This window comes from Microbacterium sp. ZKA21, assembly GCF_050434165.1.
Taxonomy (GTDB): domain Bacteria; phylum Actinomycetota; class Actinomycetes; order Actinomycetales; family Microbacteriaceae; genus Microbacterium.
In genome coordinates this window covers 230,231-286,840 of record NZ_JBNPVV010000004.1, presented here as the reverse complement: position 1 = coordinate 286,840, position 56,610 = coordinate 230,231, and the positions used below count along the sequence as shown (strand labels likewise).

The following is a 56,610-nucleotide window of genomic DNA, read 5'->3' as shown; positions in this document are numbered from 1 at the left end:
ACTTGTTCCGAAGCTCCCTCACGATCTCTCCGACGCGTTGAGATGCGTGTGATCGAGGTGCCTCCATTCCTCAAGCATCCAAGGCCCCAACAAATCGATCAGCGTCTTGCATGCCAGGGCTTTTATCCCCTGCTCTATGTGCCCCGGGAGCGGGTGACCCCCGTGAGATGTCGAGGTCGTGCGGCATTCGTCGAGCCCGGCGACTCTCGACGCGCGAATCGGCGACCGATCTCGGCATCCGGGCGGCACCACCCCAGCGTCATCATCGCCAAAGGATCCGCCGACCCGTTGTGCGAGGCATCCAACGTCGACCGCCCGCCCGCTACTAGGGTGGAATCCGTGACGGACACGCCTGACCTCTCCACGACCGCCGGCAAAATCGCCGACCTCCGCGCTCGATACACCGAAGCCGTTGTCGACGCCGAGACCAAGGCGAAGGAGAAGCAGCACGCCAAGGGCAAGATGACCGCCCGCGAGCGCATCGAGCTCCTCGTCGATCCTGGGAGCTTCGTCGAGTTCGACGAGTACGTCCGCCACCGCAGCACGGCCTTCGGCATGGACCGCAACCGCCCTTACGGAGATTCCGTCGTCACCGGCATCGGCACCATCCACGGCCGCACGGTCGCGGTGTACTCGCAGGACTTCACCACGTTCGGCGGCTCGCTCGGGGAGGTCTCCGGCGACAAGATCATCAAGATCATGGACTTCGCCCTCACCGGCGGCATGCCCATCATCGGCATCCTCGATTCCGGCGGAGCGCGCATCCAGGAGGGCGTGCTGGCGCTGAGCAAGTACGGCGAGATCTTCAAGATGAACACACGGTCATCGGGCGTCATCCCGCAGATCTCGATCATCATGGGTCCGGCCGCCGGCGGCGCCGTCTACGGCCCCGCTCTGACCGACTTCGTCATCATGGTCGACAAGACCAGCCAGATGTTCGTCACCGGCCCGGACGTCATCAAGACGGTCACCGGCGAGGACGTCGGCATGGAAGAGCTCGGCGGCGCCCTCACCCACAACACCCGCTCGGGTGTCGCGCACTACCTCGCCGAAGACGAGGACGACGCGATCGACTACGCGCGCACACTGCTCAGCTTCCTCCCGGACAACAACATGGCCGAGATCCCCGGCTACGAGAGCGAATTCGAGTGGGAGACCACGGATGCAGATCGCAGCCTGAACACGATCATCCCCGATTCCCCGAACCAGCCGTACGACATCCACACCGTGATCGGTCACATCGTGGATGCCGGAGACTTCATCGAAGTCCAGCCGCTGTTCGCCCCGAACATCGTCATCGGCTTCGGCCGCGTCGAGGGGCGCTCGGTCGGCATCATCGCCAACCAGCCCTCGCAGATGGCCGGAACGCTCAACATCGAAGCCGGCGAGAAGGCCAGCCGCTTCGTCCGCTTCTGCGACGCGTTCTCGATCCCCATCGTCACGCTCGTCGACGTGCCCGGCTACCTCCCCGGCACGGACCAGGAATGGACCGGTGTGATCCGCCGCGGCGCGAAGCTCATCTACGCCTACGCCGAGGCCACCGTTCCGCTGGTGACCGTCATTCTGCGCAAGGCCTACGGCGGCGCCTACATCGTGATGGGATCCAAGCAGCTCGGCGCCGACGTCAACCTCGCCTGGCCCACCGCCGAGATCGCGGTCATGGGAGGCCAGGGCGCCGTCAACATCCTGTACCGCGGTGAGATCAAGAAGGCCGAGGAGGACGGGGAGGACGTCGCCGCCGTCCGCACCCGCCTCGCGAACGAGTACACGTACAGCGTGACCAGCCCGTTCCTCGCCGCGGAGCGCGGCGAGATCGACGGCATCATCGAGCCCGCGAACACCCGCGTGTCCATCGCGAAGTCGCTGCGGGCCCTGCGCGGCAAGCGCGCCGAGCTGCCGCCGAAGAAGCACGGGAACATCCCGCTGTGAGCGAGAGCGACCGGACCAGGGCGATCGACATCGTCCGCGGTCATCCGACCGAAGAGGAACTCGCGGCGCTCATCGCCGTCATCAGCGACTCGTACGTGCGCGAGGCGGCAGACGCTGTGGCCGAGGAGCCGCGCGTGTCAGCGTGGCAGCGCACGCAGCGCCCGATGCGCACGCCGTTGCGCCGCGACATCCCATGGGGACGATTCGCGGGCTGAGCGTCGCCCGCAGAAGCGCAACTCGGCGTTGCGGCGCCTCGACGGCGTTCGGCTCGGTCGGCTCCGCCGTTCTCGCTCAACGAGCCGGGTCGACTCCTCGCTCAACGAGCGGGGTGGGGGCTCTGAACGAGCGGCTCCGCCGACCGCGATCGACGAGCGGCGTCGCCACGAGCGTGGAGCTCGCTCAGCGGAGGAGGCTCGGCGCGCGGAACCGCAGCGTCACCAGCTGGAACGCGCGCAGTTCCAACTCGACGGACGCCGAATCGCACTCGCGGACAGCGACGGGTGCCACCTCGCGCTCCAGCAGATCCGTCTCGACGACCGCATCGAAGCGGAACGCCGTCGAGAGGGTCGCCGCGGCGCGCCCGCCGTGCGCCTCGTAGAGCCGCACGACGACGTCACCGCTGCGATCCTCGGCGAGTTTGACCGCCTCCACCACGACGGCGTCCGACGACACCTGCAGCAGCGGTTCGACCGGGCCCGCGCCGGCCAGCCGACGCACCGGCAGGTTCAGCCGGTACCCCTCGCGCACGGCATCCGCGATCCCGGAATCCGGACGGATGCTGACACGGAACGTGTGCTCGCCCTGATCCGCCTCCGGATCGGGGAACAACGGCGCGCGCAGCAGCGACAGCCCCACCGACGTCGCGCTGCCGCCGCCCTGGCGCGGAACGCGGGTGATGTCGTGACCATACGTCGCGTCGTTCGCGATCGCGACGCCGAAACCGGCCTCGCCCACGTGCACCCAGCGGTGCGCGACGGTCTCGAACCGCGCCGCATCCCACGATGTGTTCGCATGCGTCGGACGATGCACGTGGCCGAACTGGATCTCGCTCGTCGCGCGCTCCGCATGCACGTCCAGGGGGAACGAGAGCTTGAGCAGCTTCTGCCGCTCGTGCCAGTCCACGACCGTCTCGATGTCGAGCGTGCGCGCCCCAGCGGCGAGCGCGAGGGTCTGCGTGATCCGCGATGCCCCCCATCCGCGGACCACGCAGACGATTGCGGCAGTGGGATGCGGAACGACATCGATCGAAACCAGGTCGGTCACGTCGGCCCCGTGACGGCGATAGTGCTCATCGATGTCCCACGCATCCCACTGCGTCGGCGTGTCGCGATGCACACGGAGGAGGTTGCCCCGCTCCCCCGGTGCGATCGCTTCACGTCCGGTCGCGCGCACGACGAGTGACGTCAACAGACCCGACTCGTCGATGAGCACCCGGAGGTGCTCGTTGGACAGCTCGACTCCGCCCGTCGTGCGCTCGACCGATGCGGGTGCCGATTCACCCTCACGTGCGGCAGCGACCCCCGACGCCGCCGCTCCCTCCCTCTGATAGGGCCCCGCGTTCGCGACAAGCGCGGTCGTCCCCTCGCCGACGACAGCCCCCAGTGCCTGCGCGATGATGCGCTCCGTCGAGGCGAGCACCTCGGCGTAGCGACGTTCTGCCTCCCGGTGCACCCAGCCGATGGAGCTCCCGGGAAGGATGTCATGGAACTGCTGAAGCAGCACGGTCTCCCACGCCGCATCCAGTTCGTCGTACGGATACTCGACGCCCTGCAGCGAAGCAGCCGTGGCCCAGAGCTCTGCCTCGCGCAGCGCATGCTCGCTGCGCCGGTTGCCCCGCTTGGTCCGGGCCTGGGACGTGTACGTGCCGCGATGGAACTCGAGGTACATCTCCCCCGTCCAGACCGGCGGGTTCTCGTACTCGGCCTCCGCCGCTTCGAAGAAGCGCGCCGGACTCGACAACGTGACCGTCGGGGATCCCTCCAGCGAGCGCAATCGCGCAGCGGCCGCCAGCATCTCCCGATTCGGGCCGCCTCCGCCGTCGCCGTACCCGAACGGCACGAGCGAGGTGTTGGCCCCGCTCTTGTCCGCGAACTGTCGCTCGGCGCGCGCGAGCTCCGAGCCGGAGAGCACGGCGCTGTACGTGTCGACGGGTGGGAAGTGCGTGAAGATGCGCGAGCCGTCCAGACCCTCCCACCAGAAGGTGTGATGCGGCATCCGGTTCGTCTCGTTCCAGGACAGCTTCTGCGTCAGCATCCAACGGGATCCTGCAGCCCTGGCGATCTGCGGCAGCGCCGCCGAATAGCCGAACGAGTCCGGCAGCCACACGTCCTGCGGCTCGACGCCGAACTCCTCGAGGAAGAACCGCTTGCCGCGCACGAACTGCCGCGCCAGCGCCTCCCCTCCAGGAAGATTCGTATCCGACTCGACCCACATCCCGCCGGCCGGCACGAAGCGCCCCTGCGCGATCGCCGCCCGCATCCGCTCGTACAGCTCGGGCTGGAACTGCTTCATCCAGGCGTACTGCTGGGCCGATGAGGCAGCGAAGACGAACTCGTCGTCGTCCTCCTGCAGGGCGAGCACATTCGAGAACGTGCGCGCCACCTTCCGCTGCGTCTCCCGCACCGGCCACAGCCACGCCGAGTCGATGTGCGCGTGCCCGACGGCATGCACCCGATGCGCGGACGCGGACGCCGGCAGCCGCAGCGCCTCGGCCAGCACAGCACGACCATCGGATGCCGTGCCTGGTACGTCATCCGGGTCGACGGCGTCGACCATCCGCTCCAGCGCACGCAGGATGCCGGCGCGGCGCGGCGATTCCGGCAGCTGTTCGCCGAGGGACAGCAGCACCTCAGCATCCTGAACCAGTTCCCACACCGTCTCGTCGAGCAGCCCGACGTCGGCCTGGCGCATCACGTAGTGCGGCGTCCCTCCTGCGGTGTCCCACTCGCCGAGCGGCGTCGGTTGGAAGTGCGCGAAGCCGCCGCCCACATCCGGATTCGCCGCCGCCTCGATGAACAGCTCGATCGGCTGACCGGGAGCCGCCTCGATGGGTACGTGGGCATTGCGCGGCTCGATCGCCTTGATGATCGATCCGTCAGGACGGTACGCAGTGCCCTCGGCTTGGAAGCCCGGCTGCGCGGCGCTGAACCCGAGGTCCACCACGAGCTCGGCGCGTTCACCCGGCGACGTCGGCGGAACGGTTCCCGTCACGCGCAACCACATGGTCCCCCACGGTCGCCCCCACGGCGTCCCCACCTGGAACGGACGGAACGGCTGCACGACCGCCTCGGCGAACGGCACCGGCTCTCCCGGGACATTCCAGCTCTCGAGCGTCATCGGCACGTACCGGCGGTAGCGCGCCGGGCGCAGTCGCTCAGCCAGGAAGCGGCGGATGCGCGCTTCGATCAGAGCGGAGTTCTCATGCATGGAAAGACGTGCTCCGGTGGAGAGCGGACCAGGGGATGCCAAATATTAAATCGACTGGAATAACCACTGTCAAGGGCTCCGCGCACATCGGATCAGGACGATCCGCCCTCCAGCAGCAGCGAGGACGCCCGCGGCGAGAGCACGTCGGCGAGGATCACGCAGCCCGCTCCGACCGCCCCCACGTCGGCGCCGACGACCGATCCGGCGACCGGAAGCCCTCGTACAGCGCGGGTCGCGCTCTGCCGGTCCAGCAACGCGGGAAGCTCCCGCAGGTACACCTCTGACAACCGACCCCAGAACGGGCCGCCCAGGACCACTCGATCGACGTCGAGCATGTTCGTCAGCGTCGAGATCAGCACGGACAGATGCTCGGCCGCTCTCTCGAGCACTGACAGCGCCGCGGCCTCTCCCTGCCGCGCCCTCGCGCACAGCTGCGACAGCCGTTCGTCGACCGACTCGGCGTCGCTGCCGACACGGTCGTCGACGAGGACGCCGGCACGCTCAGCCTGCTCGACGATCGCCTGCGGCGTGCACACGACCTCGACGCAGCCGCGCCTTCCGCATCCGCAGACCGGCCCCTCCGGGTCCACGACCACGTGGCCGACCTCGCCCACATTGCGCGATCGCCCGCGGATGACGTCGCCGTCCAGCACGAGAGCCGTTCCGATGCCCGTACCCAGATAGACGAAGAGCAGCGACACGTCGGGCGGGTCGTCACCGGTCCAGATCTCCGCGAAGGCCGCGGCCGTGGTGTCCTTCTCCAGAGCCACCGGCAGTCCGACCGCATCGGCCAGAGCCGCGCGCAACGGCACCCGATGCCATTGATGCAGCTTCGGCGGATCGATGACCGTACCGCGCTCGGCGTCCAGCGGCCCTGGTGCGGCCACGCCGACACCCGCGATCGACGCGCGTTCGACGCCCGATCTCGTGATGAGCTCCTCGATCGATGCGGCCATCGAGCCGATCACCTGCATCGGATCGTTCGCGGGCGTCCTGTGCGTGCTTCGAGCGATCACGGTCCCGCTGAGATCGAGCAGAACCACCGTGGTCATCGCGGGATCCAGGTGCACGCCGACCGACAGTCGACTGCGCGGGACGAGCCGGAGCGTGGTCCGCGGTTTACCAGGACCGTTGATCGTGCGCCCTGCCTCTTCGATGAGCCCGTCGTCCAACAGTCGGCGCGTGATGTTCGTGACGGTCTGCGCCGACAGCCCTGTGGCATCGACGAGCTCGATGCGGCTGAGCCCGTCGCCCGAGCGACGGATCGCCTCGAGGATCACGGACTGATTGAAATCGCCCATCCTCGGCAGGTTCGTTCCTCGCCGCAGCACGCTCATCGCTCCATCATCACGTATCCGTCATCGAATCAGGGGGGACGCCGCAGGAAATCTTGTCCCCCAAATGGCCTACAGACAGATCAGGATCGAGGCGTCAGACTATTACCGACGCTATGCGTTCGGTTGGTCTCTCTGCCCCAGGGTAGGCAGACGCGGACCGGCCAACAGCGGACAGTTTTCGGGTAACTGTGCCGCACCTGGCGAGGGGCGGGCGATTCCGCCGCCCCTCGCCCTTCTCTCACTCGCGAGCGGATGCCGCGGCGCGAGGGATCTCGTGCCACAGCAGCACGGAGTCCTCATCGGCGGTGTTCCCTCCCGCGGCGCGCCCGACGACCGTCACGGCGACGTTCGGATCGTGCGCGGCTCGAATGATCACTCGCCCCTCGTCGACTCCGGTGAGCACACCGGCGAGCTCGTCGCGGATCTCGCCGCGGCGCTTCTCGTCGACGCCGTCGAGACCGCCCTCGTCGAAGACAGTGACGGCGACCCCCCGGCGCCGAGCCGCTTCGATGGCCGTGCGCACCGCTTCGTTGAGCAGGCTCGCGCCGCGGAGCTCATCGCGCAGCCGCCCCTCGGCCAGACGTGCGTCGAGACGTTCCGCATCGGTCAGGATGCCGTGCGCGGCCACGGTGCGCGAGAGCACGGGGCCCGCGACGGCCAGCGCGTACTGAGTCCGCAACCGGCGTTCCCGCTGGCGCACCTGCTGCGTCGCGTGCCACGCCGACACGGCCCGCTGGATGCCTGCGAGGCGTTCGGTGTCGGCTATCGCGCGGTCCCAGAAGAGCACGAGCATCTGCGCGACCACGACCCACATCGTCGAACCCACCAGCCCCAGTTCGAGCGCCACGAACACGCCGAGGAACGAGGATGCCGCGAGCGCGAGCTCGCCGAGGACGACCCAGCCGATCACGAAACGGCGCCGCACGATGCAGACGACCGCCAGCAGACCCAGTGCACCGATGTACCACGTCGCGAACGGCGCCGTCCGATCATGCGGCTCCAGGGCGAAGCTGACCATTCCGGGAATCGCGAAGCCGGCGATCATCGCGAGGATCCCGGCCCACAACGGCATCGTGACCCGATGTGCGGCGTCGACGAGCACCGCGACGATCACGATCGCCAGGTAGGCGGCGATCGAGAGCAGCATGAGCGCGGGATGCGCCGGCGTCTCGATCCACCACAGGGCCCTGGCCGCGAAGTAGAGCGCGAAGCCGAGCGCGAGAAGGGTGGCGACGGTGCGGACGGTTCGTCTCATTCCCGCTCCCACGTGAGCTCGACCACCGTGCCGGACGCATCGGATTCGATATGCGCGGAGCCGGCGACCGCCGCCATCCGCGCCATGATCGATGCGCGGATGCCGAGTCGGTCCTCGTCGACGGCATCCAGATCGAACCCGGGGCCGCTGTCGCTCACGGTCACGGTGATCCCCTCGTCGCCATGGGCGAGCGCGACGATGTGCAGGCCGCGTGCCCTGGCATGCGTGACCGAGTTCCCGATAGCCTGGCGCGCGGCGAGCACCAGAGCTCTGGCGGCGCGCCCGGGAATCAGGCCGACACCGCCGCGCTCCTCCACGACGGCATCTGCGCCCGCCTCGGACAGGGCACGACGCAGCTCCGCGACGATCTGCACCGAACCGACAGGCTCGTCGCTGCCCTCCTCCAGAACGGCCGCCTCGGTGTTCGCCAGCCGGGTGAGCGCCTCGCGGGCCATACCGACCGCGAGATCCCTGGCACGAGGGCTCTCGGCGCGTTCCGCCGCGATGAGCGCGGCGAGCACGCTGTCGTGCATCAACGCGGCCACCGCGACCCGTTCCTCCTCGGCTGCGGCAGCAGCGGCAGCGAGCGCATAGTCGGACACCGCACGTCCTCGGACGTCATCGACGCCGGCCGCGACGGCGCGGAACATCCAGCCGAGCGACACCAGCACCAGGCCGAGGATCACCGTGAACGACACATCGAATGCGGTCGTGATCCAGAAGTCGCGCCCGAAGTCGCCCTGCATCAGTCGGACGAGGCCGTAGATGAGGGGGACGGCCACCGCCCACACGTACTGCATCCGCAGTGCGAAGGCGAGCATGGCGGCGACGACCCCGACGTTGACGAGGAAGAAGATCCAGGGCTGCTGATGCGATTGATCATCGGACGTCGCGACCACGAGCGGCCAGGCGATCAGGGCGCCGACGTACAGGAACGCGAAAGCGGCGGACGAGGCCCGCACACCGCGGCCGAGCACGCAGCACACGAGCATCGTCGTCAGCGGCACGAAGACGACGACGATCATCGCGATGTGCGCGGCATCCACCGTGTCCATGCCGGACAGCGCCGCCAGCAGCGCCTGCGCTCCGGTCACCACGCAGCCGATCGCGACGACGGTCTGCAGGATGCGCTCCATGCGCTTGCCGGTGAACCGCTCGAACTCGGTCTCCGCGGAGCCGGGCGACGGGATCTGCGTCCACGCCTGACGGATGCTCAGCGGCTCAGCCGACACTCGCCGTTCCGTCCGCCGAGACGGCGCCCTCCGCCGTCACGATGCCGTCCTCGATCGCCCGCCGCAGCAGATCGACCTTGGTCGGTGCCGGGCGCCCCACCTCGACGTACTTCACGCGGATGCGGTTGATGTTCTCCTTCGCGGTGGAGTATGCGACCCCGAGCCGATCGGCGACGACACGCATCGGCAGCCCGGTGGCGTACAGCCGCAGCACCTCGCGCTCGCGCCAGGAGAGCTGCGCGTCGGCGAAATCGCGGTCGCCGTCGATCGCGCTGGCCCATTCCACGTTGTTGAGCGCCTCGCCCTTGGCGACCGTGCGGATGGCGTCGATCACGTCGTCCAGCGCCGACGACTTGCTGATGATCCCCGCGGCTCCGGCGACGAGCGCCTCGCGCACCGCCACCGGCCGATCGGCGACGCTGTGGATGACGACACTCGCACCGTCGTCCACGAGTGCGGTGACGTTCTCGGTCACGGTCGTGCCGTCCCCGAGCGTCAGATCCAGCACCACCACGTCGGTCGGCGGCGATCCGCTCTGCTCGCGCCAGGACAGGTACGCACTGACGGTGCTGCCGGAGAAGACGACCTTCAGCGTCCGCACACGTCGGCACGCCGCTTCGAGTCCGAGCCGAACGGACTCGTGGTCGTCGATCAGCGCCACGGTACTCATGCCGTCAGCCTATCCACCGTCGGAGATCCCGTGCGCCGCGCGTCACCGCGTGAGCAGTGCCACGACTTCGAAATGGTGCGTGTGCGGGAACAGATCGAACGCGCGCAACTCGCTCGGCTCCCACCCGTGGGAACGGAACGTCCCGAGATCGCGCGCGAGCGCGACGGGGTCGCAGGCCACGTACACGATGGCCTCGGGAGACAGTGCAGCCACGGCATCCACCACACCGCGCCCCGCACCGGAGCGGGGCGGATCGAGTACGACGGCGCCGACCGGGGTCGCCGAGTCCAGCACGGGCTGAGGCGCTGCATGACGAGCCGGACGGCGGCCGCGAACCGGACGCGCATCGCGGACCGGCGCCCCGAGGAACCGATCGACGCGCGCTGTGACGGCGGAGATCTCGAGCGGGGCGAGATTGCGCTGCGCGTGCTCGGTGGCGCGGCGATCCGATTCCACCGTGACGATGTCCGTCGCGCCGAGATCGGCGAGGCTCGCGGCGAACAGCCCGACTCCCCCGTACAGGTCGAGGTGGGTCAGTTCAGGGTCGATGCGTCCGGTCAGCATGCCGCGCACCGCGTCATCCAGCGCAGCGGCCGCGCCGTGATGGACCTGCCAGAAGCCCGACGCGTCGACCGCGAACGACCGGTCGCGCACCCGCTCCACGATCTCCTCCGGCGCCGGGCGGCGGCCCTTCTCGGGCACCGGCAGCACACGGACCTCGCCGTCAGCGGGCTCGACGAGTTCGATGCGACCAGGACGCGCGACCCCGATCCTCGCCGCTGCCTCGGCGACCGCTGGACGCGCCAGCGGGTGCGACGAGACGGGGATCACCCGGTGACTGCGTGCGGCGTACGGACCGGCCACGCCATCGGCGTCGACGTGCAGCGTCACCCGCGTGCGCCATCCCGTGCCGTCCGAATCGTCCAGGCCGACGATCTCCGGCGCCTCGATGCCACCACCGGCGAACCGGTCGAGTGCTTCCGACAGCACCTGCCGCTTGAGAACGCGCTGGTGGCCGAGCTCGATGTGTCCGAGATCCGCGCCGCCTGGGCGCGTGGACGGGTCATGGGACACGTCGGCCTCGGGCCAGACGTGCGCACGACGATGGGGGGAGGCCTCGAGCACCTCGACCGTCTCGGCGCGCCAGAATCGTCGCGTGTCCGCCGCGGCATCCGACGGCGACTCGCTCAGCCGGGCGCGGACGCGCTCGCCTGGCACCGCGTCGGCCACGAACACCACCCTGCCCTCGTGGCGGGCGACGAAGGTGCCGCCGTGGGCGATGCCCGTGATGTCGAGATCGAGCAGTTCGGCGGAAGAGGTCATCTCCCCAGGATCCCACGTCGCCCGATAGCGTGAGTGCATGCGCGTCTGTCTCGCCTCCACCTCCCCCGCACGTCTCATGCTCCTGCGTCAGGGCGGGATCGAGCCGGTCGCGATCGCGCCGGACGTCGACGAGGATGCCGTGGCCGCTGCTGCAGCCCAGGCCCGCGGGGGCGAACTGCCTCCCGGCGAGCTCGTGCTGCTGCTGGCACGCGCGAAGGCGGCCGATGTCGTGCGTCGTCTGGCACAGGACCAGCCCGACTTCGACGGGATCGTGATCGGCGGGGATTCGATGTTCGCGCTCGGCGGCAGGGTCTACGGCAAGCCGTACACGCCGGAGGAGGCCGCACGGCGCTGGCGCGAGATGCGCGGTGCGACCGGCATCCTGTACTCCGGGCATTCGGTCCACCGAGTCGCGCCCGGCGCCGACCCGGTGGAGGCGACGGCCGTCGCCGAGGCGTCCGTCGCGTTCGCACAGGATGTGTCGGATGCCGAGATCGACGCCTACGTCGCATCCGGCGAACCGCTGCATGTCGCCGGTGCCTTCACGGTCGACAGCCTCGGCGGGGCGTTCATCACGCGCGTCGAGGGAGATCCGTCGACCGTCGTCGGGATGTCGCTGTCCACCCTGCGCCGGCTGGCCGCCGACCTGGGCGTCACGTGGACCGACCTGTGGACGTCTGGTTCCGCATCCTGACCCCGTACTCGTAGGCTCACCGACACGATCCGCACGTTTTCTTGTGGAGGGTCGTCAAATCAGAGGCCATCGTTCTCGCTAGGCTGGCAGTCATGCCCATCGAGAAGGTACTCATCGCCAACCGCGGAGAGATCGCTGTACGCATCATCCGCGCCGCTCGCGATTCGGGGATCTCCTCCGTCGCCGTCTACGCCGACCAGGACCGCGAGGCCCTGCACACCCGGCTCGCCGACGAGGCGTACGCCCTCGGCGGTGCGACGAGCGCCGAGACCTACCTGCAGATCGAGAAGATCCTCTCGATCGCGCGGCGATCCGGCGCCGACGCCGTCCACCCCGGCTACGGCTTCCTCGCCGAGAACGCCGAGTTCGCACGCGCGGTCATCGCCGCGGGCATGACGTGGATCGGGCCTTCGCCCGACGCGATCGAGGCCCTCGGCGACAAGGTGACCGCGCGGCACGTCGCCGAGAAGGTGGGCGCCCCGCTCGCCCCCGGCACGCCAGGCCCCGTCGCCGGTGCCGACGAGGTCATCGCGTTCGCGCAGGAGTACGGGCTGCCCATCGCCATCAAGGCCGCCTACGGCGGTGGCGGGCGCGGCCTGAAGGTCGCCCGCGAGCTTGACGAGGTCGCGGAACTGTTCGAATCCGCGACCCGCGAGGCCGTGTCGGCGTTCGGCCGCGGCGAGTGCTTCGTCGAGAAGTACCTCGACAAGCCGCGGCACGTCGAGACGCAGTGCCTGGCGGATGCCGAGGGCAACGTCGTCGTGATCTCGACGCGCGACTGCTCGCTGCAGCGCCGCCATCAGAAGCTCGTCGAGGAGGCGCCCGCGCCGTTCCTCACGCCGGAGCAGAACGACCTGCTGTACGCCGCGTCCAAGGCCATCCTCAAGGAGGTCGGCTATGTCGGCGCGGGAACCTGCGAGTTCCTCATCGGCGCAGACGGCACGGTGTCTTTCCTCGAGGTGAACACCCGCCTGCAGGTCGAGCACCCCGTCTCGGAAGAGGTCACCGGCATCGACCTGGTCCGCGAGCAGTTCCGCCTCGCCGACGGCGGCACCCTCGACTATGACGACCCCGCTCCGCAGGGGCACTCGATCGAGTTCCGCATCAACGGCGAGGACCCCGGCCGCGGGTTCCTCCCCCAGCCGGGCCCCATCCACGTCTTCAAGACCTTCGGCGGTCCCGGCATCCGCCTGGACTCCGGCGTCACCGCCGGCGACTCCGTGTCCGGCGCGTTCGACTCCCTGCTGGCGAAGATCATCGTCACCGGCAAGGACCGCGCCGAGGCGCTGGAGCGCGCGCGCCGCGCCCTCGACGAGTTCGAAGTCGCGGGGCTCCCCACCGTCCTGCCGTTCCACCGGAAGGTCGTCCGCGACCCGGCGTTCACTGCGGAGAACGGCTACTTCGGCGTGTACACGCGCTGGATCGAGACCGAGTTCGTGAACGACATCCCCGCGTGGGACGGCGAGCTCGAGGCACCGGCCGCTGCCGCTGCGCGGCACACCGTGGTCGTCGAGGTCGCTGGCAAGCGCCTCGAAGTGAGCCTTCCCGATCGCGTCGCGGTCGCGGCCGGAACCGCCGGCCGGCCGGCCGCGGTGCCGCCGTCCCGGCGCAGCCACGCCACCTCGGTGTCCGCCGGTGCCTCCGGAGACGCCGTGAAGTCTCCGATGCAGGCGACGGTCGTCAAGATCGCCGTCGAGGACGGCCAGCAGGTCGTCAAGGGCGACCTGGTCGTGGTCCTCGAAGCGATGAAGATGGAGCAGCCGCTGCAGGCCCACAAGGACGGCGTCATCGGCAACATCAATGCGGATGCCGGGGCCACCGTCTCCGCCGGCCACCAGTTGCTGACCATCAGCTGACACCTGCCTACGCGAAAAGGGCGCCCCACCGCGGTGGGGCGCCCTTTCGCATGTTCCGGGACTACGAGATGTTCACCAGGTGCATGGCGCGCGAGGCATCCGTGATGCTCGACGACAGCGACGGGTACGCCGCGAACACGCGGGAGACCTGATCGACCGTCAGACGACGCTCGACCGCCACGGCGATCGGGTAGATGAGCTCTGATGCCTTCGGGCCGACGATCACTCCGCCGATCACGGTGCCCGACCCCTTGCGGGCGATGATCTTCACGAACCCGTCCTTGATGCCCATCATCTTGGCGCGGGGGTTCGCGGCCAGCGGCAGCTTGTAGACGATCCCGTCGGCGACGCCGTCCTCGACGTCCTGCTCACCCCATCCCACCGTGGCGATCTCGGGAGCGGTGAAGATGTTCGACGTGATCTTGACCTTCTCCAGCGGGATGACGATGTCGCCGAGCGCGTGGAAGACCGCGGTGCGTCCCTGCATGGAGGCGACGGACGCGAGCGGGAAGAAGTTCGTGCAGTCTCCGACCGCGTAGATGTTCGGCACTGCTGTGCGGGCCACCTTGTTCACGCGGATGTGGCCCGACTCGGTGAGTTCGACGCCGGCCTCCTGCAGCCCGATGGATGCCGTGTTCGGAATGGATCCGACCGCCATGAGGCAGTGGCTGCCCTCGACCGTGCGGCCGTCGGCGAGAGTGACCAGCACGCCGGTGTCGGTCTTCTCGACCGTTTCAGCACGTGCCTTGGACAGCACCGTCATGCCGCCGCGCTTGAAGACCTTCTCAAGCACGCGCGCGGCGTCCTGGTCCTCGCCGGGGAGCACCTGGTCTCGGCTGGAGACGAGCGTCACCTTCGCACCGAGGTTCATGTACGCGGACGCGAACTCGGCACCCGTGACACCGGACCCGACGACGACGAGGTGATCGGGCAGCGCCTTCATGTCGTACAGCTGCGTCCACGTGAGGATGCGCTTGCCGTCCGGCTTGGCGGAGTCCAGTTCACGAGGCGCGGCTCCGACGGCGATGACGATCGTGTCGGCTTCGACGCGGTCGAAGTCCGTTCCCTCGGGACCGGTGGCCACGATGATCGCGTTCGTGCCCTCGAGCCGTCCGTGGCCGGAGAGGATGCGGACGCCCGCTTCGAGGAGAGAGGAGCGCATGTCCTCGGACTGCTGCGCGGCCAGCGCCAGCAGGCGCTTGTTGACAGCGGCCAGGTTGATCGCGATCTCGGGCTTCAGGGGCTTGCCGTTCTCACCCTTCGCGAAGAACTGCACGCCCAGATCGGTGGCCTCCGAGATCGCGACCGCGGCATCGGCCGTGGCGATCAGGCTCTTCGACGGGACGACGTCCGTGAGCACGGCGGAACCGCCCACTCCGACGCGTTCGACCAGGGTCACCTCGGCTCCGAGCTGGGCGGCGGCCAGAGCCGCTTCGTATCCGCCGGGACCGCCACCGAGGACGGCGACGCGCTGAGTGCGCTCGAAGGGAGTTGAGGACATGACTTCCATTCTTCCGCAATCCTGGCCCCGACGCCGCACGCTTCCTAGAGTGGATCCATGACCGACATTCATGACAATCCTCTCGACGACCCGAACGCGAATCCGTTCGAGGTCGCAGCCACGGCCGCCGCGGACATCGCGCGGATCACCGGCGTCGAGAAGCACGACATCGCCCTCACCCTCGGCAGCGGCTGGGGCAGGGCCGCCGACCTGATCGGCGAGACCGTCGCGACGATCCCGGCCACCGAAGTGACAGGATTCTCGAAGCCCGCACTCGAGGGGCACGTCGGCACGCTGCGCTCGATCCGCACGCCCGACGGCAAGAACGTCCTCGTGATCGGCGCCCGCACGCACTACTACGAGGGACACGGCGTCCGCCGCGTCGTCCACAGCGTCCGCACCGCGGCGGCCACCGGCGCCACCATCATGGTCCTCACCAACGGCGCCGGCGGAGTCAGGGAGACCTGGACGCCCGGCCAGCCCGTGCTGATCAGCGACCACATCAACCTCACCGCCGACTCGCCCCTGGAGGGGGCGACCTTCATCGACCTGACCGACCTGTACGCGAAGCGCCTGCGCGACATCGCTCGCTCGATCGACCCGTCTCTGGACGAGGGCGTCTACACGCAGTTCCGCGGTCCGCACTACGAGACCCCGGCCGAGGTGCAGATGGCCAAGCATATCGGCGGCCACATCGTCGGCATGTCGACCGCTCTCGAGGCCATCGCCGCCCGCGAAGCGGGCATGGAGATCCTGGGCTTCTCACTGATCACGAACCTCGCCGCCGGCATCCAGAAGACACCGCTCAGCCATGCCGAGGTCATCGAAGCCGGTCGCGAAGCCGAGCCCGTGATCTCGGCGCTGCTGGCCAAGGTGGTCGAGGCGCTGTGAGCGCCGAGGACCTGCTCGCGACGGCCCGGGCCTGGATCCGTCAGGATCCGGATGCCGAGACGCGCGACGAGCTCGCCGGAATCGTCACCCTGGCCGCCGGAGGGGATGCCGCCGCGATCGCGGATCTCGACGATCGCTTCCGCACCCGGCTCGCCTTCGGGACGGCCGGGCTGCGCGGCGCGCTCGGCGCCGGCAGCAACCGGATGAACCGCGTGCTCGTCGCTCAGGCGGCCGCCGGTTTCGCCGCGTATCTCCTCGAGCGCGCGCACGGCACGACGCCCACCGTCGTGGTGGGCTACGACGGCCGGCGCAATTCCCGTCGGTTCGCGCAGGACTCCGCGGAGCTGTTCGCCGGCGCCGGCCTGCGCGCGGTCCTGCTTCCGCGCCTGCTCCCCACGCCTGTCCTCGCCTTCGCCGTCCGTCACCTCGGTGCGGATGCCGGAGTGATGGTGACCGCGAGTCACAACCCGCCGAACGACAACGGGTACAAGGTCTACCTCGGCGGCGCGGATGCCGGGTCGCAGATCGTCTCGCCGGCCGATGCCGAGATCGCCGCGCACATCCGGCGCGTGGCGGATGCCGGAGATGTCGGCACGCTCCCCCGTTCCGAGACGTACGAGATCGCGGATGACGAGGTCGTGAAAGCCTACGTCACGGCGACCGCGGCCGTCGCACCGGCAGGGCCAGGGGCGGACGGACTGCGCTGGGTCTACACCGCCATGCACGGCGTCGGATGGGAGACGTTCGAGCGGATCATCTCGGCCGCCGGCTATCCGAAGCCGATCGCGGTGCGCGCACAGCAGCATCCCGATCCGACGTTCCGCACCGTCGCGTTCCCGAATCCCGAGGAGCCCGGGGCACTGGATCTGTCCTTCGACGTCGCTCGTTCGTCAGGTGCCGAGCTCATCATCGCGAACGATCCGGATGCCGACCGCCTCGCGGTCGCGATCCCCGATGCGGACGCGCCCGGCGGGTGGCGCCGACTCAGCGGGAACGAGATCGGGCTGCTCCTCGGCGCGCGCGCCGCGCGTGCGGCCGACGGGACGCCCGGCGCGACGCTCGCGTGCTCGCTGGTGTCCTCCCCCGGCCTCGGCGTCATCGCACGCCGGCACGGGCTGGGCTTCGCCGAGACCCTGACCGGATTCAAGTGGATCTCGCGCGCCGAGGGCATCGTGTTCGGCTTCGAGGAGGCTCTGGGTTATCTCGTCAACCCCGAGACCGTGCGCGACAAGGACGGCATCTCGGCGGCGGTGGCGCTGCTGGGACTCGCGGCCGAGGCGCGCGATCGCGGTGCGGATCTGGCCGCGCTGCTCGTCGAACTCGGCGAGACCTACGGTCACTTCGCCAGTGGTCAGGTGTCGGTCAGGGTCGAGGACCTGTCGATCATCGGGAAGGTGATGGCGTCGCTGCGCCAGTCGCCACCGGCATCCATCGGCGAGACCGCCATCGAATCGGCCGAGGATCTGCTGCTGGCGCCCGAGGGCGAGCCGTCCGGCGACGTGCTGCGCTACCGGCTCGCGGGGGGCGATCGCGTCATCGTGCGCCCCAGCGGTACCGAACCCAAGCTGAAGGTGTACGTCGACGCGCAGGCGGAAACCGCCGAGGCGGCGGCCGGCGCGGTCTCGGTGATCGAGGCCGGCGTGCGCGTCCTTCTGGACGAGCGCTCCTGAACGCCGCTGCACGATGATCGTCGCCCTCGCGTGCCTCGCGGCGGCGGTGGCCGGAGCGATTCAGCGCCTCACCGGACTGGCCTTCGTCCTGGTGCTCATCGGACCCGCCATCCTCATCTACGGCCCCATCGAGGGCGTCACGATCGCCGTGCTGCTTGCGGTCGTGGCGGCTCTCGTCGCCGTCGGGTCGGGATGGCGGCTGATCGACTGGGATCGGACGCTCTGGCTGCTGATCGCCGGAGTCGTCGCCGCGCCGCTCGGCGCACTGGTCACGCGCCTGCTGCCGGAACCCGCGTTGCTGTTCATGATCGCGGGACTCGCGGTGCTCGCCCTGCTGACGCCACGGTTCGGCGGCCCGGTCTCGGCGATGCTCCGGGGGCGGCGGGGTGCGCTGTACGCCGGCGCGGCCGCCGGATTCCTGCACGCATCCAGCGGTCTGTCCGGGCCGGCGCTCGCCGCGTACGCGGTCGGCGATCGCTGGGAGCAGCGTCGGTTCGCCGCGAGCGCACAGGTCGTGTTCCTGAGCTACGGACTCGTCTCGGTGGTGCTGCGCGGCCTGCCCTCGGCACCCGTGAGCGACCTCATGTGGCTGAGCCTCGCCACCGCAGCCGGGATCGTCGCCGGGACGTTCCTCACGCGGATCGTTCCGGCGTCCGCGGCACGCACTCTGATGCTGTGGTGCGCCTGGGCAGGGGTGGCCGTGGTGTTCGCCCGCGCCGTCCTCGCCCTGCGCGCATGAGTGCGGATAGCATCGCTGCATGCCCCACCGCCGTGTGACGATCAGTGCGCACAACGGCGCGCACGCCCGCCCCGTCGCCGAGCTCGCCCGCCTGGCGCTCGCGCACGGCGCACCGGTCACCCTGGCGACCGACGACGGGGCGGTCGTCGAGCTCGCCAGCATCCTCGCGGTCATGGATCTCGCGTTGGCCGAGGGCGACGTCGTCACGCTCTCGACCACGGTCTCCCACGACGCGGATGCCGTGCTGGATGCGATGGTCGACGTTCTCGCGCCTCGATGACGACGCGCGCTCAGCCGTCGATGACGGCCACGAGCTCATCGAGGAACGCCTCGAAGCTGGTCGCCCGGCGCACCAGCCGCTGCACGCTGTCGCGTTCGCTGAACACTTCGACGAGCTGTTCGAAGACCGTCTGGAACGCGGCTCGATCGCTCTCGCTGAACGCGGCGAGCGCCACCACCTGAACCCGGCCGTCCCCCCACGCCACCGAGCCGTCGGCGATGCCGATCGCGATCGCCGTGCGCTGCGCCGTCATCTGCAGCGAGTGCGGCACCGCGAGGGCGTCCGTGAACGCCGTGGACGACATGCGCTCGCGCTGGATGGTCTTCTCGATGTAGTCGTCGTCGATGAGGCCGGCGTCGACGAGCATCCCGCCGAGCCGGCGGATGATCGTCTCATCGCCGGCATCAGGCAACGGGTGCAGGAAGGCGCTCGGGTCGAAGTACCTGGACAGCTCCGCACGCAGCTGCGCCAGCCGGCGGCCTCGGCGCATCCGGGCCGCCGCCTGCTGCACGCGCTCTATGTCCGCCTCGCCCAGGAACGGCTGCACCCGGACGAAACGCTCCCCCGCCGCTCCGGGTTCGATCGTCGAGAGCACCAGGTCCGTGTCGAACGACGCCCAGTCGGGGTCGACCGAGGTGACCACGCGGGTGACCTCGATCGCCGACCCGAGCGATCGGTCGACGCTGGAGCGCAGCAGCTCCTGCAGTTCGTAGTATCCGGGGCACACGATCGTGGCGGTGAGGATCGTGTCCGCCTTCCGGCTCCGCTCCAGGCGCCCGCCGACGTGCATGGCGACGTAGGCGATCTCGTCGTCGTTCACGGGCAGGTCGAGTCGGTCGTGCAGGCCGCTCGCGATCGAGACGGCGACTTCGAAGATCATCGGGTACGACGCCTTCAGCGACCGCGTCAGCGGATTGCGGGTCCACGCCTGCTCCTGGGACCTGCGAAGCAGGTTCTGCACGTGCAGGCTCAGACGCAGGATGAACGCCTCGTCCTCGAGGTCGACCTGGTAGTCGCGCGCCGCGCGGGCGATCTCCGCCCGCACCGCCTCGTCCACGGCGGCATCCACCCCGCTGCGCGCGGCATCGACCGAGCTCCCCTGCCCAGGCGCGACGACGCGCGTCAGGACGAGTCTCGCGAGGTGGGTGCTGTCGCCCGCACCGAGACGCACGCCGAAATGCTCGTGCGCCAGCCGTCCGATCTGATCTCCGACCCGCCCGATCTCGCCGTGCGCGCCCGCCGAGTGCTCATCTGCGGCATCCAGATCGAGCGGGCGACCCGCCGCGACCCGGTCCGCGGCGATCGCGATGTGCAGCAGCACGTCGGAGATCGCCAGTTCGTTCACGTAGTAGCCCAGCGCCCCCAGCTCGCGGACGAGCGCGGTCTTGAAACCCGCCACAGCATCGCGACCGACGACGTCGCCGGCGAGCGCATTCCTGATGGTCTCGGGGCGGAAGGCGGCGGCATCCATCTCGTCGTGCGCGAGCCGGCTGAGCAGCCGGCGCTGCGCCGCCTCGGTGCCGCGAAGCCGGATCGTCTCCCGCTCCCGGTCCAGTGCGAGGTCGGTGCCCTCCAGCAGGGTGCGCACCCTGGCCAGGTCCGCCTCCACAGTGGCGTCGCTGACATGCAGGCGATCGGCCGTCTCATAGAGGTCGATGCCGTTCGGCTCGTCCAGCAGCATCCGGATCACGGCGTGCAGCCTCTCCCGCGGCGCCGATTCGTCCGCTCGCGCCCGCAGCGCGGCACGCGCGCCGGGACCAGGGCGGTATCCGGCGGGCCCCGAGTCGACGGCATCCGCTGCGGGCACACGGGAGTTGAGGGCTGCGACGTAGGAGCGGATGCTGCGCGGAGTGACCCCGAGCTGATCGGCGAGGCTGCCGGCGGTCGCCCAGCCGTCCTGGCGCAGCAGGGTTGAGAGGAGCTGGTCCTGGCGCTGACGCGTCATGATCCCTCCGTGTCCGTGTCGCCGTCTTCGTCGCTCTCTCATGATGCCAGCACGGCGAGTGGAAAGGGGGTGCGCCGGACGTTCCGCGGGGGCGGAAAGAACCCTGGTGGTGCCGCTCACAGCGTGTTCCCAGAATGGACGCATGGCATCGAAGAGGATCCTCGTGGTGTGCGGCGCCGGGGCGTCGAGCACCTTCGTCGCGCAGCGGCTCCAGCGCGCGGCGACCGATGCCCTGCTCTCCTGGGAGGCGACCGCCGGAACCGAGCAGACCGTCGGCACGCGCGCGGCGGACGTCATCCTCGTCGGGCCTCACCTCGCCGACCGCGTCGACGCGATACGCGCGGGAGCGGCGTGCCCCGTTCTCACCCTCCCCGACGACATCTTCTCCGACCGCGACGGCGCACGAACTCTCGCGCTGGTGCGGTCGGCGCTCACCGCCGAGAAAGGAACATCATGACCGCAGCATCCCGTACCGTCCGGATCGGATCGTCGCACGGCCTGCACGCCCGGCCGGCGAAACTGTTCGCGCAGGCCGCGAGGGACTCCGGCATCGCCGTCACGGTCGCCAAGGACTCCGGCAAACCGGTCAACGCCGCCAGCATCCTCAGGGTCATCTCCCTCGGCGTCGATCACGGCGACTACGTGACGCTCACCGCGGATGGCGACAATGCCGAAGCGGTGCTCGACACGCTCACGGAACTGCTCACGACCGACCATGACGAGGAGTCGGCCTGATGGCTGCGCTGCGCGGAGTGGGCATCGGCTCTGGTGTCGCCCAGGGTCCTGTCGTCCGCATGGCCGACCCGCTTCCCGCCCCAGAGAACGCGAAGAGCGCACTCGGAGGGGATGCCGAGCGCACCAGGGTCCGCGAGGCCATCGCGGCCGTCGCCGGCGAGCTCGCCGCCCGCGCCGAGGCAGCCGGGGGCGCCGCTCAGGAAGTGCTCGAGGCCCAGGCGATGATCGCCGAGGACCCGACCCTGCAGGACGAGGTCGACGCGCGCATCGACGACGGCGCAACGGCCGAATGGGCCGTGCACGACGCGTTCGCGGGGTTCAGGGCGACGCTCGAGGCCGTCGGCGGGTACCTGGGCGAACGCGCGGCCGATCTCGACGACATCGCTCAGCGCGTCCTCGCCCGGCTGCGCGGCGTCTCGGCCCCCGGTGTGCCGGACCCCGGGCATCCGTTCGTGCTGGTCGCACGCGACCTGGCACCCGCCGACACCGCGCTGCTCAAGCTCGATCAGGTCCTGGCGCTCATCACGTCCGACGGCGGGCCGACGTCGCACACCGCCATCCTCGCGCGGGAGAAGGGCATCGTCGCCCTGGTCGGCGTGACCGAGGCCAGCGCCCTCTCGAATGGCGAGACGGTGATCGTGGATGCCGCTGCCGGCGCCGTGACGACCGATCCGTCCGCCGAAGAACTGGCCCGCGCCGCCGAGCGCGCATCAGCCAGGCTGAGCGCGGAGGCGCTCCCCGCGACACCCGGCGCCCTCGCCGACGGCACCCCCATCGCGCTGCTGGCGAATCTGGGCAAACCGGCCGACGCGGCCGATGCGGTGTCGCGGGGGGCCGAGGGCGTCGGGCTCTTCCGCACCGAGTTCCTGTTCCTCTCCGCTTCTCAGGCGCCGACGATCGCGCAGCAGCGCACGTCCTACCGGGAGCTGCTGGCCGCCTTCGAGGGGAAGAAGGTCGTCGTCCGGCTGCTGGATGCCGGTGCGGACAAGCCGCTCGCCTTCCTCAACGACGCGCACGAGGAGAACCCGGCGCTCGGGCTCCGGGGGCTCAGGGCGCTGCGAGCCAGCGAGGACATCCTGCGCGAACAGCTCACGGCTCTGGCCGAAGCGGATGCCGAGACGAACGCCGACCTCTGGGTCATGGCTCCGATGGTCACCACGGTCGAGGAGACCGCGTACTTCACGACGCTCGCCCGCGAGTACGGGCTGAAGACGGCTGGAGTCATGGTGGAGGTGCCGGCGAGCGCGCTGCTCGCTGATCGCGTGCTCGCGCACGCCGACTTCGCCTCCATCGGCACCAACGACCTCACGCAGTACACGATGGCCGCCGACCGCATGCTCGGATCCGTCGCCGGCTTCCAGGATCCCTGGCATCCCGCCGTGCTGCGCCTGGTCGGGGAGGTCGGCGCCGCCGGCGCCCGCGCGGGCAAGCCGGTCGGCATCTGCGGCGAGGCGGCGGCCGACCCGCTGCTCGCCGTCGTGCTCGTCGGGCTCGGGGCGACGAGCCTGTCGATGGCACCTGCCGCCCTGGCCGACGTCCGGCTCGCGCTCTCCGAGCACACCCTCGACGACGCGCGCCGCCTCGCCGAGATCGCCCTCGCGGCCGACGACGCGGCCGGTGCCCGTGCCGCCGTGGCTGCGGCCTGACCTGTCCCTCCCCGAACCCACAGCAGAAAGAGACGACATCATGACGACGACGTCACCCGCGCCGAAGCAGAACGGGCTCCGGGTCGGAGTCCAGCGCTTCGGCACGTTCCTCTCCGGCATGATCATGCCGAACATCGCCGCGTTCATCGCCTGGGGCTTCATCACGATGCTCTTCATCGCTGCCGGATGGTTCGGCTGGTGGACCCCCGTGGCTCCGCTGCTGGGCGGCTTCGGCGATGCCGATGTCATCGCCTGGCCCGGCGCCATGACGACGGTCGCACTCGATAAGAACGGGGATCCGTTCACCCAGTTCGTCGGGCTCGTCGGACCGACCATCACCTACCTGCTGCCGCTGCTCATCGCGAACACCGGCGGACGCATGGTCTACGGCGAGCGCGGTGGTGTCGTCGCGTCGATCGCGACGATGGGCGTCATCGTCGGCACCAACATCCCGATGTTCCTCGGTGCGATGATCATGGGTCCGTTCGCGGCGCTCGTGACCAAGTGGATGGACAAGCTCTGGGACGGCAAGATCAAGCCGGGCTTCGAGATGCTGATAAACAACTTCTCCGCCGGCATCCTCGGCATGCTGCTGGCCATCCTCGGCTTCTTCGTGTTCGGCCCGGCGATCCTCTGGGTCAGCGACATCCTGGGGCTGGCCGTCGGCTGGCTGGTCCTGTACAACCTGCTGCCCGTCGTGTCGATCATCGTCGAACCCGCGAAGGTGCTGTTCCTGAACAACGCCATCAATCACGGCGTCTTCACACCGCTCGGCATCGAGCAGGCCCAGGAGACGGGCAAGTCGATCCTCTTCCTCATCGAGTCCAACCCCGGCCCCGGAGTCGGGTTGCTCCTGGCGTTCACGTTCTTCGGCGTCGGCGCTGCCAAGGCGTCCGCGCCCGGAGCTGCGATCATCCAGTTCTTCGGCGGCATCCACGAGATCTACTTCCCGTATGCACTCAGCAAGCCGGCCACGATTCTCGCGCTGATCGCGGGTGGCGCGACGGGCGTGACGACGAACATGATCCTCGGCGGCGGTCTCGCCTTCCCCGCTGCTCCCGGCAGCATCATCGCCGTCACCGCGGCGGCCGTGAGCCCCGCAGCCGGCGGAGTCGCGAACCTGCTCGTCGTGTACCTGTCGGTGCTCCTCGCCGCCACCGTGACGTTCCTCATCACGGCCGTCATCCTCCGTTCCTCCCGCAAGCGGGATCTGCTCGCCGAGGCCGACACGTTCGGCGCTGCGATCGCGCAGACCGAGGCCAACAAGGGCAAGAAGTCCGCCGCGATGGATGCTCTGCGACTGAGCGGTGACGCGGCATCCGTCGATGCCGCCGACGAGGCGCTCGACAAGCTCGAGACGCAGGCCGAGACCGGCGGCATGGCGGACGGCGGCGTGATCGCCACGCGCCAGATCACCGACATCGTCTTCGCGTGCGACGCAGGCATGGGTTCGTCCGCAATGGGGGCGAGCGTGCTGCGCAACAAGTTCAAGAAGGCAGGCATCGAGGGCGTCACGGTCGTCAACAAGGCCATCGCGAACCTCGACGGCACTGCGGATCTGGTCATCACCCAGCAGCAGCTGACCGACCGGGCGCAGGCGAAATCACCCGATTCCCTCCACATCTCGGTGGACAACTTCATGAACTCGCCGAAGTACGACGAGGTCGTGGAGATGGTCCGCGACCAGCGAAAGGAAGCAGAATGAGCATTCTCACCCTCGGTCAGGTGCGCATCCACTCGGGCTCCGCGACGCAGGAGGCGGCGCTTCAGGAGGCCACCGACATCCTCGTCGCCGCCGGAGCCGTCACGCCCGCGTACGTCGATGCCATGCGTCAGCGGGAGCAGACGGTGTCGACCTTCATGGGCAACGGCCTCGCGATACCGCACGGCACGAACGATGCGAAGGACGCCATCCTCGCCTCCGCGCTGTCGGTCGTCCGCTACGACGGCGGGGTCGACTGGGCCGGCGACGAAGCGACGTTCGTGATCGGGATCGCCGGCATCGGCGACGAGCACCTCGAGATCCTGTCCCGCATCGCGATCCTCTTCTCCGAGGAGGACGACGTGGCACGCCTGTCCGCCGCGCAGACGCCTGACGAGCTCTACGCGCTGCTGTCCGAGGTGAACGAGGCATGAAGGCCGTCCACTTCGGCGCCGGCAACATCGGGCGCGGATTCGTCGGACTGCTGCTGCACGAGGGCGGCTACGAGGTCGTCTTCTCCGACGTCGCCGACGCCCTGGTGGACGCCCTCGACGCCGCCGACCGGTACACGGTCCGTGAGGCCGGCCCTGGTGGCGTGAACCGAGTCGTGACCGGATTCCGCGCGGTCAACAGCCGGACGGATCCGGATGCCGTGGCCGATGAAGTCGCCACCGCCGACGTGGTGACGTGCGCGGTCGGCCCCTCGGTGCTGCGGTTCATCGCCCCGGCGATCGTCGAGGGTCTGCGTCGGCGTCCGGCCGATGCCGCGCCGCTGGCGGTCATGGCGTGCGAGAACGCGATCGGCGCGACCGATCAGCTGCGGGCGGAGATCGAGCGACTCGCCGGCGACGAGGCTCCGGCGCTGACGGCCCGCGCGGCGTTCGCGAACACGGCGGTCGATCGGATCGTCCCCGCGCAGCCGGAGGGAGGCGGCATCGACGTCACGGTCGAGCCGTACTTCGAATGGGCGATCGAACAACGCCCGTTCCGGGGCGCGCTGCCGACCATCCCCGGCGCGCACTTCGTCGACGATCTCGCTCCCTACATCGAGCGCAAGCTGTTCACCGTGAACACCGGGCACGCCGCGACCGCGTACTTCGGCGCGGCGGCTGGGCACGAGAGGATCTCGGACGCGCTCGCGGATCCGGTCGTCGCGCGGGCGGTCAGCGCCGCGCTCGAGGAGACGTCCGCGATGCTGGCCGCCGTCCACGGTCTGGATCCCGACGAGCTGGCCGACTACCGCGCGACGATCCTGGAGCGCTTCCGCAACCCCGAGCTCATCGACACCGTGCAGCGCGTCGGGCGTCAGCCCCTGCGCAAGCTCTCGCGTCACGAGCGATTCATCGGTCCGGCAGCGGAGGCCGCCGCGCGAGGGCTGTCGACGACGGCGCTCGTCGCAGCCGTCGCCGCCGCACTCGAGTTCGACGATCCGGAAGACGAGCAGTCGGTCGAACTGCAGCGACGCCTCGCATCCGAAGATGCTGCCGAGTTCACGGCATCCGTCACGGGTCTGGATGCCGAGCATCCGCTCTTTCCGGCCGTGCGCGACGCCGTCGCGGCCAGGCAGAAGCACTAGCCTGAACGGGTGATGAAGAGACGCGGACGACGGGTCGTCGGCTGGATCCTGGGCGGCCTCGGTGCCGTCATCGTCCTCGGCATCGTCGGAATCGTGGTGTGGAGCCAGGTCGGCGTCATGGCCGCCGAACCGGAGCCCCTCGCGAGCGTGCGCGAGAACCCGGATGTCGTGATCGACGACGCGGACCAGGGCATCGTGCTGGCCCCGGCAGACGGGGGCAGCGAGGTCGGCCTGGTGTTCATCCCCGGTGCCAAGGTCGACCCGTGGGCCTACGCCGCGATCCTGCAGGGCATCGTCGAGGAGGATCACGTCACGGTCGTGATCACCCGCCCCTGGTTGAATCTGGCGTTCTTCGACCCGCGCGGCATGGACGCGTTCACCTCGGCTGAGCCGGAGATCGACACGTGGATCGTGGGCGGGCACTCGCTCGGCGGCGTGCGCGCCTGCCAGCTGGCATCGGATGCCGAGGCGCTGCTGCTGTTCGCCTCGTACTGCTCCGCCGACCTGTCCGACACCGACCTGCCCGTGCTGAGCCTGGCCGGCAGCGAGGACGGCCTGTCGACGCCGGAGAAGATCGCGGACGCGCGCCCCCTCCTCCCCGCCGAAGCCGAGCTCGTCGAGATCGACGGCGCATCCCATGCCTCCTTCGGCGATTACGGACCGCAACCGGGCGACGGGACGCCGACCATCTCGGACGACGAGATGCACACGACGGTCACGGATCTCGCCGGCCGGTTCGTGGATGAACTCGCGGCGGTCGGCTGAGCGCCGACGTCACACCCCGAGAGGCACGAACGGGTCCAGCAGCGGACTCAGATGTCGCGTTCCGAGCACGGTCGACGCCGAACGCGCGCCCGCCTCGAGCGCCTGCGGTACAGACGCCCCGGACAGCCGCGCATCCAGAACCCCGGCGAGGAACGCGTCGCCCGCCCCGTTCGTGTCGAGGACGTCGACCGGCACGGCCCCGACGCGGTGCTCGACGCCGTCGGCGTCCACGGCCACGGCCCCGTCCGCCCCCAGCGTGCACACCGCGAGCGACGTACCGGCGGCGATGCGGGAGTGCAGGAACGCCACCGGATCGGTCAGCCTGTCCGCGTTGCAGAACACGGCGTCCGCGACGACGAGGAACGGGCGGTGGAACTCGGCCTCGCCGTCGTAATCGTGCACGTCGACCCAGATCGGCTTCCCCGTCTCGGCTGCAAGCGGCAGCAGGCGCATCGGCTCGGCGGCGAGATCGAGGACGAGGGCGTCCGCATCCACCATCGCCTGCCGGATCCGCCCGTCCTGCGCGCCGTCCGATGCGGCCGGCGACGAGAGATACAGCGAAACCCGCTCCCCCGCACGGGTCATGAGATTCAGATGCCGCTCGGTCTGCGCGCTCGTGTCCCAGAGCGTCGGCACACCGGCATCCGACAGTGCGGAGCGCACCCGACGGCCGTCCGCGTCATCCGCGCTGAGCGCGTAGAGGAGCACGTCACGGCCCAGCGCGGTGAGGCTCAGCGCCTTGCCTGCGCTCGTCCCGCCGCGGGTCTCCCAGGAGGCCTCGGCGAACTGCATGTGCGGCACCGGCTCCGGCAGCCGGTCGAGCACGACCATACGGTTCCAGGATGCCGGGCCGGCGACGAAGACGCTGCGGGATGTCACGGTCATCCGATCCGGGATACGAGGGCGTCGAGCCCCATGCCGTAGTCGATGCGCACCACGGGGAGCGCGAGCTTGTCGGTGCCGATCCGCACGACGCCTGGTTCGATCGTGCGCGCCATCTCGTACCCCGCGAGCGCAACGCCCTGCTTCGCCGTGTCGTTGTGGTGGCCGAACGGATACGCGATGACCTCGCGCACGCCGAGGATGTCACCGGAGGTGTTCAGGTCGGCGGCGATCTGCTCGGCGGACCAGTTCTCCATGCGCCCTCGGCCGTTGTCGCCGGCTTGGTGCATGTCGTGCGTGTGCGAGCGCCGCAGCACGTACATCGACGGCGGAGGGTCCTGGCGGTAGGCGGTCACCATGAACGAGGTGGTGAGCACGCCATGGCGCTCGACGACGGGCGCCGCCAGGTCGAACCAGGTCTGGTCGGCATCGTCGTCCGTGACGATGACGGAGCGGGCGGGGAGGAACAGCCGGCCGTCGATGAACGCGCTCAGTTCGTCCCAGGTGGGCAGGTAGAACCCCGTCGTCGCGATGTGCTGCATGTGCGCCTCGAAGTCGCCGATGTAGGCGTAGTTGCCGCGCAGCCAGCCGTCCTCGCCCTCGGGCCGGCTCGTGAACTGGTGGTACATGAGGATCGGGATGCCGGCGTCCTCGGCGACGTTCTCCTCCGACGTCTTCCAGGCGGCGAACAGCTCCCGCTGCTGCTCGACGCACTCGACGACCCGCGAGCCGTTCATGCGCGCCGGGACGGCGAAGGCCGCGGCATCCTCTGCGGTCGCGTACCAGCCCGCGAACACCCTGCCGTCCTGCGCCGGGAGCGGGAGGGCCTGGTAGAGAGCACCCTGCTGCTGCAGCATCGGCTCGAGCACGATGCCGTCGCCGACGAACTCCACCGCGCAGGCGAGCGGATCGTCCGTTCCGGCCAGCAGCAGTTCGGACGGGGTCGGCGGCACCGGTTTCGGTGTGACCGCGAGGCGCGGCTCGGCCTCGGCCGTGGCCCGCGGCGCGACGAAGAAGGCGGCGGCGGCGCCGATCGCTACGAGAGCGACACCGCCGACGGCCAGTCCCCAGGCGAGACGTCGACGGGCACGACGGCGGGTGCGCGCGGCGGCGCGAGCAGGTGCGGCATCCATCGTGCGTTCGGTCAGTCCTCGAAGCCTTCGGCGATCATCTCCACGAGCTCTTCGCGTTCCTCGACCGGCAGGAACGCGGCCGCTGCGGCGTTGAACTGGAACGTCTCGAGGTCGTCGAGGTCGTAGCCGAACGCGTCGACCAGCAGCGACAGCTCGCGCGTGAGCGACGTGCGGCTCATCGTTCGGTTGTCGACGTTCACCGTGACGGCGAATCCGAGCTGGTACAGCAGATCGAACGGGTGATCGGCCAGCTCGGTCCCCCAGGCGGCGATGGCGCCGGTCTGCAGGTTCGACGACGGTGAGAGCTCGAGCGGGATCTCGCGATCGCGCACCCAGCGCGCGAGGTCGCCGAACTGCACCTGGACCTCGTCGTCCTCCCGGTTGATGACCTGCAGATCCGAGACGATCCGCACGCCGTGTCCGAGCCGCAGCGCGCGCCCGTCCAGCAGTGCGGAACGGATCGAGGCGAGCCCTGCGGCCTCGCCCGCGTGCACGGTCACCGGGAAGAACTGCTCGGCGAGGTAGTCGAACGCCTCGCGGTGCAGGGACGCCGGGTAGCCGTCCTCGGGGCCGGCGACGTCGAAGCCGACGACGCCGCTTCCGCGGAACCCGACGGCGAGCTCGGCGATCTCACGCGCCCGCCCGGTGTGACTCATCGCGCTGAGGAGCTGGCCGACTCGGATGCTGCGACCGGCACGGTCTGCGGCGTCCTCGCCCTCTTCGATGCCCTGCTGCACGGCTTCGACGGCCTGCTCGAGTGAGAGGCCCCCGGCCAGGTGCTGCTCCGGAGCCCAGCGCACCTCGCCGTAGATGACGCCGTCATCGGCGATGTCCTCCACGAACTCGCGTGCGATGCGCGTGAGACCGGCGGCGGTCTGCATGACCCCCGTGGTCAGCTCGAACGTCTTGAGGTACTCCACGAGCGAACCGGAATCGCTCCGGTTCGCGATCCAGTCGCCGAGCCGTGCGGGCTCCTGCTCCGGCAGCGCGAGACCGGCCTCATCTGCCAGCTCGACGATCGTCGCGGGGCGCACGGCGCCGTCGAGGTGGTCGTGCAGCGAGACCTTGGGAAGGCTGCGCAACGAGACGCCCTGAAGCGTGGCGTCACCGGTCGGCTCGATCGACATGGAGGACCTCTCAGCGGTGCGGGTGGATGTGCGGCTCACAGCCTACGCGGTGATGCGTTCGCGAACGAGCGGTCCGGCCTCCGGGGCGTCGGTTCCGATCTCCCACGCGCCCTCGACCGCCTCGATCGCACGGGCGAAACGCGCCTCATCGTCCGCGGACAGTGTGAACAGCGGCTGCCCTGCGACGACGCGCTCGCCCGGCTTGGCGTGCAGATCGATGCCCGCGGCGTGGATGACCGGATCCTCGGCACGGGCACGGCCCGCGCCCAGCCGCCAGGCGGCGATGCCGAACGGCAGCGCGTCCATGCGGGTCACGACGCCGTCGGTGGGTGCGGTGACCACATGGGTCTCGCGGGCGGTCGGCAGCGGAGCGTCCGGGTCGCCGTCCTGGGCGCGGATCATGGCCTTCCAGCTGTCCATCGCGCGACCGTCGTCGAGTGCGGCTTCGACGTCGGCATCCGCCCGGCCGGCGAGCGCGAGCATCTCGCGGGCGAGCGCGACGGTGAGCTCGCGGATGTCGGCGGGGCCTCCGCCGGCGAGCACCTCGACGGACTCGCGGACCTCGTTGGCGTTTCCGATCGCCAGGCCGAGCGGCACGTTCATGTCCGTCAGCAGCGCCGTGGTCGCGACACCGGAGTCGGTGCCGAGGGCGACCATCGTCTGCGCGAGCTCGCGGGCGCGATCGATGTCCTGCATGAACGCGCCCGAGCCGAACTTCACATCCAGCACCAGGGCGTCCGTGCCCTCGGCGATCTTCTTCGACATGATGCTGGAGGCGATCAGCGGGATCGCCTCGACAGTGCCGGTGACATCGCGCAGCGCGTACAGCTTCTTGTCCGCGGGGGCGAGCCCGGAGCCGGCGGCGCAGATCACCGCACCCACATCGGACTGCATCTGCGCGAACATCTCCTCGTTGCTCAGCGCCGCGCGCCAGCCGGGGATCGACTCGAGCTTGTCGAGCGTGCCACCGGTGTGGCCGAGCCCCCGACCGGAGAGCTGCGGCACCGCGACGCCGAAGACGGCCACGAGCGGCGCGAGCGGCAGCGTGATCTTGTCGCCGACACCACCCGTGGAGTGCTTGTCGACCGTGCGCTTGCCGAGGGAGGCGAAGCTCATCCGCTCCCCCGACGCGATCATGGCGTCGGTGAGGACACGGATCTCATCGCGGTCCATGCCGCGCTGGAACACGGCCATCGCGAACGACGCCATCTGGGCGTCCGACACGTAGCCGCGCGTGTAGGCGTCGACCATCCAGCGCAGCGCCGGCTCGGGGACGACGCCGCCGTCGCGCTTCGCACGGATGACGTCGACGGCGTCGTGGGGCTCGACCGCGCTCACCGGACCTCTCCTGCCGGTACCTGAGCCTGCCGAAGGTCACGAGGACCGAAGGCATCCGGCAGGACCTCGTCGATCGTGCGGATGCCGGAGACGGTCTCCAGCAGCATTCCAGCAGTCGCGTGCTCGAACAGCAGCTGACGGCACCGCCCGCACGGCATGATGGTCTGTCCTTCGCCGTTCACGCAGACGAACGCGACCAGCCGGCCACCGCCGGACATGTGCAGGTCGCCGACCAGCGCGCATTCGGCGCACAGTCCCACACCGTACGAGGCGTTCTCGACGTTGCAGCCGGCGATGATCCGGCCGTCGTCCACGAGCGCGGCAGCGCCCACCCGGTACCGCGAATACGGAGCGTACGCCTTGGTCATCGCCTCGGTGGCGACCGAGCGCAGCTCGTCCCAGTCGATATCAGTCATGTCTTCCTCAGCTCCTGATGGCTCAACTCTTGATGTACGGCTTGCCGCTCGCGGCAGGTGCGCGGATCTGGCCGGCGAAACCGGCCACGGCGAGCAGCGTGACGAGGTACGGCAGCATCAGCATGAACTCGCCGGGGATCGGCGTCTTCAGGATCGTCAGCAGGTTCTGCAGGTTGGTGACGAAGCCGAACAGCAGCGCGGCCATGGTGGCGCGGATCGGATCCCAGCGGCCGAAGATCACGGCGGCGAGGGCGATGAAGCCGAGCCCGGCCGTCATCTCCTTGCCGAACTGCGGGACGGACACCAGGGTGAAGTACGCGCCGCCGACACCGGCGATCGCCCCGGCGAGCAGCACGTTCCAGAACCGTGTCGGGTTCACCCGGATGCCCACCGTGTCTGCGGCCTTCGGATGCTCGCCGACGGCCCGAAGCCGCAGGCCCCATCGCGTGCGGTACAGCCCCCACGCGACGATCGCGACCGTCACGAACATCAGGTAGACGATCACCGTCTGGTTGAACAGCACGGGACCGATGATGGGGATGTCGCCGAGGACGGGGATCTTGATCCGCGAGAAACGCGCGGCGGTGTTGAGCTCGGCCTCGTTCGGCGCGAGCAGCGCGCCGTACAGGAACCCGGTGAGGCCCGTGACGAGGACGTTCAGCACGACGCCGACGATGACCTGTTCGACGAGGTACCTGATCGCGAAGACCGCGAGCACGCTGGCGACGAGGACGCCGCCGATCATCGCGCCGACGAGCCCGACGAACGGGTTGCCCGTGATGCTCGACAGCAGTGCGGCGGAGAACGCCCCGAGCAGCAGCTGACCCTCGATCGCGACGTTGACGACGCCGGCGCGTTCGCCGATGACACCGCCGAGCGCTCCGAACACCAGCGGCACCGACAGCGAGACCGCTCCGACGAGCAGGCTGGTGACCGGCACGAGACCGCCGGCTGCTGCCCAGACGAGGAACGCGAACACGGCGACCACACCGAACACGGAGATGAGCCACAGCGGCACGCTCCGGTAGTTCCAGGACTGGACGATGGCGAGTGCGACCATCAGTACGAGCAGCACGATCAGCACCCAGCAGGTGACGGTCGTGGGCAGCGGGACGTCGGGCATGTCGATGACCGACGACCGGTCGCCCAGGCGGAACGTGCTCGTCCCAGTCCGTGGCACGAGCAGGAAGAGCAGGGCGAGCAGCACGGTCACCGCGCCCAGCACGATCGGCGTCTTCCAATGCCGCTCGCGCACGGTGGCGAGTTGCACGGTGCCGTCGGCGGCTTGGATCTGCACGGAGGAGCTCATGCGGCCACCGCCTTCTTCGCGGCCTTGGCTCTCGCCTTGGCGGCCTTCTCGGCATCCGTCTTGGGCAGGAAGAACACTGTCCGAAGCAGCGGAGGCGCTGCGATGAACAGCACGACGAGAGACTGAACGACCAGCACGATGTCGACGGGGATGTCCTGCGCCTGCATCGAGAACGACCCGGCCTTCAGCGCCCCGAACAGGATGCCGGCGGCGAACGTGCCCCATGCGCGACTGCGGCCCAGCAGTGCCACCGTGATCGCGTCGAAGCCGATGCCGGCGTCGATGGTCTCGGTGATGCCGGTCGTGACGGACCCCTGCAGCTGGTTCATGCCCGCGAGCCCCGCGAGCCCGCCGGCGAACAGCATCGCGTAGACGTAGATGCGCTGCACGTTGATGCCGGCTGCCCGTGCGGCGTGCGGGTTCTCGCCGACAGCGCGCATGCGCATGCCGAGCGAGGAGCGTTCGATGAGCCACCAGACGAACAGGGTCGCCGCGATGACGATCACGAAGCCGAGATCCAGCAGCGGGAACTGCGCACCGAACAGCGGCGGGAACTGCGCGTTCTGCGGCGTCGGCGATCCGAGGGCCTGATTCGTTCCCGGCTTCTGGAGAAGCCCGGGTGTGCGGATCATCCACAGCAGCAGGTAGTACGCGATGTAGTTGAGCATGATCGTGAGGATCACCTCGTGCGCACCCGTTCGCGCCTTGATGAGACCGGCGATGCCGCCCCACAGCGCGCCGCCCGCGATGCCGACGATCAGCATCGCCGGGATGTGCAGCCAGATCGGCAGATCCAGCTGGAACGTCAGGAGCCCGGCCAGCGCGACGCCGAAGAGCATCTGTCCGCGGGCGCCGATGTTGAACAGGCCGACGCGGAACGCCAGCGCGACGCCGAGGCCGGCGGCGATCAGCGGAGCGGCGAAACCGAGCGTGTTGGTGAGCGGCTTGATCTGCGCGGCGAAGCTGTTGCCCCGCGCGTTGAAGATCGCGCCTCGTACGAGCGCCTCGTAACCGTCGTACACCGATCCCCACACCGCGACCAGCATGTCGCCAGGTCGGGCGAAGAAGTACACGGACGTCTCCTGCACGTCCTTGTTCGTCACCGCGATCAGGATGCCGCCCACGACCAGCGCGAGCACGATCGCGAGGATCGTCGTCACGGCGTTGCTGCGCAGCATCTCCTTGATGATGACGTTGCCGCGGGGCGGGTCGAGTTCGGCCCGCTCACTGCCGGGGATGCCGGAGCTCGGCGGCAGCTGCTCGGGCGGAAGCCCCTTGGTCACGTCTCCCGCACCGGGTGTCGATCCGCTCACGCGGTCACCTCCGCATCCGCCACACCGGCCATCATCAGTCCCAACTTCTCGCGCGGCGTGTCACCGGGGACGACCCCGATGATCGCACCGCGGTACATCACGGCGATCCGGTCGGCGAGAGCGGCGACCTCGTCGAGCTCCGTCGACACGACGACGACGGGCACGCCCGAGTCGCGTGTCTCGATGATCCGCTTGTGGATGAACTCGATCGATCCGACATCGACGCCTCGTGTCGGCTGCGCCGCCACGAGCAGTCGCAGCTCGCGGCTCATCTCGCGGGCGATGACGACCTTCTGCTGGTTGCCGCCGGAGAGCGTTCCGGCGAGGGTCTGCGGACCCTGGGCCCGGATGTCGTACTCGGCGATGCGCGCGTGGGCGAATTCCTCGAGCGCTGTGCGCTTGAGCGTTCCCGCACTGCTGAACGCCGGGTCGTCCGAGCGGTCAAGGACGAGGTTCTCCGCGACGGTGAAGTTCGCGACCAGTCCGTCCTCGGTGCGGTCCTCCGGCACGAATCCGACACCGGCGTCGAGAATCGCGCGCACGCTCCTGCCGACGAGCTCCGCACCGTCCAGCGAGATGGAGCCCTCGACGCGGGCGGCGAGGCCGACCAGCGCCTCGACGAGCTCGGTCTGCCCGTTGCCCTGCACGCCCGCGATCGCCAGCACTTCGCCTGGTCGGACGGTGAAGTCGACGCCGTCGACCACGATCGCACCGGTCGGCGTCAGCACACGAAGGCTCCGCACTTCCAGTCCACCGTCACCGAGCTTCGGCGCATCCTTCTGCACGGTCAGCTCGACGGCTCGGCCGACCATGAGTGTGGCCAGCTCGGCGTTCGTCGCGGTCGGAGATGCCTCGCCGACGATCTTCCCCAGACGCACGATCGTGATGGTGTCCGCCACTTCGCGGACCTCGCGCAGCTTGTGGGTGATGAAGACGATCGCAGTGCCCTCGTCGCGCAGCTGACGCATGATGCCCATCAGCTCGTCGGTCTCCTGCGGCGTGAGCACGGCGGTCGGCTCGTCGAACACGAGCACCTGCGCGTCACGGGAGAGCGCCTTGATGATCTCGACGCGCTGCTGCACGCCGACCGGAAGGTCGCCGACGACGGCATCCGGATCGATCTCGAAGCCGAAGCGCTCGGCGACGGCGCGCACGTGCGCGCGCGCCGCGGCGAGGTCGAGGACGCCAGGTCCCCTGGTCTGCTCGTGGCCGAGCATCACGTTCTCCGCGACCGTGAACACGGGAACGAGCATGAAGTGCTGGTGCACCATGCCGATACCGGCGGCCATCGCGTCGCCTGGACCACGGAAATGCTGGACGGCGTCGTCCAGCAGGATGTCCCCCTCGTCGGCCTGGTACAGGCCGTACAGGACGTTCATCAGCGTGGACTTGCCCGCGCCGTTCTCACCCAGCAGCGCGTGGATCTGCCCCGGCTCGACCACCAGATCGATGTGGTCGTTGGCGACGAGGCTGCCGAATCGCTTGGTGATGCCGCGAAGTTCGAGCTTCATATCTGCACCTTATCCAGAAGATTTCCTGAAGTGTCCGCTCACGGCGCGGGGCGAGCGGCCGCATGCGACCACTCGCCCCGTCCGGATTCACTCAGCTCACGGGGAGTTCTCGGACTCCACCGTGATGTCACCGGAGATGATCTGCTCCTGCAGGGTCGCGATCTCGTCGGTCAGCCCCTCGGGGAGCTCAGCCTCGAAGTCACCGAAGCCGGAGAGCTTGACGCCCTCGTTCTCGAGCGTGCCGACGTACGGCGCCGCGTCGAACTCGCCCTCGGCGGCCGCGATCGTCGCGTCCTGCACTGCGACATCGATCGCCTTCATGATCGAGACGAGCGTGAGGTCTGCCACGCTCGGGTCGGCGACCGCGAGGTCGCTGTCGACGCCGATGAGCAGCGTGTCCTTGCCGCTGTCCCTGATGGCGGCCGCCGCGCTCTGGTAGACCGGCCCGCCGACGGGCAGGATCACGTCGACGCCCTGGTCGAGCACGCCCTGAGCGGTCACCTTCGCGGTGTCGTTCGCATCGAATCCGCCCGTGAACGAACCCTTCTGCGTTCCGGCGTCCCAGCCGAACAGCTCGACAGCACCGGACTTGTCCTCGTTGTACTTCTCGACACCGAGCTGGAAGCCGTCCATGAACACGGCGACCGACGGGATCTGCATGCCGCCGAAGGTGCCGACCTTGTTCACGCCGCTCTGCGCCGACCACGCGGCCGATGCGTAGCCGCCGAGGTAGGCGGCCTGAGCCGTGTCGAACACGAGCGGCTTGATGTTCGGAGCGTCGGTCTCGCCGTCGAAGTCGTTGTCCGCCCAGTCGTCGATGATCGCGTAGTTGATCTCCGGGTTCGCGAGAGCGGACTCGACCGTCGCCGCCGACAGCTTGAAGCCGACCGAGACGATGAACGAGCATCCTTCGGAGACCGCGGTCTCGAGGTTGGGCGCGTAGTCGTTGTCGTTGGCCGACTCGAACTCGAGCGGCTCGATGCCGAGCTCCTCGGCCGCGGCATCCATGCCCTCCTTCGCGGACTGGTTGAACGACTTGTCGTTCCAGCCGCCGGCGTCGGAGATCAGGCAGGGCAGGAAGTCGGAGTCGACGGGTCCTGCTGCGCCTTCTCCTTCGGTCTCCTCCGGAGCTGCACCACAGCCTGCGAGCGACAGGGCGACCCCGGTCGCCACGAGCGCGGCAAGTGCGCGCTTTCGAGTGGAAATGGTCACGTAAGCCTCCACGACTACTGGCCTGCGCCGATCGCAAGGCCCCGAGGACAAATTACCCAGTGTTACGGCTACCTGGCGCGCCCGTGCGGTTAATGGTTACAAACCCGAAACAGAGCCGAGGCCGTCGCCCTCAGAGCACGTCCCCGCGGCCGGTGACCTTGAGCGACTCGACGACGCCCTTCACACGCTGTGCGTGCTCGATCGTCGTGACCAGCAGCGCGTCAGGAGTATCGACCACGACGATGTCCTTCACGCCGACGAGGCTGATCACGCGCGATGTCTGGCTGACGAGGATCCCGGTCGCGGCATCCGACAGCACACGCGCCTTCGGACCGAGCACGGCGAGGTCGTTCTTGCGCCCGTTGGTGATCAGCTTCGTGAGCGAGGCGAAGTCGCCGACGTCGTCCCAGTCGAAGTGGCCGGGGATCACCGCGAGGCGTCCCTTCTCGGCCGCGGGCTCGGCGACCGCGTAGTCGATGGCGATCTTCTTGAGTCCTGGCCAGATGCGATCCACGGCCGGACCGCGGGCCGCGCGATCGTCCCACGCCTCGGCCAGCTCGATCAGGCCGGCGTGCAATTCCGGTTCGTTGGCCGCAAGTTCGTCGAGCAGCACGCTCGCCCTGGCGATGAACATGCCCGCGTTCCAGAGGAACGAGCGGTCGGCGTAGTACTCCTTCGCGGTCGCCAGGTCCGGCTTCTCGACGAAGCGCTCGACCGTCGCCGCCTCCGGAGCACCCTCGACGACGAGCTCATCGCCCTTGCGGATGTATCCGAAGCCGACGGACGGCTCCGAGGGCTGGATGCCGATGGTGCAGATGTATCCGGCGCGAGCGACCTGGACCGCCTGCTGGACGGCGAACTCGAAGGTGCGCGTCCCGCGGATGACGTGGTCGGCTGCGAACGAGCCGATGATCACCTCGGGGTCACGACGGTGCAGGATCGCCGCAGCCAGACCGATCGCCGCAGCGGACTCGCGCGGCTCGGACTCGAGGAAGACATTGATGTCGGGGATGCCGGGGAGCTCGCCCTCCACGGCCGCCCGGTGCGCACGCCCGGTGACGACCGCGATGCGCTCAGGGCCGGCGAGCGGCTCGAGCCGGTCCCAGGTGTCGCGGAGCAGCGAATTGCCGGAGCCGGTCAGGTCATGCAGGAACTTCGGGGCGTCGGCACGGGAAAGGGGCCACAGACGGCTCCCGATGCCACCGGCCGGAATCACCGCGTAGAAGTCGTCGATCGGCTCCGTCATGTCCCTCACCATACCGGGTCGATAAATCTCGACATCGAGATACTTAGGTTCGCCTTCCTCGCTCCCAGCTGTTGAACAGGAATAGGATGGTGAGCGTTCGGGCGTGCCTGTGCGCGCTGCCGATACAGATCGATCAGGGAGGACGACCGTGTCCGCAAGCACTCGCTTGACACCGTCGATTTCGGAGACGACATCCAAGACCCCGCGCGGCACCCTCTACCGGGGCCGTGAAGGAATGTGGTCCTGGGTGCTTCACCGCATCACCGGCGTCGCCATCTTCTTCTTCCTCCTGGTGCATGTGCTGGACACAGCGCTCATCCGGGTGTCGCCCGAGGCGTACAACGCCGTGATCGGCACCTACAAGAACCCGGTGATGGCACTCGGCGAGGTCGTCCTCGTCGCGGGCATCGCCTTCCATGCGCTCAACGGACTGCGCATCATCCTCGTCGACCTGTGGTCGAATGGCGCCCGCTACCAGCGCCAGATGTTCTGGATCGTCATCGGCCTGTGGGCCGTGCTGATGGCCGGCTTCGTGCCCCGTCACCTCGCGCTCGCGTTCGCCGGCTTCGGAGGGGGACACTGATGACCGCCCAGACCGCGATCGCACCATCCGGACGCCGCACCCGCCGCTTCAACCTCGAGAAGTGGGGCTGGATGTTCATGCGGGCATCCGGAGTGCTCCTGGTGATCCTCATCTTCGGCCACCTGTTCGTGAACCTCATGCTCGGCGAGGGGATCCATGCCCTCGACTTCGCGTTCATCGCCGGCAAGTTCGCCGATCCGTGGTGGCAGTGGTGGGACGTCATCATGCTGTGGCTCGCCCTCATCCACGGCGCCAACGGCATGCGCACCATCGTCAACGACTACGTCACCCACCCGACCGCCCGCAAGGCGCTGATCTGGGCGCTCGGCCTCGCCGCCGGCCTGCTGATCGTGCTGGGCACGCTCGTCGTGTTCACGTTCGACCCGTGCCTGGGCGTCACAGAGTCCAGCACCCTGTGGGACATGTGCGTGGCCAACGGTTCGGTCGGGAACTGAGAGAGAGCTAGAGAGTGACCACCCAGACTCACGATTCCGTCGTCCGCGACGGCGTGCACTACCACCAGTTCGACGTCGTCATCGTCGGCGCAGGCGGCGCCGGCATGCGGGCGGCCATCGAGGCCGGCCCCGGCGCGAAGACCGCCGTGATCTCCAAGCTGTACCCGACGCGCTCCCACACCGGTGCCGCGCAGGGCGGCATGGCCGCGGCGCTCGCCAACGTCGAAGAGGACAACTGGGAGTGGCACACCTTCGACACCATCAAGGGCGGCGACTACCTCGTCGACCAGGATGCTGCGGAGATCCTCGCCAAGGAGGCCATCGACGCGGTCATCGACCTCGAGAACATGGGCCTGCCGTTCAACCGCACCCCCGAGGGCAAGATCGACCAGCGCCGATTCGGCGGCCACACCGCCGAGCACGGCAAGACGCCGGTCCGCCGCGCGTGCTACGCCGCCGACCGCACCGGCCACATGATCCTGCAGACGCTGTTCCAGAACTGCGTGAAGCTGGGGATCAACTTCTTCAACGAGTTCTACGTCCTCGACCTCATCACGGTGAAGGGCGATGCGGGCGCGACGCAGATCGCCGGCGTCGTGGCGTACGACCTCGCCACGGGCGAGCTGCACGTCTTCCAGTCCAAGGCAGTGATCTTCGCGACCGGCGGCTTCGGGAAGATCTTCAAGACCACATCCAACGCGCACACCCTGACCGGTGACGGCGTCGGGATCATCTGGCGCAAGAACCTTCCGCTCGAGGACATGGAGTTCTTCCAGTTCCATCCCACCGGCCTCGCCGGCCTCGGCATCCTGCTCACCGAAGGCGCCCGCGGTGAGGGAGCGATCCTGCGCAACGCCTCGGGCGAGCGCTTCATGGAGCGCTACGCCCCCACCATCAAGGACCTCGCGCCGCGCGACATCGTCGCACGGTCCATGGTGCAGGAGGTCCTCGACGGACGCGGCGCCGGCCCGAACAAGGATTACGTGCTGCTCGATTGCACGCACCTGGGCGCCGAGATCCTCGAGACCAAGCTCCCAGACATCACCGAGTTCGCCCGCACCTACCTCGGTATCGACCCCGTGGTCGAGCCGGTTCCCGTGATGCCCACCGCGCACTACGCCATGGGCGGCATCCCGACCAACAACGACGCCGAGGTGCTCAGCGACAACACGACGGTCGTCCCGGGGCTCTACGCCGCCGGGGAGTGCGCCTGCGTGTCCGTGCACGGATCGAACCGGCTAGGCACCAACTCGCTGCTCGACATCAACGTGTTCGGCAAGCGCGCAGGACGCAACGCCGTGGAGTACGCCAAGAACGCCGAATTCGTGCCGCTGCCCGAGAACGCGGCCGGCTTCGTCTCGGGCATGATCGAGGGCCTGCGGAACAACCAGGGCACCGAGCGCATCGCCGTGCTGCGCAAGACGCTGCAGGACGAGATGGACAAGGGCGCACAGGTCTTCCGCACGCACGAGTCGCTCGAGCACGTCCTCGGGGTGATCGCCGAACTGCGCGAGCGCTACCGCAACGTCCACGTCGACGACAAGGGCCACCGGTTCAACACCGACCTGCTCGAGGCCGTCGAGCTCGGATTCCTGCTCGACCTCGCCGAGGTCGTCGTCTACGCCGCCCAGCACCGCGAGGAGAGCCGTGGCGGTCACATGCGCGACGATTTCCCGAAGCGCGACGACGAGAACTGGATGAAACACACCATGGCGTACCTCACCGGCGACCCGCATTCGTCGACCCCCGCCGACCACATCAGACTCGACTCGAAGCCGGTCGTCCAGACCCGCTACCAGCCGATGGAGAGGAAGTACTGAGATGTCCACCGCCGTCGCTGAGGCGCCTGCCGCCGATTCCGCGGACTCGGAAGTCCAGTCCTTCCTGGTCACGTTCATCATCCGTCGCTTCGATCCGGAGAACGACGCCGAACCGCACTGGGTCGACTACGACGTGGAGCTCTATTCCACGGACCGCGTCCTCGACGCGCTGCACAAGATCAAATGGGAGGTCGACGGCTCGCTGAGCTTCCGCCGCTCCTGCGCGCACGGCATCTGCGGATCCGACGCGATGCGCATCAACGGCCGCAACCGCCTGGCCTGCAAGACGCTGATCAAGGACCTGGACATCTCCAAGCCGATCTACGTCGAAGCCATCAAGGGCCTGCCGCTGGAGAAGGACCTCATCGTCGACATGGAGCCGTTCTTCGCCTCCTACCGCGAAGTGCAGCCGTTCCTGGTCGCGAGCTCGACGCCCGAGAAGGGCAAGGAGCGCACGCAGTCCATCGCGGACCGCGCGATCTTCGACGACACCACCAAGTGCATCCTGTGCGCCGCGTGCACGTCATCCTGCCCCGTGTTCTGGACCGACGGCCAGTACTTCGGCCCGGCGGCCATCGTCAACGCGCACCGCTTCATCTTCGACTCGCGCGACGACAACGCCGGCGTCCGCCTCGACATCCTCAACGACAAGGAAGGCGTGTGGCGTTGCCGCACCACCTTCAACTGCTCGGAGGCGTGCCCCCGTGGCATCGAGGTGACGAAGGCGATCGCCGAGGTCAAGCAGGCCGTCCTGCGCGGTCGTCCGTGACCCTTCGCTAATCTGACAGGGTGAGCCGCCCCGATCGCACGCCGACGCCGACGAGCAGCGCGCATTCGCAGCGCGGCGCCGCCGAACTCGCCGCGCGCGAGGAGCAGCATCTCCGGGCGCGCTGGGACCAGACGCAGGAGAGCCTGCGAGAGCGGTTCGAGGAGCCGATCTCGCGCGCCACTGCGCTCACCCAGCGCACGCTCGAGTGGTTTCCGGTGCGCGTGTGGCGCAACTTCCTCCAGCACGAGGGATTCCTCCTCGCGGCCGGCGTCAGCTATCAGGCGCTGTTCGCCGGGTTCGCCGCCGTGTACGTCGCGTTCGCGATCGCCGGCCTCTGGCTCGGCGGCAATGCCGAGGCCATCGAGGGCCTCATCAACGTCATCAACAACTACGTCCCCGGACTCATCGTCGAAGGCGGCCTGATCACGCCCGAACAGGTGGAGGACATCGCCAGCGGCACCACCGGAACCTTCAGCATCACGGGCGCGATCGCTCTCGGGGCGCTGGTGTGGACGGCCGTCGGCGCCATCTCGTTCGCGCGCAGGGCGGTCCGAGGCGTCTTCGGCATCCCACCCGATCGGCGCAACTACTTCCTCCTGAAGAGCCTCGATTTCCTCGCCGCGATCGTGTTCGGTGCCGGTCTCGTGCTCGGCACGGCCCTCGGCACGTTCGGAACCTGGGCGCTCGAATTCGTCTTCACCCTCATCGGGCTGGGCGACGCCTCGACGATCTCGTCGCTCACCGTGCGACTGGTCACGATCGGGATCCTGTACGTCGTGAACACGGTGCTGCTGGCTGGACTGTTCCGCTTCCTCACCGGCACCCAGCTCACATGGCGGCGCATCATGCCAGGCGCGTTCCTCGGCGCGGCCGCGACGACGGTCCTGCAGCTCGGGTTCGGTCTGTTCCTCGGGTACACGCCGTCGAATCCGCTTCTGGCGACGTTCACGGTTTTCATCGTCATGCTGCTGTGGTTCCGTCTGATCGGGATCGTGCTCCTCGTCGCGGCATCCTGGATCGCCGTGGCAGCACAGGACAATCACATCGCGCTGCTGCCGCAGTCCGAGGCAGAACGGCTCGTCGCCGAGCACAAGGCGCTGCTGCTGGCAGCGCAGGTCCGTCTGCGCACGGCGCAGGAGGCGCGCATGGCCGCCCCGTGGTACCGGATCTGGGCGGCGGACCGCGCGGTCAGAGAGGCGCAGGACGAACTCGAGCAGGTCGAGGCCGCTGCTCCCCCGCCGCCGGCCAAGCGGGCCAGGGCGGCGGCGAAGGCGCCCACCTCCGACGGCGATGTCCGACGCTCCGAATAGGGTGGGGGGATGCCTCATCTGCGTATCGCCACAGTCAATGTCAACGGGATCAGGGCGGCCGTCCGCAACGGCATGAGCACCTGGTTGGATGCCGCGGACGTCGACATCCTGACCCTTCAAGAGGTGCGCGGTCAGGACGAGCACCTCGAGGCGGCGCTGCCCGGATGGTCGATCGTCCACGACGAGGCCACGGCCAAGGGTCGGGCCGGCGTCGCGATCGCGAGCCGCACGCCTGCGCTGGCCAGTCGGACCGCCTTCGGACCCGACGACTTCGACTCGAAGGGCCGCTGGATCGAAGCCGACTTCGCCCTCGGCGACCGGACGCTGACCGTCGTGAGCGCCTACGTGCACTCCGGGGAGGCCGACACGCCCAAGCAGGACGAGAAGTGGCGATTCCTGGATGCGTTCGGCGCGCGCCTCGGCGAGCTGGGCGCCGAGGGAGCGCTCGCGCTCGTGACCGGCGACCTGAACGTCGGGCACCGCGAGCTCGACATCAAGAACTGGCGCGGCAACCGCAAGAACGCAGGCTTCCTGCCGCGTGAGCGCGCGTATTTCGACCGCTTCCTCGGCGAGACCGGCGTCGAGATCGAAGCAGCGGACGGCACGACCGTCACCGGAATGGGCTGGGTCGACGTGGGACGCCGTTTCCACGGCGAGATCGACGGACCGTACACGTGGTGGTCGATGCGCGGCAAGGCGTTCGACAACGACTCCGGATGGCGGATCGACTACCACCTGGCCAGCCCCGCACTGGCCGAGCGGGTGGAGTCGTATCACGTGGCCCGCGCGGCATCCTACGATCAGCGCTGGAGCGACCACGCGCCCGTCGTGGTGGACTACCGCTACTGACGTCTCGGGTTTTCCCGAAACGGACCGCGGGTTCTCCCGGTGGGCGCAGCGGGAGACGGCGACCAGAGTGGATCGGGTGACCTTCCGAAACCTCTGGCGCACCTGGTTCGCCTGTCTCGTCCTCTGCCTGCCGATCCTCGCGCTGCTTCTGGTGCCGCAGCTCATGCGCAGCCGCGCGGGCAGTTCGGCCTCGCTCATGCTCGGCGTCAGCGCCCTGCTCGTTCTGCTGGTGGCCGCGTTCGTGTTCGCTCCGGCGGCGTCGGCGTGGTCGTCGCCCGCACCGGGGTGGCAGCCGCGCATCGCCCTCCGCACGACCCGCGCGCTCTGGCGACGGCGCACCGGTGCCTCGGTGCTCGCTCTGATCGCCGGGCTCGGCATCTACGCGATCGGTCAGATCGCCGGCTACGCTCTCGCCGAAGCTGTTCCACACGTGCACGAGAATCCGGTCTTCGCCGCCGACCGGAGCCAGTCGCCCTGGATCATCGACTACCCGGCGTTCGCGCTCCAGGCGTTCGCGCTGTACGCCATGACGACGCTGGCCGTCGCGGTCTACGCCTGGTCGATGCGCGCGCTGAGCCTCCGCGCGGCGAGCTCGGTCATCGCGTGAGCGGGCGGCGTGGGCGGCGCACGGCGATCTACGCCGTCAGCAGCGCCGCGAAGAGACCGACGGCGATGACGAGGAAGGCGGCCGCGCTGACGATGCCGGCCGTCGCACGTCGTCCCCGCGGGAGGATCAGCGGGACGGTCACGGTGAGCGGGATGGCCAGCGCGATCGCGAACAGTGATCCGAAGATCAGCGCATAGCCGTGCGGGTCGGAGTCGGACCACCCGAACCGACTGCTGAGCGCCATCCACGAGAAGAGCAGGAACGGCACTCCGAGCAGCACCGTGAGCACGATCCCGATGATCCGAACCGCAGGGCTCGCGGGCGCGGTGGTCGAGTTCATCCCCCGAGTGTGCCAGGAAGCGTCGGAGCGGCTCCACCACCGCTCTAGGATTGATACCGTGACGAAACCTCGCCTTTACTCCGGAATGCAGCCCTCCGCCGACTCGCTTCAGATCGGCAACTACATCGGGGCGCTCCTGCAGTGGCGGGATCTGCAGAACTCCTACGACGCGTACTTCTCGGTCGTCGACCTGCACGCGCTGACTCAGCCGAACAACCCGGCCGAACTGCGCGAGAAGACGCGTCGCACGGCAGCGCAGTACATCGCGGCCGGCATCGAGCCGTCGCAGTCCACGCTGTACGTGCAGTCGCACGTGCGCGCGCACGCCGAGCTCGCCTGGATCCTCTCCACGATCACCGGCTTCGGCGAGGCCGGGCGGATGACGCAGTTCAAGGACAAGTCCGCTCGATACGGCGCGGACGCCGCGTCGGTCGGGCTCTTCACGTATCCCGTGCTGATGGCCGCGGACATCCTGCTGTACCAGACGGATGTCGTGCCGGTCGGCGACGACCAGAAGCAGCACGTCGAGCTCACCCGCGATCTCGCAGAGCGCTTCAATTCCCGCTACGGCGACGCCTTCGTCGTGCCGCTGCCGGTGATCCAGAAGGAGACCGCCCGCATCTACGATCTGCAGAACCCGACCTCGAAGATGTCGAAGTCCTCCGAGAGCGACGCCGGTGTCCTGTGGTTGCTCGATGACCCGGCGAAGACGGCGAAGAAGATCATGCGCGCCGTCACCGACGCCGAGGGCAGTGTGCGCTTCGACCGCGAGAACAAGCCGGGCGTGTCCAACCTGCTCACGATCTACGCGGCCCTCACCGGTCGCCAGGTCGCTGCGATCGAGGACGAGTACGCCGGCCGCGGCTACGGGGACTTCAAGAAGGGACTCGCCGAGGTCGTGGTCAGCGAATTCGAGCCGGTGCATGATCGTGCCGTCGAGCTGCTGGACGACCCCGCCGAACTCGATCGCATCCTCGCGGTCAACGCGGCGAAGGCGGATGCCGTGGCCGACGCGACGCTCGCCGACGTGTACGACAAGGTCGGACTGCTGCGCCGCGTCTGATCCGCATCGTCCCGTTCTCCTCCGACGGTGAGACATAGGATGGGTGCGTGACCGACCCGCAGCAGCCCGACGCCTTCCGCGCGCCCGCTCCCCCGCCCGTGCCCCCGGTGCCGCAGGCGCCAGCATCCCAGGCGACGGCTTTCCCGACGCCGGCGTACGAAGCCCCGGCATACGAGGCACCGGCATTCTCGGCGCCCGCGTACCAGGCGCCGGTCGGTGCCTACCAGGCGCCCGTGGGCGGGTATCAGACCGCCGTCGGCCCGTACGCTGCGCCGACGGCTCCCGAGCCGCAGTCGCGGACCACCGGCGTCCTGGCATTGATCCTGTCGCTCGTCGCGGTGATCCTCGTCCCGATCTTCGGCGCCGTCGCCGCGTTCGCCGTCGGCAGCATCATCCCCGGCGCCGTCGATGACGTCACCTCCGCCGACTTCGAGTCGCTCGCGTTCCTGTCACCGGCTCGTGACGAGGTGCTGTGGACCGAGATCTCGTTCTGGACCGGAACGGTTCTCGGAATCGGCGCGTTCGTCCTCGGCATCCTGGCGATCGTCAAGCGCCGCGGACGGGGTCAGGGCATCGCCGCAGTCGTCGTCTCCGTGCTCGGCCCCGTGCTGTTCTTCACTGCCGTCTTCATCGCGCTGGGCATCGGCGCGGCAGCGGGCGCCGCGGAGATGATCTGACGCGTCAGCGCGGCGCGTGGTGCTTCTGCTGCGCGGCGAGCAGTCCGTCCGAGACGAGGGTCTCGACGGCATCCGCGGCATCCGAGATCAGCACCGGCAGGTTCGTGCGCTCGTCCGCACCGAACGGCGCCAGCACCCAGTCCGCCGGGTCCTGGCGACCGGGCGGACGACCGATGCCGACCCGCACACGGGGGAAGTCCGGAGTCGTCAGGGCGTTGGCGACGTCCCGGACGCCGTTGTGCCCACCCGGCCCTCCGCCGATCTTGAGCTTGATCGAATCGAACGGGATGTCCAGCTCGTCGTGCACGATCACCACCCGCTCGGCCGGCACCGAGTAGAACCGCGCCAAGGCGGCCACCGGCGTGCCCGACACGTTCATGAAGGTGTTCGGCTTCGCGAGGACCAGCTTGTCGCCACCGGGCCGCAACCACGTCTCCACGACGCGCGCACCTGCCTTGTGCGCGCGGAACGACTCGCTCCGTCGGTCGGCCAGGTCATCCACGACCATCTGACCGACGTTGTGCCGTGTGGTCTCGTAGCGCGGGCCCGGATTGCCCAGCCCCACGATCAGCCACGTGTCCGCCACGTCCGGCTCCTCTCGAACATCGTCAGGATATGACAGAGGGGACACGATCTCTCGTGTCCCCTCTGAAAGCTCGCGCCGCGCGGGGATTACTCCGCAGCGGCGTCGGCGGCCGGAGCCTCCTCAGCGGCTTCGGCGCCGCCCTCGGTCTCCTCGGCGGCCTCAGCGGCAGCCGGGACGGAGATCGCGACGATGAGCAGTTCGGGGTCCGCGAGAAGCGTCGAGCCCTTGGGCAGCTTGACGTCGGCGGCGGTGACGTGCGCGCCCTCCTCGAGTCCCTCGACCGAGACCTCGAAGTGCTGCGGGATGTGCGTCGCCTCGGCCTCGACGGCGAGCGTCGTGTTCTCGAGGTTGACGATCGTGCCGGCAGCCGACTCGCCGGTGACCACGAGCGGGACGTCGACCTGGATCTTCTCGCCCTTCTTGACGACCAGGAGGTCGATGTGCTCGATGATCTGGTGCACGGGGTCCTTCTGGACGTCCTTGACCAGCGCGAGGTGGTTCTTGCCCTCGATGTCGAGCTCGAGCAGCGCGTTGGCGCGGCGGATGATCAGGGCGACCTGGTGCCCGGGCAGTGCGACGTGCACCGGGTCCGTGCCGTGGCCGTACAGCACGGCGGGGATCTTTCCTGCGGCGCGCAGGCGGCGGGCGAAGCCCTTGCCGAAGCTGTCGCGCAGCTCGGCGGTGACCTTGGTGTCGTCAGACATTGGTTCTCCTTCGGGGCACACGGCGAAGGCCGCGTGGTGGTCTTGAGTTCGGCTTCTCGAGCACAGACGCGAAGAAATCAGCCACGAGGACAGCTTCGCCGCGTCGATTACGGATGCCGCGCACGCGAAGCATCCCTCGCCGAGGAACCTCTCAATCGTACCCGATGCACCGGTAGGCTGAAGACACACGACGAAACCCCACGAATCTGGAGTCCTGCAATGATCGACGGCGCCTTCCTCTCCCACGCGATCGCCTGGCTGATCGGCGCCATGGCCGTCTGCGCCGGCGTGTTCACGATCGGTGCGCTGTTCTCGCTCGGACGTTCCGGGTACCGCAAGGACTGAGTTCGGCCTCACATCTCCTGATCGGATTCGGCTCCGAAGTCCAGCAGCACCTTGCACGAGCGCGCGGCGTCCGCAGCCAGGGCGAACGCGTCCAACGCGTCGCGCGCCGGCAGCACCTGACTGACGATCCCGGTCACGTCCAGCGAACCGTCGGCGAGCGCGTCGATGACCTCATCGAGTTCTGCGGCGAAGCGGAACGAACCGCGCAGATCCAGCTCCCTCGTGATCGCCGTCGCGATCGGGGCGGGAACGTCCCCCGCCCGCTGAAGCCCGAGCAGGACCACGATGCCGCCCCGCACAGCGGCCGAGACGGCGGCGGCGAGTCCGGGCACGGTTCCGCTGGATTCCACGACGATGTCCGCGTGCAGGGCGGAGATCGCGGGCTCGTCGCGGGCGTCCAGCGCGCTCAACCCTCGCGCCTCGGCGATCTCTCGGGGACGCGCTTCCAGGTCGGTCACCGTCACCGATGATGCACCGCCGCGCTGAACGATCGAGGCGACGAGCTGGCCGATCGGCCCGGCACCGATGACGGCGACGCTGCGTCCGCGCACGTCTCCCGCACGGTCGACGGCGTGCCACGCGACGGCCGCGGGCTCCGCGAGAGCCGCCGTGCGCAGATCCAGCGCGTCCGGGATCGAGCGCAGCATCCGACTGGGCAGGGCGACGCGCCGTGCGAAGGCGCCCTGCGTATGCGGCAGGTGCAGCGCCGAGCCGAGATAGCTGGACGCGGGCGCGAGGTTCGGGCGGTCCTCCGGCCACGGCGTGGCCCCGTCGCCGTGCGGCGTCAGCGGGTGGACGACGACGCGGGTGCCGGCATCCGGGCCGCTCCCGTCCGCTGCCGGGATGTCGACGATGCCGGACACCTCGTGTCCGAGGATCATCGGCTCGCGCAGCACCGACGCACCGGCCGCACCGTGCTGCCAGTAGTGCAGGTCGGAGCCGCACACGCCGCCGTAGGCGATCCGCACGACGGCTTCGTCCGCTGCCGGCGAGACGGGGCCCGCGTCTTCGACGCGCAAGTCGTCTGCGGCATGCGCGATCACGGCGAGGTTCTGCATCGGATTCTCCATTCCTCTCACACCAGGGGTGTGCTCAGCTCCACGCCGGCGACGCGGATCGTCACGGTCTGGCCTGGATGAACGGGCGTCTGCGAGTACGGGGCGCCCGTCATGATCACGTCCCCGGGTCCGAGCGGGGTCCACCCGGCGACGTACGCCAGGCACTCCCGGATCGACATGGGCAGCTCACGGCTGCTCGTCTCGGCGACGACTCTGCCGTCCACGTCCACGGTCATGGCGACGTCATCGATGCCGGCATCCGTATCGATCCACGGCCCGAGCGGTGTGTAGCCGACGCCGGACTTGGACTCGAAATTGCGCGGATCGCATTCGGCCCGATCCGGGCTGGAGAGATCGTTCACGGCCGTGACGCCCAGGACGTACTCGTGCGCGTTCTCGACGGTCAGACCGACCGTCGATCGTCCGATGATGATGGCGATCTCTCCCTCGGCGACGGCGATGCCGGCATCCCTTCGCAGACGCACCGCGGTTCCGCCGCCGATGACCGTGCGCGGGCTCTTCAGCCACGCCTGCACCGGTGAGTGATGCGCCGGGCCGTTCTGCGCGATTCCGACGACGACCGCGGGTTCCGCAGGTGCGATCAGGTCGCCGCTCACGGCGCCTTCGTCGTCGAGGCGTCGGTCATCGGCGAAAGCCGCGAACGGATCGCCGATCGCGATGAGCCGGTCGCCGTCCTGGCGCACCCAGCGCGCACGCCCGCTCGTCGCCACGCGTCCGATCCTCATCAGACCACCGCCGTCATGCCGCCGTCGACGAACAGCGTCTGTCCGTTGACGAAGTCGCTCGCTGTACTGGCCAGGAACACCAGCGCGCCCACGAGATCGCGCGTGTCCCCCCAGCGCCCTGCCGGGGTGCGCCCTCGCACCCAGGACGAGAACTGCTCGTCCTCGACGAGCGCGCGCGTGAGCTCGGTGGCGAAATAGCCGGGTGCGATCGCGTTCGCCTGGATCCCGTGCGGTGCGAGATCGGCGCACAGCCCCTTCGTGAACATCACGATCGCCCCCTTCGTCGCCGAATAGGCGGCGATCGACGGCCGGGCGAGTTGGGACTGCACGCTGCCGATCTGGATGATCTTGCCGCTGCCTCGCTCGATCATCCCCGCCGAGACGCGACGCGACAGGTGGAACACGCTGGACAGATTGGTCTGGACGAGCGCCGCCCAGTCCTCGTCCGCGAACTCGGCGATCGGCGCTCGGCGCTGGACGCCGGCGTTGTTGACGAGGATGTCCGGGATGCCGATCAGCTCCTCGACCTCGCTCATGCCGGCATCCACGGCGGCGGCATCCGTCACGTCGAAGACCACGCTGTGGGTGACGACTCCGGTCGTCTGCTGGATCTCGGATGCCGCGGTCGCCGCCTTCGCGGCATCCCGACCGTGGACCACGACCGTGGCGCCCGCACCGGCCAGCCCTTCGGCCAGGGTGCGGCCGATCCCCTGGCTGGAACCGGTCACGATCGCGGTGCGGCCGGTGAGGTCGAACGCCGACAGCCCTGCCGGCGTCACGACGCGACCGCCTTGATCGTCACCGTGGTGGCGAAGACGTCGTCGCCGCCCTCGGCGCGGGACACCTTGATGGCATCGTCCGTGCGGAGCAGGTCGCGGCGCAGGGTCTCCGGAACGAGGAAGGTACTGGCCGTCGTGATCAGTGCGAGCGTCGCCATGTACGCGGCGAGCAGGATCCAGTTCCCGTTGCTCGCCGTGATGATGTAGGCGCCGAGCACACCGGCGAGGCCGCCGGCGAGCACGGCCGAGATCTCGCGCGCCATCGCCACGCCGAGGTAGCGATGCCGGTTGCCGAACATCTCGGGGAGCATCGCGCACTGCGGGCCGAGCATCGTCGCGACGGCGAAGCCGATCCCGATCGCGATCACACCGATCGCCAGACCGTGGTCGCCGAGCGACAGCATCCACCAGGCGGGGAACGTGTAGAGGAGCATGAACACCGCGCCGGCGCGGTAGATCGTGCGGCGACCGTACCGGTCGGACAGGTGACCGGCGAAAGGCACCGAGAAGACTCCGATCAGCGAACCGATCGTGACGCCCCAGGTGAGCAGGCTCTTGTCGGCGGCGTCGCCCAGCACGGAGACGAAGAAGGCGAGTCCCAGCGTCTGGAACATGTAGGAGCCGCCGTTCTCGGCCATGCGCAGCCCGATTCCGACGATGACACCGGGGAGTCCGTGCGTGAAGATGTCGCGGATCGGGCGCTCTGCGATCTGGTCGTGCTTCTCGAGCTCGACGAAGGTCGGCGTCTCCCGCAGGCGCATCCGGATGAACAGTGCGAGCAGGATGAGGACGAACGACGCGAGGAACGGCACGCGCCAGCCCCACGCGAGCAGCTGCGCCTCCGGCAGAAGGGCGATGGCGCTGAACACGAGAGCGGCGAGAAGCGTACCGGCCTGGATTCCGATGAACGGCAGAGCGGAGAAGAAGCCGCGACGCTTGACCGGTGCGTACTCGGCCATCAGCACCGTGGCGCCGGCCTGCTCGGCACCGGCGCCGAAGCCCTGCAGCAGGCGCAGCAGGACGAGGATGACGGGGGCCCAGATTCCGATGACCTCGTAGGTCGGCAGCAGCCCGATCGCCGTGGATGCACCGCCCATCAGCAGGATCGTGACCACGAGGACCCACTTGCGACCGAGCCGGTCGCCGAGCACTCCGAAGAAGAGGCCGCCGAAGGGCCGGGCCAGAAAGCCGACGCCGAACGTGGCGAACGCGAGGACGGTCGCCATGCCCGGGTCGCCCTGCGGGAAGAACAGGACGTTGAAGATCAATGCGGTCGACAGCCCGTACAGGGCGAAGTCGAAGTACTCCAGGGCGCTGCCGAGACTGGAGGCGAGTGTCGCGCGGCGCAGATTGGCCGCGTACTCGGGATCGTCTGACATCGCTCGGGCTGCGGTGCGGGTGTCGGTCACTGCCATCTCCTTCGATCGGCTTCGCCATCGGCGTGAAGGCGACGTTACCAGCATGTTGGCTTCTGTTCAACCCTTTGGACTCGAGAGAGGCGCACGAATCCTGCGCTGCGGCGGTCCGCGTGCGTCAGGGCCGTCGCGCGGCCGCGCTGAACGGGTTCGTCAGGGCGGCCGCCGCTTCGCGCAGCGCCTCCCCCGCCCGTTCGATGCGCTCGAAGTCGGCTTCGGCCGCGCGGATGGCGACACCCAGAGCCAACGGCGGATCCGACGGCGCCCAGCCGTCCAGCGGCACCGCGACGCCGACGATCCCGCGGAACGACTCCTCGGCATCCAGCGCCCATCCGCGTCGGCGCGCGGTCGCGAGCGCCTCGAGCAGACCGCTCATGGTCGTCGTGCTGCGCTCGGTGATCGCCGGGAAGGTCGCGTCCGCCCCCAGCAGAGCGGTGACCTCGTCATCGGTCATGGTGGCCAGCAGCGCACGCCCTGTCGCCGACAGCGCTGCCGGCAGCCGCGATCCGAGCGGAGTGCCGAGTCGAAGCGAACCAGAGCCCTCGTGCCTGGCGAGGTACAGCGCATCGGAGCCATCCAGCAGCGCCACCTGGACGAGCTCGGTCTTCAGGATCTCGGACGACTCGCAGACGCGGTAGAACTCCCGGATCTGATTGAACTGCGCAGCGAACGCGCCGCCCAGTTCGGCCGTGCGCAACCCGAGGCGATACCCCTGGACGGTCCGCTCGATCATGCCGCCGGCCTCCAGCGCGAGGCACAGGTTCGCCGTGGACGACTTCGCCAGCCCCAGGTCGCCGGCCAGTTCGGTCAGCGTGCGCGGGCCACCAGCATCGGCCAGGAGCCCCAGCAGACGGATGCTGCGGGTCACCGCCGGCGCCGGGTCGCGCCCTTCTCGAGCGTCGTCATCCATGGCAGCGCCTCGTCCTTCTCGCCGAACGTCAGTAGAACTCGACCGTATCGACTTCGGCGCGCAGCGGCTGCCCATCGATCAGGCGCGCCGCGTTCTCGGCGAAGCGCCGGGCGATGCGCTCCTCCTCCTTCGAGCTCAGCGCCGCGGTGTGCGGGCTCACGAGGACGCTCGGGTGGGACCACAGTGCGTTCTCGGTCACGAGCGGCTCCTGCTCGAACACGTCCAGGGCGGCGAACGCGATGCGGCCGTCGTCGAGGGCGGGCAGAAGGGCGCTCTCGTCGACGACGGTGCCGCGGCCGACGCTCGCGAGGATCGCACCGGGCTTCACCGCCGCGAAGACGTCCGCGCCGATGAGGTGATGCGTCTGCGCCGTGCCGGGCAGCGTCACGACGATGGCGTCGACGTGCCGCACCGCGTCGACGAGCTCGTCGAGGGGCACGAGCCGATCGACGCCCTCGACCGGCTCCCCGGAGCGGGTCGTGCCCCACACCTGCGCGCCGAGAGCGTGGAAGCGCCGTGCGCACTCGGCACCGATGCCGCCGAGCCCGACCACCAGGACGGTCATCTCGTCGATCTGGCGCATCTCCCAGCGCTCCGGCCACGTCCGCGAGCGCTGGTCGGCGATGAGGCGCGGCAGCCCCTTCGCCCCGGCCAGGACCCCGAACACCGCGAATTCGGCGAGCGGACCGCCGTGCACTCCGGCGCTCGTGGTGAACACGATCCGGTCGAGGGCCTCTCGATCGAGGCCGGCGGCCTTGATCTGGGCACCGCCACCGGCGGCGGTCGTCATGACCCAGCGCAGACCGGGATTCGCGGCGACCGTGCGCGCCAGCGCAGCCGGATCGACGTCCGGGATGCCGAAGAGCGCTTCGGCGGAATCGACCATCGCGTCGAAAGCCGCCTGCTGTTCGGCCGTGCGCACATGGTCGGGGTCACCCGACCAGTCCGCAGGACCGGTCATCGGGCGCACGAGGGAATGATCCCTGACGACCTCGACACGGGGCTCGAGCTCCTCGATGAGCCGACAGAGCTCCTCCGACAGCGGTACGGCTGCGACGACGCGCAGCCTCTTCTCGATGACGGCCATGCTGATCCCTTCCTCGGGAAAGTCTGAGTTCGGACCACTCTAGCGTGAATACATTCCGCTGGACACTATTCATCCTGTTGGATCTTTGCTACGGTGGCGGCATGAGCTCGTCAACCGCCACCGTCGGCATCATCGGCCTCGGCGCCATGGGCCGCCCCATGGCCGACCGCCTCCTCGCCGCCCGCGGAGACCTCGTCATCCACGCGCGACGTCCGCAGCCCGATCTCGTGGCCTCCGGCGCCACCTGGGCGGCGACACCGCGCGAGTTGGCGTCGCGTGCGGACGTGCTGCTCGTCATGCTCCCCGATCTGCCGCAGCTCGAGGAGCTGCTCGACGGCGACGACGGCCTGCTGGCGGATGCCGGAGACCTGTTGATCCTCATCGGCTCCACGTCCTCGGCACAGGCCGTGCGGGATCTCGCCGCGCGCATCGGGGCGCGCACCGACGGCCGCGTGCGCGTCGTGGACTGCCCGGTGTCCGGCGGTGTCGACGGCGCGACCGCCGGCACGCTCTCGATCATGCTCGGTGGCGATGCCCAGGATGCCGCCATCGCGGCAGACGTCCTCTCCCCCTGCGGCACGCCCGTGCTGCTCGGCCCGCTCGGCTCCGGCGAGGTCGCCAAGGCCTGCAACCAGCTCGTCGTGTCGGCCACCATCCTGGCGCTCGGCGAGGCGACCGTCCTCGCGGATCGCTCGGGGCTCGACCTCGACGCACTGTGGACGCTGCTCTCCGGCGGCTACGCCGGCTCTCGGCTGCTCGAGAGCCGCAAGCAGAAGCTCGTCAGCGGCGACGACTCGCCCAGCGGCATCGCGCAGTACATGGTGAAGGACCTGGGTTTCGCCGCCGACATCGCGGCGGCGACGGGCACCTCTCCGGTGCTCCTGCCCGCACTCCAGGACGCCTTCGACGAGATCGTCGAAGCAGGCCTCGGCCAGCGCGACATCTCGGTGGCACGTCGTTTCATCGCCTCCCGCGACACACGGGCACGCCGAGGGTCCGTGCCGCGATAATCTGGGAGCAATCCCCTACTTCACGATCGAGGAGCATTCTGTGCCCGAAGCATCAGCGAACATCGGAGTCGTCGGACTCGCCGTCATGGGTTCGAACCTCGCCCGCAACCTCGCCAGCCGCGAGGGCAACACGGTGGCGATCTTCAACCGCAGCTACGAGAAGACGCAATCCGTCCTCGACGCCCACCCCGAGGCGGGCTTCGTTCCCGCACAGACCTACCAGGAGTTCGCGGACTCGCTGCAGAAGCCGCGTACGGCGATCATCATGGTCAAGGCCGGCGGCCCGACGGATGCCGTGATCAATGCGCTGGTCGAAGTGTTCGAACCGGGCGACATCATCGTCGACGGCGGCAACGCCTACTTCCCCGACACGATCCGTCGCGAGAAGGCGGTCCGCGAGACCGGCATCAACTTCGTCGGCGCGGGCATCTCCGGTGGCGAGGAGGGCGCGCTGCTCGGCCCCTCGATCATGCCCGGCGGCTCGGACGAGTCCTGGATCACGCTCGGCCCGATCCTGCGCTCGATCGCCGCAGTCGCCGAGGGCGAGCCCTGCGTGACGCACATCGGACACGACGGCGCAGGGCACTTCGTCAAGATGGTGCACAACGGCATCGAGTACGCCGACATGCAGCTCATCGCCGAGGCCTACGACCTGATCCGCCGCGGTACGGGCAAGACCCCCGCCGAGATCGCCGAGATCTTCGCCGAGTGGAACAAGGGCGAGCTGGAGTCGTACCTCATCGAGATCACCGCCGAGGTGCTGCGCCAGGTGGATGCCTCCACCGGCAAGCCGCTCGTCGACGTCATCCTCGACCAGGCCGGAGCCAAGGGCACCGGC

55 protein-coding genes (2 of these 55 only partly in view) are annotated in these 56,610 nt (G+C 69.2%); 27 read left to right on the top strand and 28 right to left on the bottom strand.

Going from position 1 to position 56,610, the window contains the following annotated elements; all coding sequences use genetic code 11:
* A protein-coding gene (locus tag M2317_RS10875) for a helix-turn-helix domain-containing protein (protein WP_429460059.1) crosses the window boundary here: on the bottom strand, positions 1–22 show its start. Its footprint begins 239 nt before the window's first position; the window shows 22 of its 261 coding nt (coding positions 1–22); the start codon lies at positions 20–22; the stop codon falls past the left edge of the window.
* A gap of 308 nt (positions 23–330) precedes the next feature.
* Here M2317_RS10875 and M2317_RS10870 point away from each other — a divergent pair, with 308 nt between their 5' ends.
* Positions 331–1,929 carry an acyl-CoA carboxylase subunit beta gene (locus tag M2317_RS10870; RefSeq protein WP_429460057.1) on the top strand — a complete coding sequence of 533 codons (1,599 nt, stop codon included), beginning with the start codon at positions 331–333 and terminating at the stop codon, positions 1,927–1,929.
* The gene (locus M2317_RS10865) at positions 1,926–2,144 is read left to right on the top strand and encodes an acyl-CoA carboxylase subunit epsilon (RefSeq protein WP_429460055.1); all 219 of its coding nucleotides are present in this window, start codon (positions 1,926–1,928) and stop codon (positions 2,142–2,144) included. Before M2317_RS10870 ends, M2317_RS10865 begins: the two co-directional genes overlap by 4 nt.
* Positions 2,145–2,328: 184 nt before the next feature.
* Here the strand turns inward: M2317_RS10865 and M2317_RS10860 are convergent, their stop codons facing one another.
* The 6 genes from M2317_RS10860 to M2317_RS10835 all read right to left on the bottom strand — a co-directional run bounded on the left by M2317_RS10860 (position 2,329) and on the right by M2317_RS10835 (position 11,172).
* Positions 2,329–5,355: an alpha-mannosidase gene (locus tag M2317_RS10860; RefSeq protein WP_429460053.1), complete on the bottom strand. Its 3,027-nt coding sequence runs from the start codon at positions 5,353–5,355 to the stop codon at positions 2,329–2,331.
* A 92-nt stretch (positions 5,356–5,447) separates the two neighbouring features.
* Complete coding sequence (locus M2317_RS10855) at positions 5,448–6,656, bottom strand: ROK family transcriptional regulator (RefSeq protein ID WP_429460051.1); 1,209 nt, start codon at positions 6,654–6,656, stop codon at positions 5,448–5,450.
* Positions 6,657–6,930: 274 nt separating this feature from the next.
* Positions 6,931–7,947 (bottom strand): hypothetical protein, encoded by a 1,017-nt coding sequence (locus M2317_RS10850; protein ID WP_429460049.1) that lies wholly within the window; start codon positions 7,945–7,947, stop codon positions 6,931–6,933.
* Positions 7,944–9,179 (bottom strand): ATP-binding protein, encoded by a 1,236-nt coding sequence (locus tag M2317_RS10845; RefSeq protein ID WP_429460047.1) that lies wholly within the window; start codon positions 9,177–9,179, stop codon positions 7,944–7,946. The genes M2317_RS10850 and M2317_RS10845 overlap by 4 nt, the downstream gene beginning before the upstream one ends.
* Positions 9,169–9,849, bottom strand: coding sequence for a response regulator (locus tag M2317_RS10840; RefSeq protein ID WP_429460045.1), 681 nt, complete (start codon positions 9,847–9,849; stop codon positions 9,169–9,171). The genes M2317_RS10845 and M2317_RS10840 overlap by 11 nt, the downstream gene beginning before the upstream one ends.
* A gap of 42 nt (positions 9,850–9,891) precedes the next feature.
* Positions 9,892–11,172: a class I SAM-dependent RNA methyltransferase gene (locus M2317_RS10835; RefSeq protein WP_429460043.1), complete on the bottom strand. Its 1,281-nt coding sequence runs from the start codon at positions 11,170–11,172 to the stop codon at positions 9,892–9,894.
* A 37-nt stretch (positions 11,173–11,209) separates the two neighbouring features.
* Between M2317_RS10835 and M2317_RS10830 the strand changes: the two genes are divergently transcribed.
* Complete coding sequence (locus tag M2317_RS10830) at positions 11,210–11,866, top strand: Maf family protein (protein WP_429460041.1); 657 nt, start codon at positions 11,210–11,212, stop codon at positions 11,864–11,866.
* Positions 11,867–11,958: 92 nt separating this feature from the next.
* Entirely contained in the window at positions 11,959–13,722 is a 1,764-nt protein-coding gene (locus M2317_RS10825) for an acetyl/propionyl/methylcrotonyl-CoA carboxylase subunit alpha (protein ID WP_429460039.1), read from the top strand.
* Positions 13,723–13,783: 61 nt separating this feature from the next.
* On the opposite strand, the gene M2317_RS10820 is transcribed toward M2317_RS10825, so the two are convergent.
* Positions 13,784–15,232: an NAD(P)H-quinone dehydrogenase gene (locus M2317_RS10820; RefSeq protein ID WP_429460037.1), complete on the bottom strand. Its 1,449-nt coding sequence runs from the start codon at positions 15,230–15,232 to the stop codon at positions 13,784–13,786.
* A 48-nt stretch (positions 15,233–15,280) separates the two neighbouring features.
* On the opposite strand from M2317_RS10820, the gene M2317_RS10815 reads away from it, so the two are divergent.
* Genes M2317_RS10815 through M2317_RS10800 form a run of 4 tightly spaced genes read left to right on the top strand, consistent with a single transcriptional unit; the run spans position 15,281 to position 18,803 of the window.
* Complete coding sequence (locus M2317_RS10815) at positions 15,281–16,114, top strand: purine-nucleoside phosphorylase (RefSeq protein WP_429460036.1); 834 nt, start codon at positions 15,281–15,283, stop codon at positions 16,112–16,114.
* Positions 16,111–17,784 carry a phospho-sugar mutase gene (locus tag M2317_RS10810; RefSeq protein ID WP_429460034.1) on the top strand — a complete coding sequence of 558 codons (1,674 nt, stop codon included), beginning with the start codon at positions 16,111–16,113 and terminating at the stop codon, positions 17,782–17,784. The genes M2317_RS10815 and M2317_RS10810 overlap by 4 nt, the downstream gene beginning before the upstream one ends.
* Positions 17,785–17,797: 13 nt before the next feature.
* Positions 17,798–18,523, top strand: a complete 726-nt coding sequence (locus tag M2317_RS10805; protein ID WP_429460032.1) for a TSUP family transporter — start codon at positions 17,798–17,800, stop codon at positions 18,521–18,523.
* 19 nt (positions 18,524–18,542) lie between these two features.
* Complete coding sequence (locus M2317_RS10800) at positions 18,543–18,803, top strand: HPr family phosphocarrier protein (protein ID WP_429460030.1); 261 nt, start codon at positions 18,543–18,545, stop codon at positions 18,801–18,803.
* A gap of 10 nt (positions 18,804–18,813) precedes the next feature.
* Here the strand turns inward: M2317_RS10800 and M2317_RS10795 are convergent, their stop codons facing one another.
* Entirely contained in the window at positions 18,814–20,748 is a 1,935-nt protein-coding gene (locus M2317_RS10795; protein ID WP_429460028.1) for a BglG family transcription antiterminator, read from the bottom strand.
* 142 nt (positions 20,749–20,890) lie between these two features.
* On the opposite strand from M2317_RS10795, the gene M2317_RS10790 reads away from it, so the two are divergent.
* From M2317_RS10790 to M2317_RS10760, 7 genes are read left to right on the top strand one after another with little or no spacing between them, the layout of a single operon-like run.
* Positions 20,891–21,205: a PTS sugar transporter subunit IIB gene (locus M2317_RS10790; protein ID WP_429460026.1), complete on the top strand. Its 315-nt coding sequence runs from the start codon at positions 20,891–20,893 to the stop codon at positions 21,203–21,205.
* The gene (locus M2317_RS10785; protein ID WP_429460024.1) at positions 21,202–21,483 is read left to right on the top strand and encodes an HPr family phosphocarrier protein; all 282 of its coding nucleotides are present in this window, start codon (positions 21,202–21,204) and stop codon (positions 21,481–21,483) included. Before M2317_RS10790 ends, M2317_RS10785 begins: the two co-directional genes overlap by 4 nt.
* Positions 21,483–23,129 (top strand): phosphoenolpyruvate--protein phosphotransferase, encoded by a 1,647-nt coding sequence (gene ptsP, locus M2317_RS10780; RefSeq protein ID WP_429460022.1) that lies wholly within the window; start codon positions 21,483–21,485, stop codon positions 23,127–23,129. The genes M2317_RS10785 and ptsP overlap by 1 nt, the downstream gene beginning before the upstream one ends.
* 40 nt (positions 23,130–23,169) lie before the next feature.
* Complete coding sequence (locus M2317_RS10775) at positions 23,170–24,834, top strand: PTS mannitol transporter subunit IICB (protein ID WP_429460020.1); 1,665 nt, start codon at positions 23,170–23,172, stop codon at positions 24,832–24,834.
* Positions 24,831–25,265, top strand: coding sequence for a PTS sugar transporter subunit IIA (locus M2317_RS10770; protein WP_429460018.1), 435 nt, complete (start codon positions 24,831–24,833; stop codon positions 25,263–25,265). The genes M2317_RS10775 and M2317_RS10770 overlap by 4 nt, the downstream gene beginning before the upstream one ends.
* Positions 25,262–26,407 carry a mannitol-1-phosphate 5-dehydrogenase gene (locus tag M2317_RS10765; RefSeq protein ID WP_429460016.1) on the top strand — a complete coding sequence of 382 codons (1,146 nt, stop codon included), beginning with the start codon at positions 25,262–25,264 and terminating at the stop codon, positions 26,405–26,407. The genes M2317_RS10770 and M2317_RS10765 overlap by 4 nt, the downstream gene beginning before the upstream one ends.
* A gap of 12 nt (positions 26,408–26,419) precedes the next feature.
* The gene (locus tag M2317_RS10760; RefSeq protein ID WP_429460221.1) at positions 26,420–27,172 is read left to right on the top strand and encodes an alpha/beta hydrolase; all 753 of its coding nucleotides are present in this window, start codon (positions 26,420–26,422) and stop codon (positions 27,170–27,172) included.
* 9 nt (positions 27,173–27,181) lie between these two features.
* Here the strand turns inward: M2317_RS10760 and M2317_RS10755 are convergent, their stop codons facing one another.
* The 10 genes from M2317_RS10755 to M2317_RS10710 all read right to left on the bottom strand — a co-directional run bounded on the left by M2317_RS10755 (position 27,182) and on the right by M2317_RS10710 (position 38,659).
* Positions 27,182–28,057: a carbohydrate kinase family protein gene (locus M2317_RS10755; protein WP_429460014.1), complete on the bottom strand. Its 876-nt coding sequence runs from the start codon at positions 28,055–28,057 to the stop codon at positions 27,182–27,184.
* Positions 28,054–29,187 carry a polysaccharide deacetylase family protein gene (locus M2317_RS10750; RefSeq protein WP_429460012.1) on the bottom strand — a complete coding sequence of 378 codons (1,134 nt, stop codon included), beginning with the start codon at positions 29,185–29,187 and terminating at the stop codon, positions 28,054–28,056. Before M2317_RS10750 ends, M2317_RS10755 begins: the two co-directional genes overlap by 4 nt.
* Before the next feature lie 11 nt (positions 29,188–29,198).
* Positions 29,199–30,314, bottom strand: coding sequence for an adenosine deaminase (locus tag M2317_RS10745; RefSeq protein WP_429460010.1), 1,116 nt, complete (start codon positions 30,312–30,314; stop codon positions 29,199–29,201).
* Between the two features lie 42 nt (positions 30,315–30,356).
* Positions 30,357–31,652: a thymidine phosphorylase gene (locus M2317_RS10740; RefSeq protein ID WP_429460008.1), complete on the bottom strand. Its 1,296-nt coding sequence runs from the start codon at positions 31,650–31,652 to the stop codon at positions 30,357–30,359.
* The gene (locus M2317_RS10735) at positions 31,649–32,068 is read right to left on the bottom strand and encodes a cytidine deaminase (RefSeq protein ID WP_429460006.1); all 420 of its coding nucleotides are present in this window, start codon (positions 32,066–32,068) and stop codon (positions 31,649–31,651) included. The genes M2317_RS10740 and M2317_RS10735 overlap by 4 nt, the downstream gene beginning before the upstream one ends.
* Positions 32,069–32,090: 22 nt before the next feature.
* Positions 32,091–33,377: an ABC transporter permease gene (locus tag M2317_RS10730; RefSeq protein ID WP_429460004.1), complete on the bottom strand. Its 1,287-nt coding sequence runs from the start codon at positions 33,375–33,377 to the stop codon at positions 32,091–32,093.
* Positions 33,374–34,690: an ABC transporter permease gene (locus M2317_RS10725; protein ID WP_429460002.1), complete on the bottom strand. Its 1,317-nt coding sequence runs from the start codon at positions 34,688–34,690 to the stop codon at positions 33,374–33,376. The genes M2317_RS10730 and M2317_RS10725 overlap by 4 nt, the downstream gene beginning before the upstream one ends.
* Positions 34,687–36,201: an ABC transporter ATP-binding protein gene (locus M2317_RS10720; protein ID WP_429460000.1), complete on the bottom strand. Its 1,515-nt coding sequence runs from the start codon at positions 36,199–36,201 to the stop codon at positions 34,687–34,689. The genes M2317_RS10725 and M2317_RS10720 overlap by 4 nt, the downstream gene beginning before the upstream one ends.
* A gap of 96 nt (positions 36,202–36,297) precedes the next feature.
* On the bottom strand, positions 36,298–37,413 hold the full coding sequence (locus M2317_RS10715; RefSeq protein ID WP_429459998.1) for a BMP family lipoprotein: 1,116 nt from the start codon (positions 37,411–37,413) through the stop codon (positions 36,298–36,300).
* 130 nt (positions 37,414–37,543) lie between these two features.
* The gene (locus M2317_RS10710; RefSeq protein ID WP_429459996.1) at positions 37,544–38,659 is read right to left on the bottom strand and encodes a mannose-1-phosphate guanylyltransferase; all 1,116 of its coding nucleotides are present in this window, start codon (positions 38,657–38,659) and stop codon (positions 37,544–37,546) included.
* Positions 38,660–38,807: 148 nt separating this feature from the next.
* Here M2317_RS10710 and sdhC point away from each other — a divergent pair, with 148 nt between their 5' ends.
* The 7 genes from sdhC (at position 38,808) to M2317_RS10675 (ending at position 45,052) form a co-directional block, all read left to right on the top strand.
* Positions 38,808–39,242, top strand: a complete 435-nt coding sequence (gene sdhC, locus M2317_RS10705) for a succinate dehydrogenase, cytochrome b556 subunit (protein ID WP_429459994.1) — start codon at positions 38,808–38,810, stop codon at positions 39,240–39,242.
* Entirely contained in the window at positions 39,242–39,697 is a 456-nt protein-coding gene (locus M2317_RS10700) for a succinate dehydrogenase hydrophobic membrane anchor subunit (protein ID WP_429459992.1), read from the top strand. Before sdhC ends, M2317_RS10700 begins: the two co-directional genes overlap by 1 nt.
* A 14-nt stretch (positions 39,698–39,711) precedes the next feature.
* Positions 39,712–41,517, top strand: a complete 1,806-nt coding sequence (sdhA, locus tag M2317_RS10695; protein ID WP_429459990.1) for a succinate dehydrogenase flavoprotein subunit — start codon at positions 39,712–39,714, stop codon at positions 41,515–41,517.
* Position 41,518: 1 nt separating this feature from the next.
* Positions 41,519–42,286, top strand: a complete 768-nt coding sequence (locus M2317_RS10690) for a succinate dehydrogenase iron-sulfur subunit (RefSeq protein ID WP_429459988.1) — start codon at positions 41,519–41,521, stop codon at positions 42,284–42,286.
* Positions 42,287–42,306: 20 nt separating this feature from the next.
* Positions 42,307–43,596 carry a YihY/virulence factor BrkB family protein gene (locus tag M2317_RS10685; protein WP_429459986.1) on the top strand — a complete coding sequence of 430 codons (1,290 nt, stop codon included), beginning with the start codon at positions 42,307–42,309 and terminating at the stop codon, positions 43,594–43,596.
* Positions 43,597–43,605: 9 nt separating this feature from the next.
* Complete coding sequence (locus tag M2317_RS10680; RefSeq protein WP_429459984.1) at positions 43,606–44,445, top strand: exodeoxyribonuclease III; 840 nt, start codon at positions 43,606–43,608, stop codon at positions 44,443–44,445.
* Between the two features lie 76 nt (positions 44,446–44,521).
* Complete coding sequence (locus M2317_RS10675) at positions 44,522–45,052, top strand: hypothetical protein (protein ID WP_429459982.1); 531 nt, start codon at positions 44,522–44,524, stop codon at positions 45,050–45,052.
* Positions 45,053–45,080: 28 nt separating this feature from the next.
* Here the strand turns inward: M2317_RS10675 and M2317_RS10670 are convergent, their stop codons facing one another.
* Positions 45,081–45,392: a hypothetical protein gene (locus M2317_RS10670; RefSeq protein WP_429459980.1), complete on the bottom strand. Its 312-nt coding sequence runs from the start codon at positions 45,390–45,392 to the stop codon at positions 45,081–45,083.
* Positions 45,393–45,450: 58 nt separating this feature from the next.
* On the opposite strand from M2317_RS10670, the gene trpS reads away from it, so the two are divergent.
* Positions 45,451–46,455: a tryptophan--tRNA ligase gene (gene trpS / locus M2317_RS10665; RefSeq protein WP_429459978.1), complete on the top strand. Its 1,005-nt coding sequence runs from the start codon at positions 45,451–45,453 to the stop codon at positions 46,453–46,455.
* A gap of 47 nt (positions 46,456–46,502) precedes the next feature.
* Entirely contained in the window at positions 46,503–47,132 is a 630-nt protein-coding gene (locus M2317_RS10660) for a hypothetical protein (RefSeq protein WP_429459976.1), read from the top strand.
* Between the two features lie 4 nt (positions 47,133–47,136).
* On the opposite strand, the gene pth is transcribed toward M2317_RS10660, so the two are convergent.
* Together pth and M2317_RS10650 are read right to left on the bottom strand one after the other, a co-directional pair.
* Positions 47,137–47,718, bottom strand: a complete 582-nt coding sequence (gene pth / locus M2317_RS10655) for an aminoacyl-tRNA hydrolase (RefSeq protein ID WP_429459974.1) — start codon at positions 47,716–47,718, stop codon at positions 47,137–47,139.
* 86 nt (positions 47,719–47,804) lie between these two features.
* Positions 47,805–48,422 carry a 50S ribosomal protein L25/general stress protein Ctc gene (locus tag M2317_RS10650; protein ID WP_429459972.1) on the bottom strand — a complete coding sequence of 206 codons (618 nt, stop codon included), beginning with the start codon at positions 48,420–48,422 and terminating at the stop codon, positions 47,805–47,807.
* A gap of 219 nt (positions 48,423–48,641) precedes the next feature.
* On the opposite strand from M2317_RS10650, the gene M2317_RS10645 reads away from it, so the two are divergent.
* Positions 48,642–48,767 carry a hypothetical protein gene (locus M2317_RS10645; protein ID WP_429459970.1) on the top strand — a complete coding sequence of 42 codons (126 nt, stop codon included), beginning with the start codon at positions 48,642–48,644 and terminating at the stop codon, positions 48,765–48,767.
* An 8-nt stretch (positions 48,768–48,775) separates the two neighbouring features.
* Here the strand turns inward: M2317_RS10645 and M2317_RS10640 are convergent, their stop codons facing one another.
* The 6 genes from M2317_RS10640 to M2317_RS10615 all read right to left on the bottom strand — a co-directional run bounded on the left by M2317_RS10640 (position 48,776) and on the right by M2317_RS10615 (position 54,762).
* On the bottom strand, positions 48,776–49,825 hold the full coding sequence (locus tag M2317_RS10640; protein ID WP_429459968.1) for an alcohol dehydrogenase catalytic domain-containing protein: 1,050 nt from the start codon (positions 49,823–49,825) through the stop codon (positions 48,776–48,778).
* Positions 49,826–49,842: 17 nt separating this feature from the next.
* Positions 49,843–50,571: a fumarylacetoacetate hydrolase family protein gene (locus M2317_RS10635; protein WP_429459966.1), complete on the bottom strand. Its 729-nt coding sequence runs from the start codon at positions 50,569–50,571 to the stop codon at positions 49,843–49,845.
* The gene (locus tag M2317_RS10630) at positions 50,571–51,350 is read right to left on the bottom strand and encodes an SDR family oxidoreductase (protein ID WP_429459964.1); all 780 of its coding nucleotides are present in this window, start codon (positions 51,348–51,350) and stop codon (positions 50,571–50,573) included. Before M2317_RS10630 ends, M2317_RS10635 begins: the two co-directional genes overlap by 1 nt.
* Positions 51,347–52,765 (bottom strand): MFS transporter, encoded by a 1,419-nt coding sequence (locus M2317_RS10625; RefSeq protein WP_429459962.1) that lies wholly within the window; start codon positions 52,763–52,765, stop codon positions 51,347–51,349. Before M2317_RS10625 ends, M2317_RS10630 begins: the two co-directional genes overlap by 4 nt.
* Before the next feature lie 118 nt (positions 52,766–52,883).
* Positions 52,884–53,675, bottom strand: coding sequence for an IclR family transcriptional regulator (locus M2317_RS10620; RefSeq protein WP_429459960.1), 792 nt, complete (start codon positions 53,673–53,675; stop codon positions 52,884–52,886).
* A 28-nt stretch (positions 53,676–53,703) separates the two neighbouring features.
* A complete protein-coding gene (locus tag M2317_RS10615) occupies positions 53,704–54,762 on the bottom strand; it encodes a D-2-hydroxyacid dehydrogenase (protein WP_429459958.1) in 1,059 nt (352 codons plus the stop codon).
* Positions 54,763–54,863: 101 nt separating this feature from the next.
* On the opposite strand from M2317_RS10615, the gene M2317_RS10610 reads away from it, so the two are divergent.
* Both M2317_RS10610 and gndA read left to right on the top strand, forming a co-directional pair.
* Positions 54,864–55,772, top strand: a complete 909-nt coding sequence (locus M2317_RS10610) for an NAD(P)-dependent oxidoreductase (protein WP_429459956.1) — start codon at positions 54,864–54,866, stop codon at positions 55,770–55,772.
* Between the two features lie 40 nt (positions 55,773–55,812).
* On the top strand, positions 55,813–56,610 hold the 5' portion of the coding sequence (gndA, locus tag M2317_RS10605) for an NADP-dependent phosphogluconate dehydrogenase (protein WP_429459954.1). The gene runs 651 nt beyond the window's last position; the window shows 798 of its 1,449 coding nt (coding positions 1–798); its start codon is at positions 55,813–55,815; its stop codon lies beyond the right edge, outside the window.

What these genes read in the sequence shown, in the direction of transcription:
- M2317_RS10860 (WP_429460053.1), bottom strand. Translation starts at nt 5,355, where the DNA reads ATGCATGAGAACTCCGCTCTGATCGAAGCGCGCATCCGCCGCTTCCTG.
- M2317_RS10855 (WP_429460051.1), bottom strand. Translation starts at nt 6,656, where the DNA reads ATGGGCGATTTCAATCAGTCCGTGATCCTCGAGGCGATCCGTCGCTCG.
- M2317_RS10850 (WP_429460049.1), bottom strand. Translation starts at nt 7,947, where the DNA reads ATGAGACGAACCGTCCGCACCGTCGCCACCCTTCTCGCGCTCGGCTTC.
- M2317_RS10840 (WP_429460045.1), bottom strand. Translation starts at nt 9,849, where the DNA reads ATGAGTACCGTGGCGCTGATCGACGACCACGAGTCCGTTCGGCTCGGA.
- M2317_RS10835 (WP_429460043.1), bottom strand. Translation starts at nt 11,172, where the DNA reads ATGACCTCTTCCGCCGAACTGCTCGATCTCGACATCACGGGCATCGCC.
- M2317_RS10830 (WP_429460041.1), top strand. Translation starts at nt 11,210, where the DNA reads ATGCGCGTCTGTCTCGCCTCCACCTCCCCCGCACGTCTCATGCTCCTG.
- M2317_RS10825 (WP_429460039.1), top strand. Translation starts at nt 11,959, where the DNA reads ATGCCCATCGAGAAGGTACTCATCGCCAACCGCGGAGAGATCGCTGTA.
- M2317_RS10820 (WP_429460037.1), bottom strand. Translation starts at nt 15,232, where the DNA reads ATGGAAGTCATGTCCTCAACTCCCTTCGAGCGCACTCAGCGCGTCGCC.
- M2317_RS10815 (WP_429460036.1), top strand. Translation starts at nt 15,281, where the DNA reads ATGACCGACATTCATGACAATCCTCTCGACGACCCGAACGCGAATCCG.
- M2317_RS10805 (WP_429460032.1), top strand. Translation starts at nt 17,798, where the DNA reads ATGATCGTCGCCCTCGCGTGCCTCGCGGCGGCGGTGGCCGGAGCGATT.
- M2317_RS10800 (WP_429460030.1), top strand. Translation starts at nt 18,543, where the DNA reads ATGCCCCACCGCCGTGTGACGATCAGTGCGCACAACGGCGCGCACGCC.
- M2317_RS10795 (WP_429460028.1), bottom strand. Translation starts at nt 20,748, where the DNA reads ATGACGCGTCAGCGCCAGGACCAGCTCCTCTCAACCCTGCTGCGCCAG.
- M2317_RS10790 (WP_429460026.1), top strand. Translation starts at nt 20,891, where the DNA reads ATGGCATCGAAGAGGATCCTCGTGGTGTGCGGCGCCGGGGCGTCGAGC.
- M2317_RS10785 (WP_429460024.1), top strand. Translation starts at nt 21,202, where the DNA reads ATGACCGCAGCATCCCGTACCGTCCGGATCGGATCGTCGCACGGCCTG.
- ptsP (WP_429460022.1), top strand. Translation starts at nt 21,483, where the DNA reads ATGGCTGCGCTGCGCGGAGTGGGCATCGGCTCTGGTGTCGCCCAGGGT.
- M2317_RS10775 (WP_429460020.1), top strand. Translation starts at nt 23,170, where the DNA reads ATGACGACGACGTCACCCGCGCCGAAGCAGAACGGGCTCCGGGTCGGA.
- M2317_RS10770 (WP_429460018.1), top strand. Translation starts at nt 24,831, where the DNA reads ATGAGCATTCTCACCCTCGGTCAGGTGCGCATCCACTCGGGCTCCGCG.
- M2317_RS10765 (WP_429460016.1), top strand. Translation starts at nt 25,262, where the DNA reads ATGAAGGCCGTCCACTTCGGCGCCGGCAACATCGGGCGCGGATTCGTC.
- M2317_RS10760 (WP_429460221.1), top strand. Translation starts at nt 26,420, where the DNA reads ATGAAGAGACGCGGACGACGGGTCGTCGGCTGGATCCTGGGCGGCCTC.
- M2317_RS10755 (WP_429460014.1), bottom strand. Translation starts at nt 28,057, where the DNA reads ATGACCGTGACATCCCGCAGCGTCTTCGTCGCCGGCCCGGCATCCTGG.
- M2317_RS10750 (WP_429460012.1), bottom strand. Translation starts at nt 29,187, where the DNA reads ATGGATGCCGCACCTGCTCGCGCCGCCGCGCGCACCCGCCGTCGTGCC.
- M2317_RS10745 (WP_429460010.1), bottom strand. Translation starts at nt 30,314, where the DNA reads ATGTCGATCGAGCCGACCGGTGACGCCACGCTTCAGGGCGTCTCGTTG.
- M2317_RS10735 (WP_429460006.1), bottom strand. Translation starts at nt 32,068, where the DNA reads ATGACTGATATCGACTGGGACGAGCTGCGCTCGGTCGCCACCGAGGCG.
- M2317_RS10730 (WP_429460004.1), bottom strand. Translation starts at nt 33,377, where the DNA reads ATGAGCTCCTCCGTGCAGATCCAAGCCGCCGACGGCACCGTGCAACTC.
- M2317_RS10720 (WP_429460000.1), bottom strand. Translation starts at nt 36,201, where the DNA reads ATGAAGCTCGAACTTCGCGGCATCACCAAGCGATTCGGCAGCCTCGTC.
- M2317_RS10710 (WP_429459996.1), bottom strand. Translation starts at nt 38,659, where the DNA reads ATGACGGAGCCGATCGACGACTTCTACGCGGTGATTCCGGCCGGTGGC.
- M2317_RS10700 (WP_429459992.1), top strand. Translation starts at nt 39,242, where the DNA reads ATGACCGCCCAGACCGCGATCGCACCATCCGGACGCCGCACCCGCCGC.
- M2317_RS10690 (WP_429459988.1), top strand. Translation starts at nt 41,519, where the DNA reads ATGTCCACCGCCGTCGCTGAGGCGCCTGCCGCCGATTCCGCGGACTCG.
- M2317_RS10680 (WP_429459984.1), top strand. Translation starts at nt 43,606, where the DNA reads ATGCCTCATCTGCGTATCGCCACAGTCAATGTCAACGGGATCAGGGCG.
- M2317_RS10670 (WP_429459980.1), bottom strand. Translation starts at nt 45,392, where the DNA reads ATGAACTCGACCACCGCGCCCGCGAGCCCTGCGGTTCGGATCATCGGG.
- M2317_RS10650 (WP_429459972.1), bottom strand. Translation starts at nt 48,422, where the DNA reads ATGTCTGACGACACCAAGGTCACCGCCGAGCTGCGCGACAGCTTCGGC.
- M2317_RS10645 (WP_429459970.1), top strand. Translation starts at nt 48,642, where the DNA reads ATGATCGACGGCGCCTTCCTCTCCCACGCGATCGCCTGGCTGATCGGC.
- M2317_RS10640 (WP_429459968.1), bottom strand. Translation starts at nt 49,825, where the DNA reads ATGCAGAACCTCGCCGTGATCGCGCATGCCGCAGACGACTTGCGCGTC.
- M2317_RS10635 (WP_429459966.1), bottom strand. Translation starts at nt 50,571, where the DNA reads ATGAGGATCGGACGCGTGGCGACGAGCGGGCGTGCGCGCTGGGTGCGC.
- M2317_RS10625 (WP_429459962.1), bottom strand. Translation starts at nt 52,765, where the DNA reads ATGGCAGTGACCGACACCCGCACCGCAGCCCGAGCGATGTCAGACGAT.
- M2317_RS10620 (WP_429459960.1), bottom strand. Translation starts at nt 53,675, where the DNA reads ATGGATGACGACGCTCGAGAAGGGCGCGACCCGGCGCCGGCGGTGACC.
- M2317_RS10615 (WP_429459958.1), bottom strand. Translation starts at nt 54,762, where the DNA reads ATGGCCGTCATCGAGAAGAGGCTGCGCGTCGTCGCAGCCGTACCGCTG.
- M2317_RS10610 (WP_429459956.1), top strand. Translation starts at nt 54,864, where the DNA reads ATGAGCTCGTCAACCGCCACCGTCGGCATCATCGGCCTCGGCGCCATG.